This is a genomic window from Micromonospora sp. CP22, assembly GCF_009712475.1.
Lineage (GTDB): Bacteria > Actinomycetota > Actinomycetes > Mycobacteriales > Micromonosporaceae > Micromonospora.
In genome coordinates this window covers 3,733-60,923 of record NZ_VCJO01000012.1, presented here as the reverse complement: position 1 = coordinate 60,923, position 57,191 = coordinate 3,733, and the positions used below count along the sequence as shown (strand labels likewise).

At 70.7% G+C, this 57,191-nt stretch carries 50 protein-coding genes, 1 tRNA gene, 1 other RNA gene and 4 pseudogenes (1 of these 56 running past the window's edge); 32 read left to right on the top strand and 24 right to left on the bottom strand.

Annotated elements, in window-relative coordinates:
• On the bottom strand, positions 1-1,917 hold the 5' portion of the coding sequence (locus FF096_RS19335) for an AAA family ATPase (RefSeq protein ID WP_309223602.1). The gene continues 198 nt to the left of window position 1, outside the view; 1,917 of the gene's 2,115 nt are visible here — the first part of the coding sequence; its start codon is at positions 1,915-1,917; the stop codon falls past the left edge of the window.
• A gap of 88 nt (positions 1,918-2,005) precedes the next feature.
• Complete coding sequence (locus FF096_RS19330) at positions 2,006-2,929, bottom strand: alpha/beta fold hydrolase (RefSeq protein WP_155220487.1); 924 nt, start codon at positions 2,927-2,929, stop codon at positions 2,006-2,008.
• Positions 2,930-3,078: 149 nt separating this feature from the next.
• Between FF096_RS19330 and FF096_RS19325 the strand changes: the two genes are divergently transcribed.
• Complete coding sequence (locus FF096_RS19325; protein ID WP_155220486.1) at positions 3,079-3,720, top strand: carbonic anhydrase; 642 nt, start codon at positions 3,079-3,081, stop codon at positions 3,718-3,720.
• 91 nt (positions 3,721-3,811) lie between these two features.
• Here FF096_RS19325 and FF096_RS19320 read toward each other — a convergent pair whose 3' ends face one another.
• The gene (locus FF096_RS19320) at positions 3,812-4,141 is read right to left on the bottom strand and encodes a hypothetical protein (protein WP_309223601.1); all 330 of its coding nucleotides are present in this window, start codon (positions 4,139-4,141) and stop codon (positions 3,812-3,814) included.
• A gap of 302 nt (positions 4,142-4,443) precedes the next feature.
• Between FF096_RS19320 and FF096_RS19315 the strand changes: the two genes are divergently transcribed.
• Together FF096_RS19315 and FF096_RS19310 are read left to right on the top strand one after the other, a co-directional pair.
• The gene (locus tag FF096_RS19315; protein WP_309223600.1) at positions 4,444-4,935 is read left to right on the top strand and encodes a DUF3145 domain-containing protein; all 492 of its coding nucleotides are present in this window, start codon (positions 4,444-4,446) and stop codon (positions 4,933-4,935) included.
• Between the two features lie 48 nt (positions 4,936-4,983).
• The gene (locus FF096_RS19310) at positions 4,984-6,714 is read left to right on the top strand and encodes a glycoside hydrolase family 3 protein (RefSeq protein WP_155220484.1); all 1,731 of its coding nucleotides are present in this window, start codon (positions 4,984-4,986) and stop codon (positions 6,712-6,714) included.
• A gap of 82 nt (positions 6,715-6,796) precedes the next feature.
• On the opposite strand, the gene fabF is transcribed toward FF096_RS19310, so the two are convergent.
• The 5 genes and pseudogenes from fabF to FF096_RS19285 all read right to left on the bottom strand — a co-directional run bounded on the left by fabF (position 6,797) and on the right by FF096_RS19285 (position 11,644).
• Positions 6,797-8,023: a beta-ketoacyl-ACP synthase II gene (gene fabF / locus FF096_RS19305; protein ID WP_155220481.1), complete on the bottom strand. Its 1,227-nt coding sequence runs from the start codon at positions 8,021-8,023 to the stop codon at positions 6,797-6,799.
• 2 nt (positions 8,024-8,025) lie between these two features.
• A complete protein-coding gene (locus FF096_RS19300; protein ID WP_053653162.1) occupies positions 8,026-8,265 on the bottom strand; it encodes an acyl carrier protein in 240 nt (79 codons plus the stop codon).
• 83 nt (positions 8,266-8,348) lie between these two features.
• Positions 8,349-9,293, bottom strand: a complete 945-nt coding sequence (locus tag FF096_RS19295) for a beta-ketoacyl-ACP synthase III (protein WP_155220479.1) — start codon at positions 9,291-9,293, stop codon at positions 8,349-8,351.
• Between the two features lie 35 nt (positions 9,294-9,328).
• Positions 9,329-10,267: pseudogene (locus FF096_RS19290) on the bottom strand (ACP S-malonyltransferase); the annotation flags it as partial.
• A gap of 78 nt (positions 10,268-10,345) precedes the next feature.
• The gene (locus FF096_RS19285) at positions 10,346-11,644 is read right to left on the bottom strand and encodes a helix-turn-helix domain-containing protein (protein ID WP_309223615.1); all 1,299 of its coding nucleotides are present in this window, start codon (positions 11,642-11,644) and stop codon (positions 10,346-10,348) included.
• Positions 11,645-11,759: 115 nt separating this feature from the next.
• Between FF096_RS19285 and FF096_RS19280 the strand changes: the two genes are divergently transcribed.
• Positions 11,760-12,128: a hypothetical protein gene (locus tag FF096_RS19280; RefSeq protein WP_155220625.1), complete on the top strand. Its 369-nt coding sequence runs from the start codon at positions 11,760-11,762 to the stop codon at positions 12,126-12,128.
• Positions 12,129-12,181: 53 nt separating this feature from the next.
• Here the strand turns inward: FF096_RS19280 and FF096_RS19275 are convergent, their stop codons facing one another.
• The gene (locus tag FF096_RS19275; RefSeq protein WP_155220477.1) at positions 12,182-12,829 is read right to left on the bottom strand and encodes a hypothetical protein; all 648 of its coding nucleotides are present in this window, start codon (positions 12,827-12,829) and stop codon (positions 12,182-12,184) included.
• Between the two features lie 270 nt (positions 12,830-13,099).
• Between FF096_RS19275 and FF096_RS19270 the strand changes: the two genes are divergently transcribed.
• Positions 13,100-13,660 carry a copper resistance protein CopC gene (locus tag FF096_RS19270; protein ID WP_309223598.1) on the top strand — a complete coding sequence of 187 codons (561 nt, stop codon included), beginning with the start codon at positions 13,100-13,102 and terminating at the stop codon, positions 13,658-13,660.
• Between the two features lie 55 nt (positions 13,661-13,715).
• Here FF096_RS19270 and gltX read toward each other — a convergent pair whose 3' ends face one another.
• The 3 genes from gltX to FF096_RS19255 form a co-directional block, all read right to left on the bottom strand.
• Positions 13,716-15,125 (bottom strand): glutamate--tRNA ligase, encoded by a 1,410-nt coding sequence (gltX, locus tag FF096_RS19265; protein WP_309223597.1) that lies wholly within the window; start codon positions 15,123-15,125, stop codon positions 13,716-13,718.
• A 96-nt stretch (positions 15,126-15,221) separates the two neighbouring features.
• The gene (locus FF096_RS19260; RefSeq protein WP_309223596.1) at positions 15,222-16,493 is read right to left on the bottom strand and encodes an MFS transporter; all 1,272 of its coding nucleotides are present in this window, start codon (positions 16,491-16,493) and stop codon (positions 15,222-15,224) included.
• The gene (locus tag FF096_RS19255) at positions 16,490-17,839 is read right to left on the bottom strand and encodes a GH1 family beta-glucosidase (protein ID WP_230462768.1); all 1,350 of its coding nucleotides are present in this window, start codon (positions 17,837-17,839) and stop codon (positions 16,490-16,492) included. Before FF096_RS19255 ends, FF096_RS19260 begins: the two co-directional genes overlap by 4 nt.
• Positions 17,840-18,074: 235 nt before the next feature.
• Here FF096_RS19255 and FF096_RS19250 point away from each other — a divergent pair, with 235 nt between their 5' ends.
• Positions 18,075-18,521 (top strand): SRPBCC family protein, encoded by a 447-nt coding sequence (locus tag FF096_RS19250; protein WP_093401307.1) that lies wholly within the window; start codon positions 18,075-18,077, stop codon positions 18,519-18,521.
• Between the two features lie 92 nt (positions 18,522-18,613).
• Here the strand turns inward: FF096_RS19250 and FF096_RS19245 are convergent, their stop codons facing one another.
• The 3 genes from FF096_RS19245 to aceE all read right to left on the bottom strand — a co-directional run bounded on the left by FF096_RS19245 (position 18,614) and on the right by aceE (position 23,869).
• The gene (locus FF096_RS19245; protein WP_155220473.1) at positions 18,614-19,552 is read right to left on the bottom strand and encodes a hypothetical protein; all 939 of its coding nucleotides are present in this window, start codon (positions 19,550-19,552) and stop codon (positions 18,614-18,616) included.
• Positions 19,549-20,838 (bottom strand): choice-of-anchor B family protein, encoded by a 1,290-nt coding sequence (locus FF096_RS19240; RefSeq protein WP_155220471.1) that lies wholly within the window; start codon positions 20,836-20,838, stop codon positions 19,549-19,551. Before FF096_RS19240 ends, FF096_RS19245 begins: the two co-directional genes overlap by 4 nt.
• Positions 20,839-21,124: 286 nt before the next feature.
• Entirely contained in the window at positions 21,125-23,869 is a 2,745-nt protein-coding gene (aceE, locus tag FF096_RS19235) for a pyruvate dehydrogenase (acetyl-transferring), homodimeric type (protein ID WP_309223595.1), read from the bottom strand.
• Positions 23,870-24,067: 198 nt separating this feature from the next.
• On the opposite strand from aceE, the gene FF096_RS19230 reads away from it, so the two are divergent.
• The 6 genes from FF096_RS19230 (at position 24,068) to FF096_RS19200 (ending at position 29,674) form a co-directional block, all read left to right on the top strand.
• Positions 24,068-24,472, top strand: coding sequence for a YjbQ family protein (locus FF096_RS19230; protein WP_309223594.1), 405 nt, complete (start codon positions 24,068-24,070; stop codon positions 24,470-24,472).
• 123 nt (positions 24,473-24,595) lie between these two features.
• Complete coding sequence (locus FF096_RS19220; protein ID WP_230462778.1) at positions 24,596-27,502, top strand: thiamine pyrophosphate-dependent enzyme; 2,907 nt, start codon at positions 24,596-24,598, stop codon at positions 27,500-27,502.
• 109 nt (positions 27,503-27,611) lie between these two features.
• Entirely contained in the window at positions 27,612-28,049 is a 438-nt protein-coding gene (locus FF096_RS19215; RefSeq protein ID WP_309223592.1) for a DUF3052 domain-containing protein, read from the top strand.
• 52 nt (positions 28,050-28,101) lie between these two features.
• Positions 28,102-28,566 (top strand): peroxiredoxin, encoded by a 465-nt coding sequence (locus FF096_RS19210; RefSeq protein WP_155220465.1) that lies wholly within the window; start codon positions 28,102-28,104, stop codon positions 28,564-28,566.
• Positions 28,567-28,652: 86 nt separating this feature from the next.
• Positions 28,653-28,724: transfer RNA gene (locus tag FF096_RS19205), tRNA-Val, on the top strand.
• Between the two features lie 152 nt (positions 28,725-28,876).
• Positions 28,877-29,674 carry an alpha/beta hydrolase gene (locus FF096_RS19200; protein ID WP_309223591.1) on the top strand — a complete coding sequence of 266 codons (798 nt, stop codon included), beginning with the start codon at positions 28,877-28,879 and terminating at the stop codon, positions 29,672-29,674.
• A 111-nt stretch (positions 29,675-29,785) separates the two neighbouring features.
• Here FF096_RS19200 and FF096_RS19195 read toward each other — a convergent pair whose 3' ends face one another.
• Positions 29,786-30,724, bottom strand: coding sequence for an aminoglycoside phosphotransferase family protein (locus FF096_RS19195; protein WP_155220615.1), 939 nt, complete (start codon positions 30,722-30,724; stop codon positions 29,786-29,788).
• Positions 30,725-30,862: 138 nt separating this feature from the next.
• Here FF096_RS19195 and FF096_RS19190 point away from each other — a divergent pair, with 138 nt between their 5' ends.
• Positions 30,863-32,008, top strand: coding sequence for a polysaccharide pyruvyl transferase family protein (locus FF096_RS19190; protein ID WP_155220461.1), 1,146 nt, complete (start codon positions 30,863-30,865; stop codon positions 32,006-32,008).
• A gap of 19 nt (positions 32,009-32,027) precedes the next feature.
• Here the strand turns inward: FF096_RS19190 and FF096_RS19185 are convergent, their stop codons facing one another.
• Positions 32,028-32,234 carry a hypothetical protein gene (locus tag FF096_RS19185; RefSeq protein ID WP_155220459.1) on the bottom strand — a complete coding sequence of 69 codons (207 nt, stop codon included), beginning with the start codon at positions 32,232-32,234 and terminating at the stop codon, positions 32,028-32,030.
• A 55-nt stretch (positions 32,235-32,289) separates the two neighbouring features.
• The gene (locus FF096_RS19180; RefSeq protein WP_155220457.1) at positions 32,290-33,159 is read right to left on the bottom strand and encodes a carbohydrate kinase family protein; all 870 of its coding nucleotides are present in this window, start codon (positions 33,157-33,159) and stop codon (positions 32,290-32,292) included.
• Between the two features lie 100 nt (positions 33,160-33,259).
• Between FF096_RS19180 and FF096_RS27525 the strand changes: the two are divergent.
• The 3 genes and pseudogenes from FF096_RS27525 to FF096_RS19170 form a co-directional block, all read left to right on the top strand.
• Positions 33,260-34,304, top strand: a pseudogene (locus tag FF096_RS27525) (ATP-dependent helicase); the annotation flags it as partial.
• 65 nt (positions 34,305-34,369) lie between these two features.
• Positions 34,370-36,517: pseudogene (locus FF096_RS19175) on the top strand (DEAD/DEAH box helicase); the annotation flags it as partial.
• The gene (locus tag FF096_RS19170; protein ID WP_309223589.1) at positions 36,514-37,611 is read left to right on the top strand and encodes an SWIM zinc finger family protein; all 1,098 of its coding nucleotides are present in this window, start codon (positions 36,514-36,516) and stop codon (positions 37,609-37,611) included. The pseudogene FF096_RS19175 and the gene FF096_RS19170, both read left to right, overlap by 4 nt.
• Positions 37,612-37,613: 2 nt before the next feature.
• Here FF096_RS19170 and FF096_RS19165 read toward each other — a convergent pair whose 3' ends face one another.
• Entirely contained in the window at positions 37,614-37,871 is a 258-nt protein-coding gene (locus FF096_RS19165) for a DUF3040 domain-containing protein (RefSeq protein ID WP_155220455.1), read from the bottom strand.
• Positions 37,872-38,372: 501 nt separating this feature from the next.
• Between FF096_RS19165 and FF096_RS19160 the strand changes: the two genes are divergently transcribed.
• From FF096_RS19160 to FF096_RS19150, 3 genes are read left to right on the top strand one after another with little or no spacing between them, the layout of a single operon-like run.
• Complete coding sequence (locus FF096_RS19160; RefSeq protein WP_309223588.1) at positions 38,373-39,788, top strand: ferredoxin reductase family protein; 1,416 nt, start codon at positions 38,373-38,375, stop codon at positions 39,786-39,788.
• Between the two features lie 13 nt (positions 39,789-39,801).
• Positions 39,802-40,365 carry an FMN-binding protein gene (locus tag FF096_RS19155; protein WP_155220453.1) on the top strand — a complete coding sequence of 188 codons (564 nt, stop codon included), beginning with the start codon at positions 39,802-39,804 and terminating at the stop codon, positions 40,363-40,365.
• 47 nt (positions 40,366-40,412) lie between these two features.
• A complete protein-coding gene (locus tag FF096_RS19150; protein WP_155220607.1) occupies positions 40,413-41,135 on the top strand; it encodes an FAD:protein FMN transferase in 723 nt (240 codons plus the stop codon).
• Between the two features lie 371 nt (positions 41,136-41,506).
• Here FF096_RS19150 and FF096_RS19145 read toward each other — a convergent pair whose 3' ends face one another.
• Entirely contained in the window at positions 41,507-42,178 is a 672-nt protein-coding gene (locus FF096_RS19145) for a bifunctional DNA primase/polymerase (RefSeq protein WP_155220451.1), read from the bottom strand.
• 252 nt (positions 42,179-42,430) lie between these two features.
• Here FF096_RS19145 and FF096_RS19140 point away from each other — a divergent pair, with 252 nt between their 5' ends.
• The 5 genes from FF096_RS19140 (at position 42,431) to FF096_RS19120 (ending at position 47,300) form a co-directional block, all read left to right on the top strand.
• Positions 42,431-43,660, top strand: a complete 1,230-nt coding sequence (locus FF096_RS19140; protein WP_155220449.1) for a helix-turn-helix domain-containing protein — start codon at positions 42,431-42,433, stop codon at positions 43,658-43,660.
• Positions 43,661-43,673: 13 nt separating this feature from the next.
• Entirely contained in the window at positions 43,674-44,246 is a 573-nt protein-coding gene (locus FF096_RS19135; RefSeq protein ID WP_155220446.1) for a flavoprotein, read from the top strand.
• Between the two features lie 212 nt (positions 44,247-44,458).
• On the top strand, positions 44,459-45,361 hold the full coding sequence (locus FF096_RS19130; protein WP_309223587.1) for a Nif3-like dinuclear metal center hexameric protein: 903 nt from the start codon (positions 44,459-44,461) through the stop codon (positions 45,359-45,361).
• Positions 45,351-46,088 (top strand): C4-type zinc ribbon domain-containing protein, encoded by a 738-nt coding sequence (locus FF096_RS19125; RefSeq protein WP_309223586.1) that lies wholly within the window; start codon positions 45,351-45,353, stop codon positions 46,086-46,088. Before FF096_RS19130 ends, FF096_RS19125 begins: the two co-directional genes overlap by 11 nt.
• Before the next feature lie 3 nt (positions 46,089-46,091).
• Positions 46,092-47,300 (top strand): bifunctional RNase H/acid phosphatase, encoded by a 1,209-nt coding sequence (locus FF096_RS19120; RefSeq protein WP_309223585.1) that lies wholly within the window; start codon positions 46,092-46,094, stop codon positions 47,298-47,300.
• 9 nt (positions 47,301-47,309) lie between these two features.
• Here the strand turns inward: FF096_RS19120 and FF096_RS19115 are convergent, their stop codons facing one another.
• Together FF096_RS19115 and FF096_RS19110 are read right to left on the bottom strand one after the other, a co-directional pair.
• A complete protein-coding gene (locus FF096_RS19115; protein WP_155220442.1) occupies positions 47,310-48,071 on the bottom strand; it encodes a sulfite exporter TauE/SafE family protein in 762 nt (253 codons plus the stop codon).
• Positions 48,072-48,081: 10 nt separating this feature from the next.
• Complete coding sequence (locus FF096_RS19110) at positions 48,082-48,630, bottom strand: DUF664 domain-containing protein (RefSeq protein WP_155220603.1); 549 nt, start codon at positions 48,628-48,630, stop codon at positions 48,082-48,084.
• 232 nt (positions 48,631-48,862) lie between these two features.
• Here FF096_RS19110 and rnpB point away from each other — a divergent pair.
• From rnpB to FF096_RS19090, 4 genes are all read left to right on the top strand, one after another.
• An RNA gene (rnpB, locus tag FF096_RS19105) (RNase P RNA component class A) lies at positions 48,863-49,274 on the top strand.
• Between the two features lie 692 nt (positions 49,275-49,966).
• Complete coding sequence (locus FF096_RS19100; RefSeq protein WP_155220440.1) at positions 49,967-50,896, top strand: hypothetical protein; 930 nt, start codon at positions 49,967-49,969, stop codon at positions 50,894-50,896.
• Positions 50,896-51,375 (top strand): hypothetical protein, encoded by a 480-nt coding sequence (locus tag FF096_RS19095; RefSeq protein WP_155220438.1) that lies wholly within the window; start codon positions 50,896-50,898, stop codon positions 51,373-51,375. Before FF096_RS19100 ends, FF096_RS19095 begins: the two co-directional genes overlap by 1 nt.
• Positions 51,372-53,402, top strand: a complete 2,031-nt coding sequence (locus FF096_RS19090) for a hypothetical protein (protein WP_155220436.1) — start codon at positions 51,372-51,374, stop codon at positions 53,400-53,402. Before FF096_RS19095 ends, FF096_RS19090 begins: the two co-directional genes overlap by 4 nt.
• 126 nt (positions 53,403-53,528) lie before the next feature.
• Here FF096_RS19090 and FF096_RS27520 read toward each other — a convergent pair whose 3' ends face one another.
• The gene (locus FF096_RS27520; protein WP_196222583.1) at positions 53,529-53,942 is read right to left on the bottom strand and encodes a GntR family transcriptional regulator; all 414 of its coding nucleotides are present in this window, start codon (positions 53,940-53,942) and stop codon (positions 53,529-53,531) included.
• Between the two features lie 537 nt (positions 53,943-54,479).
• On the opposite strand from FF096_RS27520, the gene FF096_RS26760 reads away from it, so the two are divergent.
• The 4 genes from FF096_RS26760 to FF096_RS19065 all read left to right on the top strand — a co-directional run bounded on the left by FF096_RS26760 (position 54,480) and on the right by FF096_RS19065 (position 56,880).
• Positions 54,480-54,824 carry a hypothetical protein gene (locus tag FF096_RS26760; RefSeq protein WP_230462767.1) on the top strand — a complete coding sequence of 115 codons (345 nt, stop codon included), beginning with the start codon at positions 54,480-54,482 and terminating at the stop codon, positions 54,822-54,824.
• Positions 54,811-55,164, top strand: a complete 354-nt coding sequence (locus FF096_RS26755; RefSeq protein WP_230462766.1) for a hypothetical protein — start codon at positions 54,811-54,813, stop codon at positions 55,162-55,164. The genes FF096_RS26760 and FF096_RS26755 overlap by 14 nt, the downstream gene beginning before the upstream one ends.
• Positions 55,165-55,294: 130 nt before the next feature.
• Positions 55,295-56,116: a GntR family transcriptional regulator gene (locus FF096_RS19070; RefSeq protein WP_309223584.1), complete on the top strand. Its 822-nt coding sequence runs from the start codon at positions 55,295-55,297 to the stop codon at positions 56,114-56,116.
• Positions 56,104-56,880, top strand: a complete 777-nt coding sequence (locus FF096_RS19065) for a glycosyltransferase (RefSeq protein WP_309223583.1) — start codon at positions 56,104-56,106, stop codon at positions 56,878-56,880. The genes FF096_RS19070 and FF096_RS19065 overlap by 13 nt, the downstream gene beginning before the upstream one ends.
• 13 nt (positions 56,881-56,893) lie before the next feature.
• Here the strand turns inward: FF096_RS19065 and FF096_RS26375 are convergent.
• A pseudogene (locus FF096_RS26375) lies at positions 56,894-57,191 on the bottom strand (hypothetical protein); the annotation flags it as partial.

The window sequence follows — 57,191 nt, the reverse complement described above, 5'->3', positions numbered from 1 at the left end:
GACCTGATCCCGCCGGGGCACCGGGGTGATCACGCCGACGGTGCCCTCGACCTCGCCGAGCAGGGCACTGGCCGCCGTGACGACGGTGGTCGCCAACTCCGGCGCGGGCACCTCGAGCTGGACCGGGTCGATGCCGGTGGAACGGACCGCGGTGGGCAACGCGAGATCCGGGTACGCCCGGCGGATCTCGCGCGCCGCCACCGCGAAGATCTCCGCCGAGTTGCGGTAGTTCGTGGTGAGCGTGAACCGGTGCCGCCGACGGCGACCGAGCGCCTGGTCACGGGCGCGGGTCAACTCCTGCGGATCCCCCGTCCACGCGGTCTGCGCCGGGTCACCCACCACCGTCCAGGACGCCAGTCGCCCGCGCCGACCCACCATCCGCCACTGCATCGGCGAGACGTCCTGGGACTCGTCGACCACCACGTGGGCGTAGTCGCGGTAGTCCTCGGGACGTTCCCGGGCGGCCTGCCGGGCGGCCCGCTGCCGGTCGGCGAAGGTGCTCAGCTCACGGACCCCGCCGGCCAGTTGGAACGGATCCCGCTTCCGTCGGGCGGGGCGCATCGGCTTGCCCAGCAGCGCGTCCAACTCGTCCAGCAGCGCGACGTCGGCGACGGTCAGACCCTCCGTCGCCGACGTCTGGTACGCCTCGGCGAGCAGCCGGATCTCGGCACCGGACAGCACGCCACCGCCGTAGCGACGCAGCCGCTGTGGATCGGCCAACCAGGCGAGCACATGGCGCGGATGCAGCCGTGGCCACCACGCCTTCAGGAAGTCACGGAAGTCCGTCCGCTCGATCAGCTCGTCCTCGAAGGCACGCTGCTCGGGTAGCCCGCCGATGCCGAGTCGGCGGGCCTGCGACCAGAGGGCGGCCAGCACGCCGTCGAAACCGGCGCGACGCACCTCGTTGCGGCGGGCACCCCGGGGCAGCGCCCGGTTCCGGATGGCCTCCAATTCGGCCCGCTCCAGCCGCAGCAGCGTGCCCCGGTACAGCAGACGCAGCTCGGTGGGGGAGTCCGGCACCGTGTCCCGGGCGGCCCGCTCCAGCACCCGACGCATCCGCAGCGAACCCTTGACCGCCGCCACCTCGGGCGGGTCGGTGCGAGTGGCCACCACCGAGGGAAACAGACTGCCCAGCGAGTGCAGGGTGGCGGTGTCCTCGCCCAGCGACGGCAGCACCGAGGCGATGTACTCGACGAAGACCGAGGAGGGGCCGATCACCAGGATGCCGCCTCCGGCGTACCGACTCCGGTCGGCGTAGAGCAGGTACGCGGCGCGGTGCAGCGCCACCGCCGTCTTACCGGTGCCCGGGCCTCCGGAGACGATGGTCACCCCGGAGCCGGGGGAGCGGATCGCCTCGTCCTGTTCGCGCTGGATGGTGGCCACGATGTCGCGCATGCCGCGACCGGTGGTGCGGGACAGGGTGGCCAGCAGCGCGCCGTCGCCGACCACCGGCATGTCCGGCGGCGCGGCCTCCGGGTCCAGCAGGTCGTCCTCGATCCGGGTGACCCGCTCACCGCTCGACTGGATCGTCCGGCGTCGGACGACGCCGAGCGGCTCGGCCGGGGTCGCCTGGTAGAACGCGGCGGCGGCCGGGGCCCGCCAGTCCACCACCAGCGTGGTGGCGTCCTCGTCCCGGATGCCCAGTCGCCCGACGTACAAGGTCTGCCCGTCACGCAGGTCGAGCCGGCCGAAGACCAGCCCCTCGTACTCGGCGTCGAGCACGTGGCGTCGCTGGGCGGCGTGGAAGACCATCGCGTCGCGCTCGACCAGCGCCCCGAAGTTGCCGACCCGGGCGAGCCGGTAGCCCTCCCGTTCGGCGCGGACCGCGGATCGGCGCAGCTCGGCCAGTCGCGCGTACACCCGGTCGAGATGCCGTTGCTCGGCGGCGATCTCCTGATCCAGGGTGCTCTGATCCACCGCTCGTTCTCCTCGTGACGCCGCCCGGCCAACCGCACGAGATTACGCCCCACCTCCGAGGAGGCGTCTGCCGGATCTTCGCGGGGCGTCAGCCGGGGACGCGCTGCCGGGCCGGGAGAGCGTCCAGAACCCGGCGCAACACACCGACTATCGCGGCGTTGACCCTCTCGGGCCGCTCCATCATCAGCATGTGCCCGGCGCCGGGGCAGACGGTCAGTTCGGTGGCCGGGAGCGCGGCGGCGATCGACTCCGCGCAGGGCGGCGGGGTGAGCCGGTCCCGGTCGCCGACCAGCGCCGCCGTCGGCAGGTGGGCCAGCGCGGCGAGGGTGGCCAGCCGGTGCTGGGCGCCGATGGAGGCCCGGAACCCGCCGATCGACCGCAGCGAGGCGCGGGCCACCGCCGAGGTGACCATTCGGATGTCCGTGGGGTCGCAACGGTCCCCGAACAGCATCCAGCGAATGCTCGGACGCAGCGCCCGCAGCACCGCCAGGGGCGGTCGCCAGGAGCCGCAGCGGGCCAGTACCCCGGCTCCGGTGGTCTCGGCCAGCCGGATGATCCGGGTGATCCGAGGGGAGAGACCGTAGACGGTGTGGGTGTGCCCCTCGGCGGTGGTGGAGACGAAGACCAGACCGGCGACGCGGCGCGAGAAGTGCTCCGGGTGGCGGTGCGCGTACTCCATGATCGTCATGCCGCCCAGTGAGTGGCCGACCAGCACCACCGGCCCGGTGGGAACGATCGTGTCCAGCACCGCGACCAGGTCGTCGCCCAACTGGGCCAGGGTGGCCGTGGGCAGCGCCATGCAGCTGGACCGGCCGTGCCCACGTGCGTCGTAGGTGACGACCCGGACCGAGCCGAAGGTTTCCCGGAGGGCGGTCAGCTGCCGGTGCCAGACGCGCCCGTCCAGGGTCCAGCCGTGCAGCAGCACGACCGTGACCTCGGCGGATGTGCCACCGGCGGTTTCCACGTGCAGGCGTACGTCGTCGCCCAGCCGTACCTCGGTCGGCTCCGGCATCGCCACCTCCCCAGGGCACACGGGTGCGAAACACCGGGGATACCCGGCGGTAACACCGGCTACCCGTCATGACAACACGCCAACCGGGGGGTTGAGAAGATCTCGTCGATCGGCTCCGCGAGGGCGGCTGATCCGGCGAGGCTGGGGACATGGCATCCACGGGTGGAGTCCCGCTCGCCGGGCAGGCGCGCGGGGGCACGCCGCGCGCGGCCCTGGCCGAGTTGCTCGCCGGCAACCGGCGCTTCGTCAGTGGGCAGCCGGTGCACGGCCACGACGTGAGCGCGGCAGCCGCGACCGCCTCCGGTGACCAGCAGCCGTACGCCGTGGTGCTGGGCTGCATCGACTCGCGGGTGCCGCTGGAGGCGATCTTCGACCAGACCTTCGGCGCGATCTGTGTGATCCGTACCGGCGGACACGTGCTGGACCAGGCGGTCCTGGGCTCGATCGAGTACGTCGTCGAGGTGCTGGGCGTACCGCTGGTGATGGTGCTGGGCCACGAGCGGTGCGGCGCGGTGCGGGCGACGGTCGACGCGCTGCGGGCCGACCGGCGTCCGCCGGGCACGCTGGCCCACCTGGTCGACCGGATCGCACCGGCGGTCGTCGAGGCGGGGGTGGACGACCCGCAGGTGGTGCCGGTCGCGGTCCGCCGGCACGTGGCCCGCACCGTGACGGAGTTGCGTAACCATCCCCGGCTGGCCCCGCCGGTCGCCGCCGGTCGGGTCGCCGTCGCCGGAGCCCTCTACGACCTCGCCACCGGGGAGGTGGCGCTGCTCGACCCACCGCAGCGGTGAGTCGCGGGCGGCGGGAACGGCGAACGCCCGCCGGGTGCGACCCGACGGGCGTTCACAGGTGGTACGCGCAGGGCGAGTCGCCCTGGGCCGATCAGGCCTCGAAGACGCCGGCCTCGACCAGGCGCTTCTCGGTGGCGTCCCAGCCGTCGCCCGGGTGGGCGGCGTTGAGGCCGTTGATCTCGGCACGGATCTTGGCGGCGTGACCGGCGGCGGCCAGCACCCGGATCTCCTCGATGAAGGCCTCGGAGTCGGTACGCAGGTGCGCGGTCTTGCCGTTGGTGAGGTTCCGCACGTAGGCGTGCTTGCCGCCGTTGAGCGGAATCAGGTACTTGAACTCGCCCAGCACGCTGAGGGCGCCACCCTGGCCAGCCTGGCCGGCCCGGACTGACGCGCGCGCGGTCTTAGAGGTGTTGCTCGCCACGGAGGTACTCCTTGCAAGACGTACGGAGGACGGAACGTCCGGGGGCTGTTGCGGGTGCCGTCACGGCGAGACCCGCGGAGGCTTACGCGGCACAGGCCGCCGATGGAACTGTACACGAACCACGATGCCGGCTGGTCATCGCGGCGTCACGAGGTGGAACCGCGATCAGCTGTCCGGGTATTCCGGCGGCGAATTTTCCGATTCCCTGGCGAACCATCCGTCACAGCAGTCATCATGTGTTCCACAAGCCCGGTCGGGCGAGGTCGTAGGGGAAGACGCACCTCGCACTCCGGGAGGTCACCGTGCCAACGCGTGGCGTCGTATACGTCCACTCGACCCCGCTCGCCGTGTGTTCACACGTCGAGTGGGCGATCGCGCGCGTCCTCGCCGCGCCGGTCAACCTGCAGTGGACTGCCCAGCCCGTCGACCCCGCCGCCCGCCGGGCCGAGTGTGGGTGGACCGGTAGCCCGGGAACGGGTGCCGAACTGGCCGCTGCCCTCCGGCAGTGGCCCATGATCCGTTTCGAGGTCACCGAGGAGCCCAGTCCGGGCGTCGACGGTGAGCGCTTCATGCACGTGCCGGGCCGGGGCCTGTTCCGGGCGACCGTCGGCGCCGCCGGGGACATCCAGATCGGCGAGGATCGGCTACGCAGCATCATGGCTGCCGCGCGGGCACCGGAGGCCCTCGCGCACGCCCTCGACAAAGCGCTCGGCACCGCCTGGGACGCCGAACTGGAGCCGTACCGGCACGCCGGGGACGGTGCGCCGGTGACCCTGCTCACCCGGGTCGGGTAGGCCGGGCGGGCGAAGGTCGAGTTGCCCGGTACGCGGTGAACTGGTGGGATGGTCCGCGTGTCGACTACCCCTCGGCGCGTCGCCGCGCTCGTCCTGGTGACCGCGCTGCTCGTCGCCGGCTGCTCCGGAGCCGGCCAGCGCCCCGAGGCCGGGCCCAGCTCGACCCCGGCGACGGAATCCGCACCGCCGCCCAGCGCCCCGCCTGAGGACCCGGCCACCCGGGCCGCCGCCCTCGTCGCCGAACTCACCGACGAGGACCTGGTCGGCCAGGTGCTGATGCCGTACGCCTACGGCGACCAGGCGACCCGGGTGTCGGCCGGTTCGGCGGCCGGCAACCGGGCCCTCGCCGGGGTGGACACCCCCGCCGAGATGATCGAGAAGTACCGGCTCGGTGGGCTGATCCTGGTGGGCTTCAGCGCGGACGACCCCACCCAGTCGAACCAGGAGACCACCAACGTCGACAACCCGAAGCAGGTCCGCCAGCTGACCACCGGGCTGCGGGAGGCCGCCGGACGGCTGCCCGCGGGCGCGGCGCCCTTCCTGATCGGCACCGACCAGGAGTACGGCGTGGTCACCCGGATCACCGAGGGCGTCACCATGCTGCCCAGCGCGCTCGGTGCCGGAGCCGCCGGAAAACCCGACCTGACCGAGGCCGCCTGGCGCGCCGCCGGCACCGAACTGGCCGCCATGGGCATCAACGTCGACTTCGCGCCGGTGGCCGACGTGCTGGTGACCCGCAGCACGGTGATCGGATCCCGCTCGTTCGGTGCCCATCCGCAGCGCGCCGCCGACCAGGTCGGCGGCGCGGTACGCGGACTACAGTCCGCCGGGGTGGCGGCCACGCTCAAACACTTCCCCGGTCACGGCCACAGCGCCGTCGACTCGCACAAGGACCTGCCGAGGCTCGGCCAGACCCGGGGCAAGCTCGCCGCCGAGGCATGGCCCCCGTTCACCGCCGGTATCGAGGCGGGTGCGCTGGCCGTGATGTCCGCCCACCTCGACGTACGCGCGATCGACCCGGGCGTGGCCGCCACCTTCTCATACAAGCTGCTCACCGAGGTGCTGCGCGGAGAACTCGGCTTCCAGGGCGTGGTGATCACCGACGGGATGAACATGCCGCCGGCCCGTCGGTTCGAGCCGGGCGAGGCGGCGGTGCGGGCACTGAAGGCCGGCAACGACCTGATCCTCATGCCCCCGCACGTCGGGCAGGCGTACGACGGGCTGCTGACCGCGTTGCGCGACGGCACACTGCCCCGGACCCGGCTGGTCGAGGCGGTCACCCGGGTACTGACCATGAAGTTCACGCTGGGCGACGCACCCGCGCCGGAGCTGTCCACGCTGGGCGCCCCCGCGCACCGCGAGGCGGCACAGGCGCTGGCCGCCGGCGCGGTGACCGTGCTGCGTGGCCGGTGCGACACCACCGGTGTGCGTGGCCCGGTCACCGTCACCTCGTCGGGTGGGCGCGCGCACACCCGGGCGCTGCTGACCGAGGCGTTGACCTCGGCAGGTGTGCAGGTGGTGCCCCGCGGAGGCACGATCGTCCACCTGGTCGGCTACGGCGACGGCGCGAAGGACCTGCGGGCTGACGCGGCCGTCACCGTCGCCATGGACACCCCGTACGTGTTGGCGTCGGCCCGGTCGGCGACCCTGCTGGCCACCTACTCGTCCAGCCGTGCCTCGATGGCCGCGCTCGCCGACGTGCTCGCCGGCAAGACCCGCCCGACCGGTCGCTCCCCGGTCAAGGTGACCGGGCTGCCCGCCACCACCTGCGCGGACTGACCCAACCAGCACCGCCCCCGGTTGACTGGGTGGTCACCGGGGGCGGTTTGCGGTGGGTCGGGTTTAGCCAGACCCGTCCGGCTCAGTGACGGGTGAAGACCAGCGCCACGTTGTGACCACCGAAGCCGAACGAGTTGTTCAGCGCGGCGGGCACCTCCATGTGGCGGGGCTTGTTGATCGCCACGTCCAGGGTGAGGTTGTCGTCCGGGTCGTCCAGGTTGATCGTCGGCGGCACCACGCTGTCGCGGATCGTCAGCACGGTGGCGATCGATTCCAGGGCGCCTGCCGCGCCGAGCAGGTGACCGGACATGGACTTGGTGGCGGTGATCACCGGGTGGTCACCCAGGGCGGTCCGCAGTGCGGTGATCTCCGCGATGTCGCCCACCGGGGTCGAGGTGGCGTGCGCGTTGACGTGGACGATATCCGACTTCGCCACGTCCGCGTCGGTGATCGCCTTCTCGATCGCCCGGATCGCCCCGGCACCCTCCGGGTGAGGCTGGACGATGTCGAAGCCGTCGGAGGTGATACCCGCGCCGGCGAGCCGGGCGTACACCCGGGCACCCCGGGCGGCGGCGTGGTCGGCGCGCTCCAGTACGACGATGCCGGCGCCCTCACCGAGGACGAAGCCGTCCCGGCCCTTGTCCCACGGGCGCGAGGCCAGCTCGGGCTCGTCGTTGCGGGTCGACATCGCCCGCATCGAGGAGAAACCGGCGATGGGCAGCGGGTGGATGACCGCCTCGGTGCCGCCGGCCACCACCACGTCGGCGCGACCGGCACGGATCATGTCCAGACCCAGCGCGATCGCCTCCGCGCCGGTGGCGCAGGCACTGGCCACCGAGTGCACGCCCGCGCGGGCGGCCAACTCCAGTCCGATCCACGCGGCCGGACCGTTCGGCATCAGCATCGGAATGGTGTGCGGCGAGACCCGCCGAGGACCGGACTCCTCCAGGATGTCGTCCTGGGCGAGCAGGGTCATGGCCCCGCCGATGCCCGTGCCGACGCTGACGCCGAGCCGCTCCGGGTCGAGCTCGGAGTCGGCCAGCCCGGAGTCGGCCCAGGCCTCGTGGGCGGCGACCAGGGCGATCGCCTCGGAGCGGTCCAACCGGCGCAGTTTCACCCGGTTCAGCAGTTCGGACGGCTCGACCGCGAGCTGGGCGGCGATCCGAACCGGAAGTTGCGCGGCCCACTCCTGGGTGAGCGGACTCACCCCGGAGCGGCCGGCGAGCATGGCGTCCCAGGTCGACGCGACGTCCCCGCCCAGCGGGGTGGTCGCGCCGAGCCCGGTGACGACGACGTCGATGCGACTCATGATCAGGACTGCGCCTCGATGTAGCTCACAGCGTCCCCGACGGTCTTGAGGTTCTGCACCTCGTTGTCAGGGATCTTGACGCCGAACTTCTCCTCGGCGGCGACCACGACCTCCACCATCGAGAGCGAGTCGACGTCCAGGTCGTCGGTGAAGGACTTCCCCTCGGCCACGTCGTCCGGGTTCACCCCGGCAACCTCTTCGAGGATCTCGGCGAGGCCGGTGGTGATCTCGTCACGGGTCATTGCGGTGGGTTCCTCTCATCGGGTTCTCTCGACAGGGTGGCGACGCCACCCGTCGTTCCTCGGCGCTGTGCGCCGTGGGGGTATCAGGGGCAGCGGACGACCTGACCGGCGTAGGTCAGGCCGCCACCGAAACCGAACAGCAGCACCGGAGCGCCGGAGGGCACCTCGCGGCGCTCCACCAGCTTGGACAGGGCCAGCGGGATGCTGGCCGCAGAGGTGTTGCCGGATTCGACGATGTCCTTGGCGATGATCGCCTGCGGGATGTTCAGCCGCTTCGCGATGCCGTCGATGATCCGCGCGTTGGCCTGGTGCGGAACGAAGGCGGCCAGCTCCGACGGGTCGACACCGGCCCGCTCGCACGCCTGCCGGGCCAGCGGCGCGAGCTCCGTGGTGGCCCAACGGAACACGGTCTGGCCCTCCTGGGCCACGTACGGACGCCACCCCTCGATGCGTACCGCGTCACCGCGCTCCGGCACCGAGCCCCAGACCACCGGCCCGACGCCGGGCGGCTCGTCACCGGCCGCGGCGGTGACCACCGCCGCGCCCGCGCCGTCACCGAAGATGATGCAGGTGGAGCGGTCGGTCCAGTCGGTGAAGTCGGACAGCTTCTCCGCACCGATCACCAGCGCGTTGCGTGACGCACCGGCGCGGATCGCGTGGTCCACCGTGCCCAGCGCGTACGCGAAACCGGAGCAGGCGGTGTTCACGTCGTACGCCCCGGGGGCGTTGATCCCCAGCTTGGCGGCCACCCGGCAGGCCACGTTCGGGCTGCGGTCGATCGAGGTGCAGGTGGCGACCACGACCAGGTCGATGTCGGCGGCGGTCAGGCCGGAGTTGGCCAGGGCCTTGTCGGCTGCGGCGGCGGCCATGTCGGCGACCGTCTCGTCCCCGGCGATCCGGCGGGTAGCGATGCCGACCCGGTCGCGGATCCACTCGTCACTGGTCTCCACCAGTTGGGCGATCTCGTCGTTGGTCACCACCCGCGACGGCTGGTAGTGCCCGAGGGACAGGATCCGGCTGCCCGTCATGACGAGACCTCCCCGGCGTCGGTGTTGTCGCGGGACGTGTGCGCGCTGCCCACGGTCGTGCCGTGCTCGGCGATGAGGTCCCGGGCGGCGGGCAGGTCGTTCGGGGTCTTCAAGGTGACGATCTTCGGCGCACGGTCACCGGCGAGTTCGCGCTTGACCAGCCCGGAGAGGGTGCCGGCGGGCGGCAGCTCGATCACGCCGGTCACGCCGAGTTCGGCGAGCGTGGCCATGCAGAGGTCCCAGCGGACCGGGGCGGTGACCTGACGGACCAGCCGGCCGAGCAGCTCGTGGCCGTTGTCGACCACCGTCCCGTCGAGGTTGGACAGCAGCAGGCGCTCCGGGTCCTTCGGCGTGATCCCGGCGGCGACGGTGGCCAGCGCCGCCTCTGCCGGAGCCATGTACGGCGTGTGGAACGCGCCGGCCACCTGCAACCGGATGACCCGGACCCCCTGCGGGGGCTCGGCGGCCAGCTTGTCCAACCCGGCGAGCGCACCGGCGGCGACGACCTGACCCGCGCCGTTGCGGTTGGCGGCGTGCAGCCCGTGCCGGTCGAGCGTGGCGGTCACCTCGTCGGGGTCGCCGCCGAGCACCGCGGCCATACCGGTCGGCTCCAGCGCGCAGGCGGCGGCCATCTCCCGGCCGCGTACACCGGCGAGGGTGATGGCGGCCTCCGCGGACAGCGACCCGGCCAGCGCCGCCGCGCCCAACTCGCCGACGCTGTGCCCCGCGGTCAGGGCGACCTCACCCATCGGCAGGTGCTCGGCGGCGAGCAGCGCCGCGGCGACCAGCAGCGGCTGGGTGCGCGCGGTGTCGCGGATCTCGTCGGCGTCGGCGGTGGTGCCCAGGTGCACCAGGTCGACGCCGGCCAGCTCGGACCACGAGCGTAGGCGGGCCTCGGCGTCGGGCAGGTCGAGCCAGGGGGTCAGAAAGCCAGGCTTCTGTGAGCCCTGGCCGGGGCAGAGTACGGCGAGCACGTCTATGACTCTCCTGGATACCCATGGGTTGCGCTGTGCCGACTGGCACCAAACCGCACTAGGACAGTTGGAGGGATCCTACAAAGACTGGCGCTGGTCATCACCATGCTGTGATCTTTTACTTGCTGGTGGGGTCAATGTCTGGGTCGGGACGACCGGGTCGAGTCGGCCCACGGTCAGCGCGACCCGCAGCGCGAAGGCGTCCCGGGGCGCCAGCGGACTGAATCCGGTCACGTCGGAGATCCGGCGCAGCCGGTAGCGCACGGTGTTCGGGTGCACGTACAGCGCCCGCGCGGCGCTCTCCAGCGTGCCGCCTGCGGCGAAGAAGGCGTCCAGCGTCTCCAACAGCTCGCCGCCGGCGCGGACCAGCACCGCGTACACGTCATGGCGCAGTCGTCGGCGGGCCTCGGCGTCGCCCGCGAGGGACCGCTCGGGCAGCAGGTCGCCCGCGTGCACCGGACGCGGTGCCGCCGGCCACGCCGGTGCCGCCCGGTACCCGGCCAGCGCCGCCCGGGCCGACTCGGTCGCCTCGTCCAGGCTCGGCACCGCCGGACCGACCACCACCGGCCCCTCGCCGAAGGCGGTCAGCAGCTTGCCGGTGGCCGCGACCGGGTCCGATGCCCCACCGAGCACGATCACCAGGCGGTCGCCGTGCACGCCGCCGATCACCTCGACGCCGATCCGTCGGGCCAGCCGGTAGACGGTGTGCAGGACGGCGGCGACCTCACCGCCGGGGGAGGGGCCGACCGCCACCGCCACCGGCGGCGCGTCCGTCCAGCCGAGCGCGGCGGCGCGACTGGCCAGCACGTCCGGCGAGTCGCCGCGCAACAGCGCGTCCACCAGCAGCGCCTGAAGTCGGGCGTCCCAGGAGCCCCGCGACTCGGCGGCTCGGGCGTAGACCCGGGCGGCGGCGAAGGCGATCTCGCGGGAGTACCGGAGCACCGCCTCGCGCAGTTGCGGCTCCTCACCCGGAGCGGCCAACTCGTCGACCTGCTCCTCGACCACGTCGATGGTCACCTTGATCAGCGCGACGGTCTGCTGGAGGGTGATCGAGCGGGCCAGCGCCTGGGGTGCGGTGGCGAACACCTCGTCGGAGACCTCCTGGGTGCCCTCGCCGGCTCCGCCCCCGGCGCGTAGCCACTGGACCAGGGAACGGGCACCGGCCTGGGCGACGAGCATCACCCAGGAGCGCTGGTCGGCCGGCAGTTCCCGGAACCAGGGCAGGGTCTCGTCCATCCGGACCACGCTCGCGGTGGCCAGCGCACCAGCGGCTCGCTCGATGCGGCGCAGCGTGGCTGACAGGTCCGTCCCGCCCGACTCGCTCACCCGCCTAGCCTGACATGCGCTGACCTGGAACTCGACGGCAGGCGTCGGCACGGTGCCGCCGACGGGCGAACCGGTACGCCCTGCGCGGCCGGTCAGAACCGGCCAGTACGGTGTCATGGCACGTCGGGTGGGCGCCGGCGGTGAGGGCGAGCGTGAGGAGACGCCGATGGCGTACGGGGAGGCCGACCACGGCTGTGCCCAGGGGGAGCCGTGCCGACCGGGCCCGCACGAGCAACCGGCGCTCGCCAAGCACCACCGTCGGCCGCCCGGCCTGGCGCATCCGGCCGAACCGACCGTCAATCGGGTGCCGGAGCGCCCGGAGGAGGACCCCACCTGCGTGCGGTCGCGCGGCGGCGAGTCACCGGTGCCCCGGCAGCGCGCCGTCGAACCGGCGCCGGAGGGGCGGCCCGAGCCGGTGGTGGGCGGTGGCTGCCGCAACGACCTGCCCGGGTGGGCCGGGGCGCATCGACACGGTCCGGTTCGCCCGTCCCCGCGTAGCCCGCGGCGCGACCGCCCACCGCGTCGCTGGTGCTGACCGGACCGGCACGCCGCGCCCGATGACCGGCGGATGCCCGGTCCGGCCGTGGGTCAGCGGGTGCGACGGCGGATCAGCAGCGCGATCCCGGCGAGCCCGATGGTGATCACCGTCACCACCGCGACGTTCAGCAGGAGCAGGCGGCGCAGGTCGCTGAACGCCTCGTTGATGTCCTGGGCGGGGTTGAGCGCCTCCTCGGGGATGATGCGTTCGCCCCCGCCGACACCCCCGCTGACCGCCTCGTAGGTCCGTTCAAGCGGCACACCGGCGGTCCGCAGCGTCTCGGACATGCTGATCCGACCGAGGTACCAGGCGGCGGTGACCTTCCGATCGGGCTGCTTGGCGGGGCGGTAGACGCGCGGCCCACCGACCGCCTTCGGGTACAGGTCGTAGGTCTGCTTCGGAGTGTCACCGGCCAGCACCACGACCGTGTACTTCGGACCGAGGTCTTCCTTCTTCGGGCCGCCGGACTGGCGCACCAGCCCCCGGTGGTCGACCTGCTCGATGACGGCGACGACGTGCGCGGGATGGGTCTCGGCGCGGAGCCGCAACGGCTCGCTCAGCCCGTGACCGGTGATGTCCACCCCGGCCGGCGGCGTCTTCGGGGCCGCGCGGGCCACCTCGACCGAGGTGAGTGACAACAGCACCGCCGCCACCGCACCCGCCGTCACTGCGGCCAGTCGCCTCATCCGTCGGACCATGCCGCCTCCTCGCCCCGTTCGATGGGTGGCTGTGCTGCAGGGGTCACACGTTGGCGCCGACGGTGGTGACCGTGCCCACAGGACAGGTACCACTCAAAGACTCCGCGAAACGCAGATCGGTTGCAGCTGATGGAACACTAATTGGAACTATCTGCGACCGCGACTCGACTAACGACGAGCCGTGACACAGCGGGCGGATCTTACCTTGTGGAGGTCATGATGGGGGGCAGGATAGCGCGCCTGGCGTGTTCCTGGGCAGCGGTGTTCGGCGTGGCGCTTGGCGTGTCGTTGCTGGTACCGGCCGCACCGGCCGCCGCGCACAACCAGTTGACCGGCAGCACGCCGCGTGACGGTGCCCGCGTGGCCGAGCCGCCGGAACACGTTGAGCTGCGCTTCCTGTCTCGGGTCGACGAGGACAAGACGAAGATCACAATTACCGGGCCGGACGACGTCGACGCGACCGGTGGGCAGCCGAGCTTCGACGGCAAGAAGGTCAGCGTGCCGTTCACCCCGGGCGCGGCCGGGCTGTACATCGTCGGCTACCGGGTGGTGTCCGCCGACGGTCACCCGATCTCCGGCGAGGTGCGGTTCACGCTGACCACCGGCACCCCTGCCGACCCGAGCCCGGAACCCACCGTCGCCGCCGACCCGACGACCCCCGGCGCGGTCGAGACCACCCCGGCGCCGACCACGGCCGAGGCCGCCACCCCGGTGCCCCGGTCGAACGAGTCGTCCGGCGGCTGGTGGTGGGCGGCCATCGCGGCGGTGGTGTTGCTGGCGGTCCTGGCCACGGCCCGGCTACTGCGTCGCCGCGCCGCACGCCGGGGCTGAGCGGTTCCGGCCCGGACGCGTCCGCTGACCCGGACGCGTCCGGACCAGCGGGGAGTCAGACCAGCCGGACCCGAGCCGCGCGCATCCGGGTCAGGGTACGTTCCCGTCCGAGCACCTCCAGCGACTCGAACAGCGGCAGACCGACGGTACGCCCGGTGACCGCGACGCGTACCGGGGCCTGAGCCTTGCCGAGCTTGAGGTTGCGCTCCGCGCCGACCGCCTCCAGGGTGGCCTTGAGCGTCTCCGCGTCCCACGAGTCGAGCGCCTCGAAGGCGGCGATGGCGGCGTCGAGCAGCTGGGCCGACCCCTCCTTCATCGCCTTGTTCCAGGCCGCCTCGTCGATCAGCGGGGAGTCGACGAAGAGGAAGTCGACGTTCGGCACGATCTCGCTGAGCACCGCGATCCGGGTCTGCGCCAGCGGGGCCACCGCGGCGAACACGGCCGGGTCGAACTCGTCCGGCTGCCAGGGCGGCGGCGCGATGGTGTCGGTGCCGGTCAGCCAGGGCTGACACACCTCGACGAACTCGGCCACGGGCAGCGCCCGGATGTACTCGCCGTTGAACGCGCGCAGCTTCTTCTCGTCGAAGAACGCCGGTGAGGGGTTGACCTCCGCCAGCCGGAACTCGTCCTCGATGACCGACCAGGGCACGATCTCCCGGTCACCGGAGGGCGCCCAGCCGAGCAGCATCAGATAGTTGCGCATCGCCTCGGCGAGGTAGCCCTCGTCCCGGTACGCCTCCAGGGCGACCTTGTCCCGACGCTTGGAGAGCTTCTGCCGCTTCTCGTTGACCACCACCGGCACGTGGGCCCAGATCGGCGGCTTCACCCCGAGGGCGTCCCAGAGCAGCTGCTGCTTCGGCGTGTTGGGCAGGTGCTCCTCGGCCCGGATCACGTGGGTGATCCCCATCGTCATGTCGTCCACGACGTTGGCCAGCAGGAAGACCGGCGAGCCGTCGCCCCGGGCGATGACGAAGTCCTCGATGAGCTTGTTCTCGAAGGTGGGCTCGCCCCGGATCAGGTCGGTCACCACCGTGGTGCCCTCGTCGGGGGTGCGGAAGCGCAGCGCCCGCCCCTCGCCCGCCGGTAGCCCCCGGTCGCGGCAGAAGCCGTCGTAGCCGGTGTACTGGTTGCCGGTGCGGGCCTGCACCGCCTCGCGGGTGCAGTCGCAGTAGTACGCCCGGCCCGCCTCGAACAGCCGGCGTGCGGCGGCCCGATGCTCACCGGCGTACGAGGACTGGAAGTGGGGGCCCTCGTAGCTGCCCCGCTTGATGCCGATCCAGTCCAGCGCCGAGAGGATGCCCTCGGTCCACTCCGGCTTGTTGCGGGCCGCGTCGGTGTCCTCGATGCGCAGCACGAACACGCCGCCGTGCTGCTTGGCGAAGATCCAGTTCTGCAGTGCCGAGCGGGCACCGCCGACGTGGAACATACCGGTCGGAGAGGGGGCGAAGCGCACACGTACCGTCACGGCCTCCAGCCTACGACCGCCCACCTGCCGGTAAGGAAGGGCCCCTTCCTATCGCCTGGAGTGGTACAGGGGGCCCTTCCTAACATCACGGTCGGCTCAGGGCACCGAGCGAATCTTCAGTACCAGCACGCTGCCGAGCGCGGTCACCGCCGCGGTGGCCGCGTACAGCGCCGGGTAGCCGCCGAGGTGGACCACGATCGGCGCGGAGATGGCCGGTCCGAGCACCTGCGGGGCGGAGTTGGCGATGTTGATCACGCCGAGGTCCTTGGCCCGGTCGGTGGCCCTGGGCAACACCTGGGTGATCAGGGCGGCGTCCACCGACAGGTACACCCCGTAACCGGCGCCGAGCAGCAGCGCGGCGAACATCGCCGTCGGCCAGCTGGGTGCCACGGCCAGCAGCAGCGCCGCCACCGCCATCACCATCCCGGAGGTGATGACGTAGATCTTCCGTCGGCCGGAGCGGTCCGACAGCCGACCGGCGATCACCGTGGTGCCCATCAGCCCGGCGGTGTAGAGCAGGATCAGCAGCAGCAGGCCGCTCTCGGGGTCGGCCACCTGGACCTTGTCGGTGAGGAAGTAGAGCAGGTAGAGGGTGCCCAGGGCGTTGCCGAGCTGGACCAGGAACCGGGTGATCCAGGCCCAGCCGAAGTCGGGGTGCCGGCGGGGCGACACCCACATCGAGCGGAACAGGCCGCGCAGCGCCGGTCGGTGGGCGCGGGGCAGCGGGTCGTCCCTGGTACGCAGGGCGAACGGCACCGCCAGTAGCAGGAGGGCTCCGGCGACGGCCAGGTAGCCGGCGGTGATCCCGGTGAACACGGCGGTGACCAGCACGACGCCGAGCACCAGCCCCAACGCCTGCGGGATGCCGACCCAACCGGAGACGCCGCCCCGCTGCACGACCGGTACCCGGTCCGGTACGGCGGCGGTGAGGCTGGCCAGCATCGCGTTGAGGCAGACCTGCGCGGTCACCCAACCCACCGCCACCCCGAGCACGGTCTGTGCCTGGGCGAGCAGCACCAGGGCCAACACGGCGAGCACCGCGCCACCGAGGGTCCAGACGTGCCGTCGGCCGAACTCCCGTCGGCCGATCCGCAGGCAGGTCCGGTCGGACAGCGCCCCGGCCAGCGGGTTGGCGACCACCGCGGCCAGCGCGCCGATGCCGGTGACCACCGCCAGCATGGTCTCCTTGTCCGCCGGCGCGATCTGCCCGAGCTGCTGCGGGAGGAGGACCTGGATCGGGGTGAAGAAGGCCATCCAGACGCCGAGGTTGGCGGCGAACAGCAGCGCGATCCACCCTCGGCGTACCGGCACGTTCGGCTCGGCGAGAGCGGCCGGCAGCGAGGCCGGGGTGGGGTCGGCGGTGGTCACCGAGGTGGTTCCCGCCGGCTGGTCGCGATCACCTCACGCAGCCAGGCGTACGACGACTTGGGCGTGCGCCGCCCGGTGTCGAAGTCGACGTGCACCAGGCCGAAGCGTTTGGTGAAGCCCTCGGCCCACTCCCAGTTGTCCAGCAACGACCAGACGAAGTACCCGGTCACCGACACCCCGTCGTCGATCGCGGCGTGTACCGCCCGCAGGTGACCGTCCAGGTAGGCGATCCGGTCCGGGTCGGGCACCTGCCCGTCGGCGTCGGGTGCGTCGTCGTAGGCGCAGCCGCTCTCGGTGACCTGGATCGGCGGCAGCCCGGTGCCGTAGCGGTCCCGCAGCCAGCCGAGCAGCTCACGCAGCCCGTCCGGGGCCACCGGCCAGTCGAAGGCGGTACGCGGGTAGCCGGTGAGCGGCACCAGCTCGAAGGGGAGCGGCGAACCCTGCTCGGCGGCGCGTACCGCCGTGGGGTTGTAGTAGTTGACGCCGAGCACGTCCAGCGGTGCGGCGATCACGTCCAGGTCGCCGTCGCGGAGAGCCGTGGTGTCGAAACCCAGCTCCGCCGGATACCCGTGGCCGAGCAGCGGGTCGGTGAAGAGCCGGTTGTGCAGCGCCTCGTAGGTCGCCGCGGCGGCGGCGTCGGCCGGGCTGTCACCGGCGACCCGCACCGGGGAGTAGTTGTTGGCGATGGCCACCGGTGCGGTGCTGCGCCCGCGCAGCGCGGCGACCGCGAGACCGTGGCCGAGCAGCTGGTGGTGGGCGACCGGGAAGGCGTCGAAGAGCAGCGTCCGGCCGGGGGCGTGTACGCCGGTGGCGTGCCCGAGGCTCATGTGGATGAACGGCTCGTTGAGGGTGATCCAGAGTCGGACCCGGTCGCCGAGGCGGGCGGCCACCAGGTCGGCGTACTCGGCGAAGCGGTGCGCGGTGTCCCGGTTCAGCCAGCCTCCGGCGTCCTCCAGCGGCTGGGGCAGGTCCCAGTGGAACAGGGTGGCGACCGGGTCGATGCCGTGCGTGAGCAGTTGGTCGACCAGCCGTTCGTAGAAGTCCAGCCCGGCGGGGTTGGCCTTGCCGGTGCCGCTGGGCAGCACCCGGGGCCAGGCGATCGAGAAGCGGTACGCGTCGACACCCAGCCCGGCCATCAGGGCGACGTCCTCGGCGTACCGGTGGTAGTGGTCGCAGGCCACGTCGCCGCTGCTGCCGTCGACGATCCGACCGGGGGTGTGGGCGAAGGTGTCCCAGATGGACGGGCCGCGTCCGTCGACGGCGGCGGCGCCCTCGATCTGGTACGCGGAGGTGGAGACGCCCCAGCGGAAGCCGGTGGGGAACTCGGGCATCGGAGCGTTCGGCATCTGCCCTCCCGGTTGTGCGCGAGCGGCGACACGACTGCGGCACGCCCTGCTGCCGATCGCGCCGACGTGAAACGTGCTCGGAACTCTAGGGGGCGGCGCGACCGGACGCCATAGGCTCCCGAACTGCGAAGAGCAATACCTTTCGGCGTGTCTTTTACGAACCCGTCCATATACGTCCGTTTTTGCGCATAGAGTGCCGAATATCGTGGGATGTCCTCACTGGAGGAAGACGGAAATGATCCTCGTGGAACGCAGCGCGCACGTGGCGGCGCCGGTGGAAGCGGTCTGGGACGTGGTGCAGCGGGCCGAGCAGTTGCCGGCCTGGCTGGCCGGGGTCCGTGCGGCCGAGGTCCTCTCGGGGGAGGGCTTCGGTCGGCGGCAGTTGGTCCAGGCTGGACGCGGTGCCGCGCATGAGGCTGAGGTGATCGCCTATCAGGAGCCGACCCTGATCGGCTGGCGTGAACGCGCCAAGGGCGCCGGTGCTCGAGCGGAGGCGCGCACCGAGATATACGTCCAGCTCACACCCGACGAACAGGAGGGTGGCACGGTGGTGCGGCTGATCGTCGTACGCTGGCCGGCCGGCCCGGTCAAGGCCGCCCTGCTCCGGCTCGGCCTGCGTCGGGTCGGCGCCGACCTGGAGGACTCGCTGGCCCGGCTGACCGACCTGGCCGCCGTCGGCTGACGGGCCACGTCCCGGCGTCACCCGCGAAGGTGGCGGCCCGGTGTCCCCGCCAGGGGCGTCCGGGCCGCCATCACTCGTCGCGGCCCGCTGCCTCAGACGATCACGGTGAACGCGGCGACGCGTACCTCGTCGAGGTGCCGGAACTCGAAGAACAGCCGGTAGGTGCCGGCGGACGGCACCGTCACGCCGAACGCCACCACCGAGCTGGGCTGGCTGGCCGCGGCCGGGTGCACGTGCAGGTACGCCAGGTCGCCCTGGCGCAACGCCACCAGGTGCCCGTACGCGCCGAGGTGCCGTTGCAGGTCGTTCACCGGCCGCCCGTCCCGGCCCAGCCAGACGAGCACCTGGTTGGACTCGCCCGCGCGCAGCCCCCCGTCGAGGGTGACCGTGTAGCCGTCCGCCAGGGTCGTCTCCTCGGGTGGGGCCAGCGGCTCGGCGGCGTACCGGCCGGGAACCGGCACGTCGACCCCGAGCGTGACGCCGGCCGACGCGCCCTGCGGCCAGAAGTCCGCGATGGCCCGGAGCGGGCCGGGCCTGGCCGGGGTGACCGTGACCCGCCAGGTGCCGTCGGCCGACATCTCCGGGTGCACGTGCTGGTAGCCGGAGAGGTCACGGCCGACCAGGATCAGGTGCATCCGGCGTTCGTGGTTCTCCTGGAACGCGGTGAGCGCGACGCCCTCCGCATCGGTGATCCGGAAGGCCAGCTCGCCGGGTTTCCCGGCGGTCAGCTCCGGGGTGTCCAGGGCCAGCGTCCAGCCGTCGCGGGACACCTCCAGCCCGCCGGGTCCGTGGCCGAGATGCGCGTCCGACGTCGCCACCGGCCGTGGTGGCGCGGGGGTCGGGTTGCCGGCGCGCCCGGCGAAGAACCCGACGGTCAGGGTCAGCCCGAGCACCAGCGCGGCGGCGGCGTAGCGCCACACCGTGTCACCGGTCGGCGGCGGCAAGTCGGGGGCGGGGCGGGGGCGCCCCGACTGGGACGCCCCCTCGATCTGGTCGGCGGCCGTCACCGGCCGGTGATCGGTGGCGGTCATGACAAGCGGGGCTGGAGTACGAACAGACCCTGCTCGATGCCGCTGACCACCACGATGCCGCTCGGGTAGTACGGGTAGGTGCTCCACGCCCCGTTCATCGAGGCGCTGTTGCTCGACGGGTAGATGTCGAAGTACCCGACCTCGCTGGCCTGGCCGCTGGCCACGTTGCGCAGGTCCAGGATGCGCAACCCGGCCCGGTAGTTGGCCTGGTAGGTGTAGTTGCCCTTGACGTACTGGTTGTGATCGGTGGCCTGGACCCCGGACGGGGCGGTGTAGGTGCCGATGTGCCGGGGCGCGTCCAGGTCGGCCAGGTCCCAGATGTAGGTCTGCGTCCGCACCCCGCGCCGGCTCTCGTCCAGCTCGTCGTCGAGCAGGAAGTACCGCTGGTTCTCGGTGAACCAGCCCTGGTGGGTGTACGCCCGCCCGGTGTAGCCGATGCGGGACAGCTGCCGAGGCGCCGACTTGTTGGTCACGTCGACCACGGTCACCGTGTCCTCGTTGGAGCTGACGCAGATCTCCCGCCCGGTGTAGGCGGTGTCCGGACCCCGGTAGACCACGCACTGGGTGTCGTGGGTGTAGCCGTCGTTGCTGACGCAGCCGGCGTACACCGGGGACTTCGGGGTGCGAATGTCGATCATGTGCAGGCCGCCGCTGCACGTGTTCGTGCCGACCGCGTACGCGTACCCGGTCTGCTCGTTGATGGCGATGTTGTGCGAGTTGCCGAACCGGCTGTAGTGCGCGTTGGCCGTCCAGGTCTGCGGTGTGGTGACACCGCGCAGCCGGGTCAGGTCGAACACCTGCATGCCGTGTCCGGAGACGTCCGCGACCACGTACGCGTGGTCCCGGTAGACCTTGATGTCACGCCAGACCGCGGTGCGGTTCTGGTACGCGGGCAGGTTGCCCAGGTAGACCGGGGCGGTCGGGTTGGACACGTCCACGAAGGAGGTGCCGTTGCGCCGTCCGACCAGCGCGTACTCCTTGCCGGTCTGGGGGTCGGTCCAGCCCCAGATGTCGTTGGCCTGGCTGCCGCCGATGCTGGACAGCGGCATGAACGACAGCAGGTCCACGTTGCGGCAGGGGTAGCCCGCCGCCTGGCCGTTGGTGCAGGTCGCGGCGGCGGCCGCGACGAGCTGCTGGGTGGGTTCGCGTTGGGCCATGAACTCCTGTGCCGACGCGCGCCCGGCCGGGGTGGCCGGGTCGTGCGCCACCGAGGGCGAGCCCGCCGGGACCATCGACACCACCAGGGCGCCGACGGCCAGGGCGAGACCGATCCGGACGATTCGCATGAAGGCTCCCTCCCGTCGCGCGCTGCTGCGGCGGTGACGTCCCGGCCGGCGGTGGACGGGCGCGACGGGGGTGGGTCCACCGGCCAACCTGGTGTCCCTGGGGTCCAACTGAAACACCTATCGGCAATTGTGGATGCGTCGTGTTACACGAAAAAGACATGCGTCGATACCGGAAGGGTCATACCTGCGTGCCCGTCGCCGGTGGGGCAGACGACAGGCGTACGCGAAGGGGCCCGGCGCGGTGTCGTACCGCGCCGGGCCCCTCGACCGGGCTCTCGCCCGAGCCTCAGCTGTCGCCGCCGGTCTCGCCCACCGGGGCGGCGTTGACGTCGTCGATGGCGTACTTCTTGGCCGCCTCGGCCGGCACGTGGGCCGGCACCGCCCCGCGCAGCGCGAGCTGCCGCAGCGCCGCGACCGCGACCGACTCGGCGTCGACGTGGAAGTGCCGCCGTAGCGCGTGCCGGGTGTCGGACAACCCGAAACCGTCCGTGCCCAGCGACGTCCAGTCACCCGGTACCCACCGGGAGATCAGGTCCGGTACCGCACGCATCCAGTCGCTGACCGCGACCTTCGGGCCGTCGGCGTCGGCCAGCTTGCGCTGGATGTACGGCACCCGCTGCTCGCTGCCGGGGTGCAGGAGGTTGTACTCCTCGCACTCCACCGCGTCCCGACGCAGCTCCGTCCACGAGGTCACCGACCAGACATCGGCGGCCACGCCCCAGTCCTGGGCCAGCAACTGCTGCGCCTTCAGGGCCCACTGCATGCCGGTGCCGGAGGCCAACAGGTTCGCCCGGGGAGCGTCCCCCTCCAGCGAGGGGGCCGGAGAGTAGCGGTAGATCCCCTTGACGATGCCCTCGACGTCCACGCCCTCCGGCTCCGCCGGCTGGTGGATCGGCTCGTTGTAGACGGTGAGGTAGTAGAAGACGTTCTCCTGCTTCTCGCCGTACATCCGGTGCAGGCCGCTCTCCATGATGTGCGCGATCTCGAACGCGAACGCCGGATCGTACGCGACGACCGCCGGGTTGGTGGCGGCCAACAGCATGGAGTGTCCGTCCTCGTGCTGGAGTCCCTCGCCGTTGAGCGTGGTGCGCCCGGCGGTGGCGCCGAGCACGAAGCCCCGGGCCATCTGGTCCGCGGCGGCCCAGAACCCGTCGCCGGTGCGCTGGAACCCGAACATCGAGTAGAAGATGTACATCGGGATCATCGGCTCGTCGTGGGTGGCGTACGACGTGCCGGCCGCGGTGAACGAGGCCACCGAACCGGCCTCGTTGATCCCCTCGTGCAGGATCTGCCCGGCGGTCGCCTCCTTGTACGACAGGAACAGATCCCGGTCGACCGAGGTGTACCGCTGGCCGTGCGGCGAGTAGATCTTGGCGGTCGGGAAGATGGAGTCCAGGCCGAAGGTGCGCGCCTCGTCGGGGATGATCGGCACCCAGCGCTTGCCGAACTGCTTGTCCTTCATCAGGTCCTTGAGCAGCCGGACGAAGGCCATCGTGGTGGCCACCTTCTGCTTGCCCGACCCGCGCTTGATGTCGGCGAACCGCTCCTTGCCGGGGATGGCCAGGGACTTCGCGGTGGTCCGCCGGGTCGGCAGGTAGCCGCCGAGCTGTCGGCGCCGCTCGTGCAGGTACTGCATCTCGTCGGACTTCTCGTCCGGCCGCAGGTACGGCGGCAGGTAGGGGTTCTCCTCCAGCGCCGAGTCCGGGATGTCGAGGTAGAGCCGGTCGCGGAAGGTCTTCAGATCCTCCAGCGTCAGCTTCTTCATCTGGTGCGTGGCGTTGCGGCCCTCGAAGTGCGAGCCGAGCGTCCAGCCCTTGATCGTCTTGGCCAGGATCACGGTCGGCTGGCCGGTGTGCTCGGTCGCCGCCTTGTAGGCCGCGTACAGCTTGCGGTAGTCGTGCCCGCCCCGCTTGAGGTTCCAGATCTCGTCGTCGGTGAGCCCCTCGACCATCTTGCGGGTGCGCGGGTCACGGCCGAAGAAGTGCTCCCGCACGTACGCCCCGGACTCCGCCTTGTAGGTCTGGTAGTCGCCGTCGGGCGTGGTGTTCATCAGGTTGACCAGCGCGCCGTCGGTGTCGGCGGCGAGCAGCGGGTCCCACTCCCGGCCCCAGACGACCTTGATGACGTTCCAACCGGCACCCCGGAAGAACGCCTCCAACTCCTGCATGACCTTGCCGTTGCCGCGTACCGGCCCGTCCAGTCGTTGCAGATTGCAGTTGATCACGAAGGTGAGGTTGTCCAGCTCCTCGCGAGCCGCCACCCCGATCGCGCCGAGGGTCTCCGGCTCGTCCATCTCGCCGTCGCCCAGGAAGGCCCAGACGTGCTGGTCGGAGGTGTCCTTGATGCCCCGGTGGTGCAGGTAACGGTTGAACCGGGCCTGGTAGATGGCGTTCAGGCCGCCCAGACCCATGGAGACCGTGGGGAACTCCCAGAAGTCCGGCATCAGCCGGGGGTGCGGGTACGAGGGCAGGCCGCCGCCGGGGTGGGACAACTCCTGCCGGAAACCGTCGAGCTGGTTCTCGCTGAGCCGGCCCTCCAGGAACGCCCGCGCGTACATGCCGGGGGAGGCGTGCCCCTGGTAGAAGATGTGGTCGCCACCACCCGGGTGGTCCTTGCCCCGGAAGAAGTGGTTGAAGCCGACCTCGTAGAGCGAGGCCGAGCTGGCGAAGGTCGAGATGTGGCCGCCCACACCGATCTCCGGACGCTGCGCGCGGTGCACCAACATCGCCGCGTTCCACCGCACGTACGCCCGGATCCGGCGCTCGACGTGCTCGTCGCCGGGGAACCACGGTTCGCGCTCCGGCGGGATCGTGTTGATGTAGTCGGTGGTGGTCAGCGACGGCACGCCGACCTGACGCTCCCGGGCGCGTTCCAGCAGCCGCAGCATGACGTAGCGGGCTCGCTTGGTGCCACGGTCGTCAATGACACCGTCGAGCGACTCGACCCACTCGCTGGTCTCTTCGGGGTCGATGTCCGGAAGCTGGCTCGGCAGGCCGGCCGTGATCACCGGGCGCTTGCGTTCCGTGGCCACAGGCGTTCCCTCGGTTGTGTGTGGGATAGGTCTCTGGCACCATCCTGCCCCGTCGCGACGCCCGGCGTCACGTCCACCCGGCCGAAGGGCGATGCGCGACACAGGTACCCACCAGTAACTTTGTGTTTTCACGTCGGTAACGGCGATCGCGCCGACGGGGACCGGCGGTGCGTGGCCGGGTGGGGAACAATGCGGGTTGTGCGTAGTGAGCTGATCACCGTCCGGACCGGTTCCCGGCCCACCGTCCGGGACATCACGGCCGAGGCCGAGCAGTTCGTCACCGGCTCCGGCGACGGCCTGCTCCACGTCTTCGTGCCGCACGCCACCGCCGGGGTGGCCATCATCGAGACCGGAGCCGGTTCGGACGACGACCTGCTCACCGCACTGGACGCGGTGCTGCCGACCGACGATCGCTGGCGACACCGGCACGGCTCACCGGGGCACGGCCGCGACCACGTGCTGCCCGCCTTCGTCGCCCCGTACGCGACGCTGCCCGTGCTCGGTGGCCGACTGGCCCTGGGCACCTGGCAGTCGATCTGTCTGGTCGACACCAACGGCGACAACCCCACCCGGCAGGTCCGCTTCTCCTTCCTGCCCGGCTGAACCCATCCCCGCCGATCGGCGGGAGCGGCGCAGGTCGGCGGCGGCTCGCCACGCGGCGGCCGGGCGGGACACGCGCGACGGCGTGAGACACGCTCGACTGTGCGAGGCGTGCGTCAGTCGGTAATGCTGTCGGACGTGACCACCCCGCAGGATCTCGACGACCGGTTCCGAGAGTCCCTGGCCGCCCTCGCCGCACCGGCGCACCGTGCCGACCCGGCGGAACCGGTGACCGAGGGCAGCGCGCTGACCGGTGCCCAACTGCTCGACCTCTTCGATGCCCAGGTCACCAGCCGACAACTCGACCTGGCCGGTCGCTGGTTGCGCAGCTTCGGCGAGGGCTACTACACCATCGGCTCCGCCGGCCACGAGGGCAACGCGGCGGTGGCGGCGGCCCTGCGGCCCACCGACCCGGCCCTGCTGCACTACCGTTCCGGCGCCTTCTACTGCGTCCGGGCCGCCCAAGCGAGTTCGCCCCCGCAGCCCGAGCCGACTACGCGGTCTGAGCCGGTTGAGGGGTCTGAGCCGGTCGAGCGGTCGGCGCCGGTCGGGCGGTCCGCGCCGACGTCACCCGTCACCGGCCCGACCCCGGCAGATGCCGACCCGACCAGCGGTGCTGGCTCGACCGCCGCTCCCGGTTCGTCCGGTGGTGCCGGGCCGACCGGCGTGACGACCGTCGACCGGTCGGACGACGCCGCCGTCGACCCGGACCGGGCGACCGACGACCCCGGCCGCGCCGCCGCCGAGCCCGACCGGGCTGCTGCCGACTCCGACCGCGCTGCTGCCGACGCCGAGGGAGCCGATTCCGAGCGCGCCGCTGCCGATTCCGAGCGCGCCGCTGCCGCCGCCGACTCCGGGCGCGTCGCTGCCGCCGCCGACTCCGAGGGTGCCGGTGTCGACCCCGACCGGGCCGCTGCCGCTGGCGGGCCGGTGGGGGAGGTGCCCGCCGCCAACCAACCGGCGGCCGTACCGCTGGCCGAGTCCCGGCCGGTGACCGTGACCGCGCCGGTCAGCGCGACCGGCGACCGGCCCGGCGGCAGCCGGATGACGGCGGTCAAGCGGCCGGTGCCCCGGGCCTACGCCGACGCGGCCCGGGACGTGCTGCGCGGCATGGTGGCCTCCAGCCGGGAACCGATCGCCGGTGGCCGGCACAAGGTGTTCGGCCGCGCCGACCTCGCGGTGATTCCGACGACCTCCACGATCGCCTCGCACCTTCCCCGGGCGGTCGGCATGGGCCTCGCCGTGGAGCGGCTGCGTCGGCTGGACGCCCGACGGGAGGTGCGCCGGGGTGGTACGACGCAACCCGAACCGGCGCCCTGGCCGACCGACGCCATCGTGGTCTGCTCGTTCGGGGACGCCTCGATCAACCATGCCAGCGCCACGGCCGCGTTCAACACCGCCGGCTGGTACGACCACACCGGCCTGCGCATCCCGGTGCTCTTCGTCTGCGAGGACAACGGGCTGGGCATCAGTGTCCGGTCCCCGCAGGGGTGGGTGGCGACGGCCCTGCGCTCCAAGCCCGGCATCCGGTACTTCGCCGCCGACGGGTCCGACCTGGTCGGCACGTACGAGGTGGCGGCCGAGGCGGCGGCCTGGGTGCGTCGGCACCGACGACCGGCGGTGCTGCACCTGACCACGGTCCGGCTGATGGGTCACGCCGGTGCGGACGCCGAGAGCGCCTACCGCCCCGCCTCGGAGATCGCCGCCGACGTGGACCGCGATCCGGTGGTCGCCACCGCGCGGCGGCTGGTCGACGCGGGCCTGGCCAGCGGCGCGGAGCTGCTGGACCGCTACGACGAGATCGGATGGCAGGTCCGCCGGATCGCCGAGGAGGTGCTCGACGAGCCGAAACTGGTCGACGCCGCCGAGGTGATCGCCCCGCTGGCGCCGCGTCGGCCGGTCCGGGCCGCCCTGGCGGTCTCCGACGCGGGTGCCCGTGCCGCCGGGCCGGACGCCGAGGCGCGGGCCGAGGCGTTCGGCGGTAAACCGCCGGAACTGGCCGGGCCGCTCACCCTCGCGCAGAGCATCAACGCGGCGCTCACCGACGGGCTGCTCTACTACCCGCAGATGGCGGTCTTCGGCGAGGACGTCGCCGTCAAGGGCGGGATCTACGGGGTGACCAAGGGGCTGCGTGACCGGTTCGGCGCGGCCCGGGTGTTCGACACGCTGCTCGACGAGACCTCGATCCTCGGCCTCGGTCTCGGCGCGGGCCTGGCCGGGATGCTGTCGGTGCCGGAGATCCAGTACCTCGCGTACCTGCACAACGCCGAGGACCAGCTGCGGGGCGAGGCGGCGACCATGCGGTTCTTCTCGCAGGGGGCGTGGCGCAACCCGATGGTGGTGCGGGTGGCCGGTCTGGCGTACCAGGAGGGGTTCGGGGGGCACTTCCACAACGACAACTCGGTCGCCGTGCTGCGGGACGTACCGGGTCTGGTGATCGCGGTACCGGCCCGGCCGGACGACGCGGCGGCGATGCTGCGGACCTGCCTGGCGAGCGCGGTGGTGGACGGCAGTGTCTGCGTGTTCCTGGAGCCCATCGCGCTCTACCACACCCGCGACCTCTACACCGACGGTGACGGCGAGTGGCTGGCCGGTTACGCCGAACCGGCCGCCTGGGCCGGCAGCCACGTGCCGGTGGGGCGGGCCCGCGTGTACGGGGTCGGTTCGGCCGACGACGTCACCATCGTCACCTTCGGCAACGGCGTACGAATGTCGCTGCGGGCCGCCTCGGCCCTGGCCGACGAGGGGATCGGCACCCGGGTCGTGGACCTGCGCTGGCTCGCGCCGCTGCCGGTGGCCGATCTCATCCGGGAGGCCACCGTGACCGGTCGGGTGCTGGTGGTGGACGAGACCCGCCGCTCCGGTGGGGTGGGCGAGGGGGTGATCGCCGCGCTGGTGGATGCCGGATATGTCGGGGCGGCACGCCGGGTGGCCGCTGTTGACTCTTTCGTGCCACTGGGACCGGCTGCCCGGCAGGTCCTGGTGTCGGAGGAGGCCATCACCCAGGGTGCCCGTACGCTGCTGGCACGGTAAATTTCGTTCCACCCGGTGCGCCACTTGCGCAGGACGGCACAACTGTGTGGACTTTGCCTGACGGCGTCGAGCAGACGCCGGTTCGGACGAGATGAGGAGGCACGCGACAGTGAGCGCGACCGCTGGTCAGGCTGCTGATGGGGTACGCAGCCTGGCGGACCGGTTCGGCATCGAGCCGGGGATGGTCGTCATGGAGATGGGCTACGACGACGACGTCGACTCCGATCTCCGGGACGCCCTGACCGACCGCTGTGGAGATCTGGTCGACGAGGACACCGACGAGGTCGTCGACGCGGTGCTGGTCTGGTACCGGGACGGCGACGGTGATCTCTTCGAGTTGCTCGTCGACGCCCTCGGCCCGCTGGCCGACAACGGGGTCGTGTGGCTGCTGACGCCGAAGGCCGGGCGCGACGGCCACGTCGAGCCGAGCGAGATCGCCGAGTCGGCACCTACCGCTGGCCTCCAACAGACGTCCACGGTCAACGCCGGCAAGGACTGGAGCGGTGCCCGACTCGTGCTGCGTCGCGGGGCCAAGAGCAAGAAGTAGCCCCGTCCACGGCGAGAGACCGAGGCCGTTCCGAACGATTCGAGGAGTTCGCATGCCCATCGAGGTTGGCGCCGAGGCACCTGACTTCGTGTTGAAGGACCAGAACAACCAGCAGGTACGACTCTCCGACTTCCGGGGTCGGCGTACCGTCCTGCTGGTCTTCTACCCGCTGGCGTTCACCGGCACGTGCCAGGGCGAACTCACCGAGGCGCGGGACAACCTCGACGAGTACGTCAACGACGAGGTCCAACTACTGACCGTCAGTGTCGACTCGGTCTTCGCCCACAAGGTCTGGGCCGAACGGGAGGACTACCAGTTCCCGCTGCTGTCCGACTTCTGGCCGCACGGCGCTGTCGCGCAGGCGTACGGCGTCTTCAACGAGGAAGCCGGCATCGCCAACCGGGGCACCTTCGTCATCGACCGGGCCGGCGTGGTCCGCTTCGCCGAGATGAAGCCGCCCGGTGAGGCCCGCGACCAGCAGAGCTGGCGCAAGGCACTGGCGGAGGCCGTGGCCTGACCTCGTCCCACCTGGTGCGAGGCGTCCGTCCGGGCCGGCGGGTGGCAGGGTAAGCTGCCAACCGCCGGCCCGCCGTACGGCGTTCCGGGCGCGTAGCTCAGTGGGAGAGCACTCGCCTTACAAGCGAGGGGTCGCAGGTTCGAAACCTGCCGCGCCCACAAACCCCTCTCACCTGCGAGAACACCGCAGGTGACCCATCGGCCGGTGGCGGTTGGCCGCACCTGCAGCACTCGCCTACCAGCTCGGCGAGACACCCACCGGCACCGGCCGAGACGGGCCCTGCCCACCGGTGGCTTGATGGGAGATGCGGGTGGCTTTCGCCGAGGTCAACGGCGTTCGGTTCTGGTACGAGACGCAGGGTTCCGGGCGACCGTTGGTGTTGCTGCACGGCGGGTTCGGTGCGGTGGAGACCTTCGCCGCGATCCGACCCGCGTTGGCGCGGCGTCGCATGGTGGTCAGCGTCGACCTGCCCGGTCACGGACGCACCGCCGATGCCGGTCGCCCCCTGCGGTACGAGTCGATGGCCGACGACGTGGCGGCGCTGATCGGTCACCTCGAACTGGCCGAGGTCGAGGTGCTCGGTTTCTCCCTCGGCGGTGGGGTCGCCCTGCGGTTGGCGATTCAGCACCGGCAGTTGCTCCGTCGGCTGGTGGTGGTCTCCGCCCCGTTCCGACGGCAGGGTTGGTTTCCCGAGGTGCTCGCCGGGATGCCCGAGCCCGACGAGGCCGCCGCCGAGCGGATGCGTGGCACCCCTCCCGAGCAGTTGTACCGGCGAGTGGCTCCCCGCCCGCAGGACTGGCCACTGCTCTGGGTCAGGACCGGTGAGCTGCTACGCCGCGACTACGACTGGTCACCGGAGGTCGCCGCGATCACCACGCCGACGATGCTGGTCTTCGCCGACGCCGATTCGATCCGCCCGACCCACATGGTGGAGTTCTTCGGTCTGCTCGGCGGCGGTCACCGGGACGCCGGCTGGGACGGCACCGATCGCCCGGCTGCCCGGTTGGCCGTCCTGCCCGGTCTCACCCACTACGACATCGTCGACTCGCCCGCCCTCCCCGCCGCGGTCCTCCCCTTCCTCACCCACCCCGCAACCCCGCCCACCTGACCCACGGCGACCAGGGGGAGGCAGCAACTTCAGGGTTGTTGCGGTGTCACGGTCCGGCGGAGGCAGCAACTTCGGGGATATTGCTGCCTCCGGGCCTCGGCCCCCGGGGGTCTAGGGGGTTAGGCGTTGGGGGAGCCAGGTGAGCAGGGCGTCGGCTTGGGCCTGCTGGAACGCCCGGAGGGTCGGGATGCCGGGCGGCGGGGGCAGGCGCGCCCGGTCGGTGAAGAAACCGGCCAGGCCGACGTAGAGGCCGGTCACCGCATCGGGGTCGGCTGCGGCGGTGAGCGGTAGCCGGCGCAGCAGCGCCTCGGTGTCGTGCCCGCCGTTCATGCGTACGTCGACCATCAGCATCGCGGTGTCCAGCCAGGCCGGGCCACGGGCCGCCCACGGCCAGTCGATCACGGTGACCCGGCCGGCCTGGTCGATGAGCAGGTTGTCCGCGCGGACGTCGACGTGGCAGAGGGAGTCACCGGTCAGCGATGCCAGGCCCCGCTCCGACCAGGCGCAGAGTTCGTCGAGGTGGGCCCGGACCCAGGAGGTCAGCGTCGACGGCGGGTCGTCGGCGACCCGTTGCCAGCCGGTGAACTCACCGGCCAGCCGCTCGGCGATGGGCGGGACCTCTGCCACCGGGCTGGGCGTGAGCGCCGCCGACATCCGTTCCAGCGCGTCGAACACGGCATCGAGTTCGTCGGCGCGCCACGGAGCGACCGGGTGTCGCCCGTCGACGTCGGTGAGCACCAACGCCACCCAGTGGCCGTCGTCGTGACAGCCGAGCAGGCGGGGCGTCGGGGCGTACGCGGGCAGCGCGGCGGTGATCCGCGCCTCGGCCCGGTGCAGGGTCGGGGTGTCCGGGTTCTGGTCGGGGCTGGCCGCCTTGACGAAGACGCGCCGGCCGCCTGCGGTGCGTACCCGGTCGGCGGTGCCGGGAGAGTAGCCACCCGGCTGCGACACCGCTTCGACGACCCGGTCGCCGATGATCGACTCCACGGCGGATCGGACATCTGCGGGCAACTGGTGCCACCGCAGGCGATTCCTCGTACGCGCCCCCATGGCGTACACGCTGCCCGCCGGTGATCTCACCGGCAAGCTGTTTACCACCCGCCCGTGGGCACCCGGGTGACCTGCGAGGACTGTTCACCACCGCAGCGGGGAAACGATCGAGCAGACGCACCTGGGGAGGAGCGACGGATGACGCGTTCCGGACTGACCATCGGCGTGCTCGGCTCGTACGGCGGGCGAAACCTGGGCGACGAGGCGATCCTCACCGGACTGCTGGCCGATCTGCGACAGCAGGAGCCGCACGCCCGGATCATCGTGTTCTCGCGGAACCCCGCGCACACCGCGGTCGCGCACCCGGACGTGGAGGCGGTGCCGTGGGAGGGAGTCAGCCGAACCGACTCCGCCCTCGTCCTGTCCCAGCTCGACCTGCTCATTCTGGGCGGCGGCGGCATCCTCTACGACAAGGAGGCACGCCGCTACCTGCGGGTCGTACGGGTGGCGCAGGAGCGGGGGCTGCCACTGCTGACGTACGCGGTCGGTGTCGGGCCGCTCAACGAGATGGTGGACACCGGCATGGTCCGGGAGACGTTGGCCGGCGCGGTCCAGGTGACCGTACGCGACCAGGAGTCGCGGATGGTGCTGGAGGAGGCGGGCCTGCTCAACCCGATCACCGTCACCGGTGATCCGGCGTTCCTGCTGGAACCCGAGGACTTTCCCGCCGAGTTCCTCCGTGAGGAGGGCGTGCCGTCCGGAAAACGGCTGGTGGGGATGAGCGTGCGGGAACCGGGCCGGGCGGCGGAGCGGCTCGACGTGGACGGATATCACCGGCTGTTGGCGCAGATCGGTGACTTCCTGGTGCACCGGATCGACGCGCACGTGCTGTTCGTACCGATGGAGCGTGACGACATCCGGCACTCGCACGGGGTGCTGTCGCACATGATCGCCGCCGATCGGGGGCGGATCCTGCACGGCACCTACTCACCGCAGCAGATCCTCGGTTTGATGCGTCATTTCGACCTGGCGGTCGGGATGCGCCTGCACTTCCTGATCTTCGCCGCGATGATGGGTGCGCCGTTCCTGCCCCTGCCGTACGCCGGCAAGGTCTTCGACCTTGCGCAGCGGCTCGGGGTGCCCGCGTTGCGGGGCGTGGAGCGCGAGGTGGAGGGCCCGCTGCTGGCCGAGGTGGACCAGTTGTGGGATGAGCGCGACCAGCGGGCCGAGGTCACCGCCGAGCGGGTGGCCCGGGTGTGCGACGAGGCCCGGGGCACCTCCCAGGTGACCCGGGCGGTGCTGGAGAGCCTGCGGAACAAATCCCTGGTGGAGGTCGGTGCCTGAGCGGAGGCGGGGGCCGGGTTCAGACCGCCGGGCCCCGCCAGCAGTAGCGCCATTGCTGCGGGTCGGTGTCGACGGACTCCAACTCGTAGATCTCCGCTGCCGCCAGCCCTTCCGGGCCCAGGTGGTGATGGGTGAGCGGGGGGCGGCCGTTCGGGTCCAACTCGACGGTGACGCGCTCACCGTCGGCGGTGCCGCCCACCAGCGGGATCTCAACCGTGGATGCCATGCGCCCATCCTGCCCCGGCCGCCGGTCACCCGCAGGGCGAAGCGTGATGATTCCGTCAGTCGCGGGGGAGTAGCCCCGGCGGGTACTCCATGCCGTCGTGGGTGCAGGCCGCAGCGGCGACCCGGGTCCCGTACCCGGCCGCCTCCGCCCAGGTCGCGCCGCGTGACCGGGCCGCGATGATCCCCGCCGCGAAGGCGTCCCCGGCGCCGTTGGTGTCGATCACCGGGCCGGGCGGCACGGCCGCCGGAATCCGCTGCACGCCGCCGCCCAGATGCAGGTCGGCACCGTCCGCGCCCCGGGTCACCAGCACCGGGCGCGGTGCCAGGGTGTCGGCCACAACCGTCGCCCGATCGCCGAGCGCCGCGCCGCTGACCAGCACCAACTCGGCGATGTCGGCGAAGGGGCGGTGGTACGCGTTGCGCCCGTCCCAGTCGTGCAGATCGGTCGAGGTACCCACCCCCTCGCCGAGCACGTCACCGAGGGCGGGCAGCAGCTCCCGCACCCACCCCATGATCGACAGATGGACGTGGGTGGCGTCCCGGACCAGTTCCGCGATCCGGGCCGCCGCGAACGGTGGCGGACCGGCCGAGGGCCGAGGGTCGTACAGCGACATCCGCCGTCCGTCGGGGTCGACCAGGTTCACCGACCGTCGGGTGCCCGCCGGGTCGTCGGCCAGGACCGCCGGCACGCCGGTACGGGCCAGCGCGGCCCGCACGACGGCACCGGCCGGGTCCACGCCCACCGAGTCGACCACCGCCACCCGCAGCCCGAGCGCGTGCGCGGCGAGCACCACACCGGCTCCGGTGTTGCCGACCCGCAACTCGATCGGGTCGACGGTGACCGAGTCGACCACCGGCAGCGGCAGCCGGGGCACCCGCACCCGCACATCGACGCCGAGGCCACCGATCACCAGGAGGTCGCACATGGCACCGACGCTAGCCGGTCGGCGCCGCCTATCCTGGGTCACCGTCGGGTAGCGCGGGCCCGTCCGGTCCGAGGGGGAGTGCGTGCAGGTCGTCCAGGGGATGTGGCTGCCCGGCCGGGGGCTTGCGGTCTGGGCCGAGGACAGCACCCTGCCACCCCACGCTCCGCGCCGTCCTGGCCGGGCACCACGGGCCCGCCCACACCCGTTCGCCGCCGGACACGCCACGCTGGTCGCGCTGTTGGCCGACGCCGCCGAACCGGACGACCTCGGCACCGCGCTGCTGCGCCTGCCCACCCGGGCCGGTTCGCCGTTGGACTCGCCGGAGCTGGTCCGCACCGCCGTCGTGGCACCGGTCCGTGGCCCGGTCACCCTCGCCGGATGGCAGGTGCCGGTGCTGGCGTACGCCCCGGACGCCGCGCTGGCCGTGCTGCGTACCGTTGAGAAGCTGGCCGCCACACCCGGCGCGAGCCTGCGACACCTGGCCGAACTGGCCGACTTCGCCACCGACCTGGCCGCCCGTGGCCGGGTCCTGCCCAGCCTCGCCGACCCGCCGTCCGAGCCGGTTCCCGCCACCACGCGGACTGCGGCCCCCCAGCGCCGTGGTGGTCGCGCCACCCGGCGCGCCACCCCGACCGAGGCGTCGTCGGCCTGGGCGGTGTGGCGACCCCTGCTGACCGGCACGGACGCCGCCTGGGCCCGGTCGCTGGCGCTCGCCCTGCCCCCAGCCGCCCGCGCGGTCGTCGAGGTGGAACTGCCGACGATGCCAGCCGGGCGCCGACCGGGCACCCGTAGCCGTCGGACGGCGTCGACCGGTGAGCCTGCGGACGGTCCCGGCCGCCGGTCCACGACCCGGGCGTCGGGCCTGTCCGACGGGTCGGCCGAGGTGCCCGGGCTGCTGGTCGCCGACGCCCTCGACGCGCTGACCGATGCGGCGGTACGCGCCGCGCTGCCGCCGATGACGCTGGCCCGGGGTGCACGGCCGAACGGTGCCGTGTCGGCCTGGCTGGGCGCGTTGACCGGCCCATCTCGCGGGTTCACCGCCGAACCGGCGGCGCTGCGTACGCTCCGCGCCGAGCTGGACCAGTGGCAGCGCGACGCCGCCGGAGGCACCGTGCGGGCCAGTTTCCGGCTGGTCGAGCCGTCGGCCGAGGAGCTGTCCGAACCGGTGACGGTGGTACCGGCCGACCGGGACACGGTGGTGGCCACCGCCGACCGGTGGCGGGTCGAGTTCGGGCTGCGCGCCGACGACCAGCCGGGCCTGCACGTCGACGCCGGACAGGTGTGGCGCGGCGACGCCACCACCGTCGCCGGTGACCATCCGCAGGAGATCCTGCTGGCCGAACTCGGCCGGGCCAGCCGACTCTGGCCGGAGTTGGACGCCGCGCTGCGTACCGCCCGGCCGGAGGGGCTGGAACTGGACACCGAGGGCGCGCACCGGTTCCTGCGGGAGGGCGCGCCCACGTTGCACGCGGCGGGTTTCACGGTGCTGTTGCCGTCGTGGTGGCAGCGGCCCGCGTCACGGCTCGGCGCCCGGCTGCGGGCACGTTCCCGCAGCGCACCCGGCGCGGTCACCGGCCCGGCTGACCGGGTGGGGCTGGATGCCCTGGTCGACTACCGCTGGGAACTGGCCCTCGGCGACGAACCGTTGACCGAGGAGGAGTTGACCCAGCTGGCCGAGCTGAAGACCCCGCTGGTACGGCTGCGGGGGCGCTGGGTCGAACTGGACCCGAAACGGCTCGCCGCCGGTCTGCGCCTGCTGCGTTCCACAGGCGAGTTGACCGTGGCCGACCTGCTGCGTCTCGGCCTGTCCGACGCCGACCAACCGGACGCGTTGCCGGTGGTCGAGGTGAGCGCCGACGGGGCGCTCGGCGACCTGCTCGCCGGTGCCGTCGAGCGGCGGCTCGCCCCGCTGGACGAGCCGTCCTCCTTCCACGGCACGCTGCGGCCGTACCAGCGGCGGGGACTGGCCTGGCTGGCGTTCCTCCAGTCGCTGGGGCTCGGCGGGATCCTCGCCGACGACATGGGGCTGGGTAAGACGGTGCAACTGCTGGCCCTGCTGGCCGCCGACCCGCCGCAGGCCGGTCCGACCCTGCTGATCTGTCCGATGTCGCTGGTCGGCAACTGGCAGCGGGAGGCGGCCCGGTTCACGCCGGACAAACGCGTACACGTGCACCATGGCGCGCAGCGGGCCCGGGGCGACGAGTTCACCGCCGCCGTGCACGCCGCGGACCTGGTCCTCACCACGTATTCGGTGGCCGCCCGGGACGCGGCGGACCTGGCCGGCGTCGACTGGCACCGGGTGGTGGTGGACGAGGCGCAGGCCATCAAGAACGCCGCCACCCGGCAGGCTGAGGCGGTACGGGCACTGCCGGCGCGACACCGCATCGCGGTCACCGGTACGCCGGTGGAGAACCGGCTGGCGGACCTGTGGTCCATCATGCAGTTCGCCAACCCGGGGCTGCTCGGTCCGGCGGCGACGTTCCGCAAGCGGTTCGCCGAACCGATCGAGCGGCACGGGGACACCGAGACCGCCGAACGGCTTCGCCGGATCACCGGCCCGTTCGTGCTGCGCCGGCTCAAGACCGACTCGTCGATCATCTCGGACCTGCCGGAGAAACTGGAGATGGAGGTCGTCTGCAACCTCACCGCCGAGCAGGCGGCGCTCTACCGGGCGGTGGTCGACGACATGATGACCCGGATCGAGTCCAGCGACGGCATCGAGCGGCGGGGGCTGGTGCTGGCCACCATGACCCGGCTCAAGCAGGTCTGTAACCATCCCGCGCAGCTGCTGCGGGACGGTTCGCCGTTGGCGGGCCGCTCGGGCAAACTGGCCCGGCTGGAGGAGATCCTCGACGAGGTCCTCGCGGCGGGCGAGAAGGCGCTGCTGTTCACCCAGTACGCGGAGTTCGGCGGGATGCTGCGTGGGCACCTGTCGGCCCGGTTCGGCCGGGAGGTGCTGTTCCTGCACGGCGGGGTCGGCAAGGCCGACCGTGACGCGATGGTGGCCCGCTTCCAGTCCGACGGCGGACCGGCGCTGTTCGTCCTCTCGCTCAAGGCCGGCGGCACCGGGCTGACGCTGACCGCCGCCAACCACGTGGTGCACGTCGACCGGTGGTGGAACCCGGCGGTGGAGGACCAGGCCACCGACCGGGCGTTCCGGATCGGACAGCGCCGCCGGGTGCAGGTCCGCAAGTTCGTCTGCGCCGGCACGGTCGAGGAGAAGGTCGCCGCGCTGATCGCCGACAAGCGTGGCCTGGCCGCCTCCGTGGTGGGCACCGGCGAACAGTGGGTAACCGAGCTGTCCACCGCGCAGCTGCGCGAGTTGTTCGCCCTGGAGGCGGGAGCGGTGGTCGAGTGAGCGTCGACAGTGGCGGCAGGTTCGCCGACTACGGTCCACCGCGTCGGGTCGACGGCGGTCTGCGGGCCCGCAGCACCCGGGGCGCGATCGGGGTGTCCTGGTGGTCGCGTCGGTTCCTGGAGGTGCTGGAGTCCTTCGCGCTCGGCACCCGGCTGACCCGGGGCCGGTCGTACGCCCGTGCCGGTCAGGTGCTCCGCCTCGACGTCGCCGCGGGTGTGGTGACCGCGATGGTGCAGGGATCCCGGCCGAAGCCGTACCAGGTCAGCGTCACCCTGCCACCCTTCCCGCCCGGGCTGTGGGCACGGATCGAGGAGCAACTGGCCGCCCAGGCGTTCTTCAGCGCCCGGCTGCTCGCCGGTGACCTGCCGGCCGAGTTGGAGGAGCTGTTCGTCGCGGCCGAGGCGCCGCTGTTCCCGGCGGCGGTCACCGACCTGGACCAGCGGTGCTCGTGCCCGGACGTCGCGGTGCCGTGCAAACACCTCGCGGCGACCTTCTATCTGCTCGCCGAGGCGTTCGACGCGGACCCGTTCACACTGCTGCACTGGCGTGGTCGCAGCCGGACGGAACTGCTCGCCCGACTGCGACAGCTGCGCGCCGGGGCCGACCCGGCGACGACACCCCCGGACGGCGAGCCGACCGCCGGGGTCGACGTCCCGGCGGCGCGGGACGGGGCGGCGCTGCCGGAACGAACCGGTCGAGGTAGCCGCGTCCGGGCCACCGCCGACACCGGGCGGGACGCCGCCGACGGCTCACCCGGTGACCGCGAGGTGGACCTGCCCGCCGCCGGTGCCGCCCGGGCGTTGGCTGACCTGCCCGTGACGCCACTGGCCGAGACAATGGACCGGTTCTGGCTGCCGCCCGTGCCACTGCCGGACCGCCCGCCGAGCCTGACCGCCCGGCCGGACCTGTTGTTGCGACAACTCGGCGCGCCCGCGCCGGCCATCGGCGGCCCGGGACTCGTCGAACGTTTGCGCCACGCCTACCGCCAGCTCGGCGACGAAGCCGAGACGGCGTCAGGGTCACGTTCGATCCCGGATCGAGTGGCTTCCGACTCGCCACGAGGTCACTCGGCCCTGGACGGAACGCGACCCTGACGTCATAGCCAACGTTGGCGGAACCGCCACATCAGCGCCGCGTTGGTCACCAGCACCACCGCGAAGATCGCCCCGGCGATCCGGCCGGCGAGCACGGTGGTCGCCGGCAGCGCCGCCCAGAGTACGACGGTCAACAGCAGCAGCCAGCGGCCACGACGGCCCCGGGCCCGGTTGTCGAGCCGGGCGAAGAACGCTGGGTCGCTCTCCCGCAGGTTGCGGGTGATCTGTTCGAATCTGCGTTGATCCTCTTTGCTGAGCATGTGCCTTCCCCTCACGCGTTCAGCAACGGTGCGACGGAATACCCGCTGCGGAGAGGGCTCACGCGCTCTTGCTCTTCCTACTTTGCCGGATCGGCGGCCTCTTCCTACTTTGCGGACCGGCGGCGGAGGAGAGCGGTCGTCGACAGCTGAGCGACTGCTTATCCGAACCTTAAATCTTCGCCGGACGCGGCGAACCGGCGTGGCGGTGCCGCCGGGGTGCGAATGTCGCCGGTGAGCACACCTGAGCGACGAACGCCCTGCTTGTGACGTGCGTGCCCGATCCACCCGGTAGTCGCGCGCCTTGATGTGCGTGCCTTAAGCACGTCGGTTGGGGCGCTCGACCCGCCTTGTCGGTATGCCGATCGGTGATTACCTTCCCGGGGCAAACCCTCTTCAGGCATCAGTCGTCGCCCGGAGCAACGGTCACGTCCTGGGGCGACGCCCGACAGGAATCGGAAAACGGTGCATGGCCGATCAGCTCGACGAGTGCGGCGGCGGGACGTGACGACCCGCCCTCGCCCGTACGCCAGCCCTCGGTCGGACCGCCGCTCCGGACCGTGGTCGCGGCAGCCACCGGCCCCACCACCGGCCGTGCCGAGGCGCGGTGCCTTCGGGCGCCGGCTGCTGGTGGTGCTGTTCCTGGGCGGCCTCGTCGCGAGCGTCCTGCCGTGGTGGCGGGACACCCCGACCGGCTCGTTGACCGGTGCCACCGCGATGACCACCGCCGCCGGGCAGATCACCGGTCTGGTCGCCGGCTACCTGCTGCTGGTCCAGGTGCTGATGATGAGCCGCCTGCCGGTGTTGGAACGCTGGGCCGGAGGGGAGCGGATCGCCCGCTGGCACCGCGACGTCGCCGCCACCCTGCTGGTCGCGGTGCTCGCCCACGTGGCCCTGATCCTGGTCGGCTACGCCGGGTTGGAGGGTCGGTCGCCGTTCGGCCAGGCCGGGGTGATGCTGCGCGAGTACCAGGACATGGTTTCCGCGTTCGTCGCTGCCGGTCTGTTGGTCCTGGTGGGGCTGGTCAGCGTACGCGCGGTGCGGCGGGTGCTGCCGTACGAGCTGTGGCACGCCATCCACCTGGCCGCGTACGCCGTCCTGCTGCTCGGCTACGCCCACCAGTTCAGCAACGGCAGCCAGCTGTTCCGACCCGGCCCGGTACGCACCGGCTGGATCGCCCTGTACGTGTTGGTGGTCGCCGCGTGGTTGTGGGGTCGGGTGGTCGTGCCCCTGTGGTTCAACCTGCGGCACCGGCTGCGGGTCAGCGACGTGGTCGTCGAGGGCCCCGACGTCGTCTCGCTCTACCTGACCGGGGAACGCCTCGACCGGCTGGACCTGTTGGGTGGGCAGTTCTTCCGCTGGCGTTTCCTGACCCGGGGTTGCTGGTGGCAGTCGCACCCGTTCTCCGTCTCCGCCGCCGCCAACGACCGCTGGCTGCGGCTGACCGTCAAGGTGGTCGGTCGGCACACCCAGGATCTGCGCAACCTCGACCCCGGCGTACGGGTCTGGGCGATCGGCCCGTCGGGCACCTGCACGGCGGCCCACCGCACCCGGGAGCGGGCACTGCTGATCGCTGCGGGCAGCGGCATCACCCCGCTGCGGGCGATGCTGGAGGAACTACCTCCGGGTGCCGCCCTGATCTACCGGGCCCGTACCCCCGCCGACGTGCTGTTGCAGGAGGAACTGGACTGGCTGTCGCGCAATCGCGGCCTGCGGGTCTGGTACGTCTTCGGCTCCCGCGACGACCCCGGCCCCCGGCAGGTGACGACCCCCGACGGACTGCGTCAGCTGGTGCCCGACGTGGCCCGGCGCGACGTCTACCTGTGCGGGCCACCGGGCCTGGTCGAGCAGTACCGACAGGTGCTCCGCCAGGCCGGTGTGCGTCGCCGCCAGATCCACCTCGCCACCTTCGCACTCTGAGAGGGCACACCGCATGCGTCGCGCGTTCTTCGCGATCACCGGCCTGGCCGCCGGCACCACCGCGTTGGTGGTGTTGAAGGCGGCACCGGGGACCGGTCACCTCGACCAGGCGGTGCCCATCGCGGCGCCTTCCGCAGCCGACGAGCCGGCACCGACGACCAGCCCGGAGGCGACGCCGTCGAAGGCCCGCTCACCGAAGCCGACGCGCAGCGCCACCGGGGCGAGCCGGTCCGGCGCGGGTGCCGCCTCGAAGTCCCCGGCCGCCGCCCGCAGCGGCGCGGCCGACCCGCAACCCACCAGCACGATCCTCGGGCCGGTGGTGACGAACGAGTTCGGCGACGTGCAGGTGCGGATCAACCTGGTCGGTGACCGGATCGTCAACGCGGCGGCGCTGCGACTGCCACGCCGGACGGCACAGTCCGACCAGCGCAGCGACCAGGTCGACAGCCGGTACAGCGGGACGGTGGGGATGGTGGTGGAACGGCAGAGCGCCGACCTGGACACCGTTTCCGGCGCGACCGCGACCAGTGACGCCTACCGGCGGTCCTTGCAGGCCGCCATCGACCAGGCACGGTGAGTGTGGACACGTTGACCCGGCCCGGACTGCGTCGTGTCGAGCAGGTGATGGGTACGGCGGTCAGCCTCGACATCGCCGAGGACCGCCCCCCGTCGACGTTGTCCGCGTTGGCCGACGAGGTGTTCGCCTGGCTGCGGGAGGTCGACGCGCGGTTCAGCACCTACCTGCCGGACAGCGAGGTGTGCCGCTTCGACCGGGGCGAGCTGCTGCTCTCCGAGGCGTCGGCCGACCTGCGCCGGGTGCTGGAACGCTGCGCCGACCTGTGGGGCGACACCGACGGCTTCTTCGACGCGTACGCTACCGGTGGGCTGGACCCGTCCGGGTACGTCAAGGGCTGGGCGGTCCAGGTGGCCTCGGATCGGTTGCGGGCCGCGGGTGTCGCCAACCACTGCCTGAACGCCGGTGGTGACGTGCGGGTACGGGGCCGTTCGTCCACCGGGTCGCCGTGGCGGGTCGGTGTGCGGCACCCCTGGAACCCGTCGGCGGTCTGCCTGGTGCTCACCGGGACAGACCTGGCGATCGCCACGTCGGGGGTCTACGAGCGCGGCCCACACGTGCGGGATCCGCGTCGTGGAGCCCCGGCGCGGGGACTGCGGTCGGTGACCGTGGTCGGGCATGACCTCGGGCTGGCCGACGCGTACGCGACTGCGGCGGTGGCGATGGGGGTGGCCGGCATCGGCTGGTTGGACCGGCTGCCCGCGCACCGGCACGCGGTGGTCACCGACGACGGGCGGTGCCTGCACTCCGCCGACCTGCCGTTGGCCGACTGACGATGGCGTCCGATCCGGTGGGTAGTCCCGTGTCGGCTTGGTTCAGGGCCAGCGAGGCAGCCGGTAGGTGTTCGCCGGGCGGGATCCGGTCGGCCGGGGACGGCCGGGTCGGGAGCCCGGAGGACGGGTGGCCGCCCAGCGGTGACCGAGTCGGTGGCGTCGCGGCGGCTCTGCTCCGCCCGGGTGGTGTCTGGTGTCGTCGGTGGACATGGCCATCCCCGCTCCCGGCGCGGACGCGCCGTCGAAGGGTCCAACGAGCACCGGTGCTCCCGGGTCTCGCGCCCTGCCGCACCCACCGGTCGGGCACCCGGGGCGGCGGACCGGCTACTCGCTGGTCAGCGCCCCGGGACAGCGGAGCGGTCGGGCGTCGGTCAGCGGCCTCGCCGGGGCAGCGGCAGATGGCCGGGGACCAATGCCGACGTCAGTGTCACCCCGGTCGCCCGCAGCGCCTCGACCACCGTGTTCTGCACGAGATAGGCGTCCGGCAGTTGCCACCGGGCCTGCTCCGGTGCGACCGCCCAGCGGACCTGTCCCTCGGGCAGCCGGGTCGGTGGGGCCGGGATCCACGATCCGCGACCGTGCAGGACCACGTCGAAGCAGTGCTCCAGCTCGGGTCGCAACGGGTCACCGGGGCGGACCAGGAACATCCACCGCCCGGTCGGGGTGACCAGCACCGGTCCGCGTACCCCCGGACCGACCGGGTGGGCGCGCACCGCGTCCAGGACCATCCGGCCCAGGTGGGCGGGAATCTCCAGCACGTCGAAGGAACGGCCGGTGGGCAGCAGTACGCCGTGCGGCCGGGACCGCCACCAGGTGGCCACCCGGGCCGGGTCGACGCTGGCGGCGTGCTCCCAGTCCTCCAGGGCGGGATGACAGCCGACCGTCGGACAGCCGGCCCGGCCGCAGACGAAGCGGCTGCGGGCCAGGCAGGCGCCCGGGGTCACCGCCCAGCCGTGCAGGGCGTAGCGCACCGCGACCCGGCGCAGGCGTACCCGTTCCAACGGCGACAGACGCGCCACGTGCGGTGCCACATTCCCCCACATTGGTGCCAGCTCCTCCCGCCGCGCCCGACCGGCGTCAGCTCGTACGTCGAGACCCGTCACTGCCGTAGCCCGTCATCGTTTGCTTTGACAAAGTGGCCGATTGCAACTTGCACGAAAAGTACGAGGTTCGGCCAGACAGCTGACGCACTGCCTGTGCGACCAGCGGAAACCTGAAGTACAGACGGACCGCCGCGCCGACGCTACGGCCCCCGGCCCCCTGGCCAGGGCTCCAGCAAGGGGAGGACTGGGGAGATGGACGAACTGCCCATTGGACGGCGAGTGGCCTACTGGCGCGGCCGACGGAAGATGTCGCAGCAGGTCTTCGCCGACCGGTTGGGCAAGTCGAAGAGCTGGGTCGACAAGATCGAGCGGGGCGTACGGCGACTGGACAAGTTCTCCGTGCTCTACGAGATCGCCGACATCCTCCAGATGGATGTGCAGCTGCTGCTCGGCAGGGATCCGGAGCGGCGTACCGACGCGCTCAACTGCATCGACCAGTTCGAGGTCGAGGAGATCCGCGCCGCCCTGGAGCGCTACGACTCGATCAGCGCGTACTTCGACGCCGCACCGAGTCCACCACCGCTGTCCGACATGAGCAAGGCGGTCACCCACGCCTGGCTGACCTACCAGTACGGCCGCTACGGGATGCTCATCCGGGCGCTGCCGAAGCTGCTGCGCGACGCCCAGGCGGCCGATGCCGCGTACGGCGGCGACCAGGCCCAGCGCGCCGCCCACCTGCTCGGGCAGGTCTACCAGCTGGCCTCCTCGGTGCTGCGCAAACTGGGCGAGTGCGAACTCGCCTGGCTCGCCGCCGACCGGTCCATCGCCGTCGCGCAACGCGCCGACGACCAGTTGCTCGCCGGTGTCGCCACCACCCGGGTCTGCAACGCCCTGGTGGCGATGGGGCGGCCCCGGCCGGCGATGGAGCTGAACGTGCGGATCGCCAACCAGCTCGCCCCGGGCAGCGTCAACGACAGCCGTCCCGAGCGCCTCTCCGTCTACGGGATGCTGCTGCTCCAGGGCGCGATGGCCGCCTCCCGCATCGGTGACACCGCCACCGTGCACGATCTGCTGGACGAGGCCGAGGCGGCGGCTGGCGCACTCGGCGGCGACCAGAACCACTACTGGACGTCGTTCGGGCCGACCAATGTGTCGTTGCACCGGGCGGCGGCCGCCGTCGAACTGGGCGACGGCGGGCGGGCCGTCGAGGTGCACCACCAGAAGATCGAAACCGCGCCGTTCGACGCGATGCTGCCCGAACGCCGGGCGCACCACCTGCTCGACCTGGCCCGGGGCTACGCGCAGATCGGTGACGTGGCCAACGCCGGCGAGATGCTGCTGCGCGGTGATCGTCTGGCGCCATCGGAGATCCGCTGCCGTCCGATCGCCCACGAGGTGATGTCGGACGTCCTACGTCGCACACGTGGTGCGCCGCCTTCTCCGATCGCGGAGTTGGCTGAGCACATGGGAGTAGGAGTATGACCTCGGAGCCGGCATGACCGGTTCGCATCGCCACGACGGGCACCACGAGGTGCTCTACATCATCGCCTGTGGTTCGCCACTGGCCCGAGACGTGGGCCGGCTCGTCGAGCTGGCCCAACAGGACGGCTGGGACGTCTGCGTGATCACCACGCCCGACGGCGCCAAGTTCGTCGACCGCACCGCACTGGCCCGCCAGACCGGTCACCCGGTACGCACGCACTACAAGAACCCCGGCGACCCCGATGTGCTGCCCACCGCCGATGCCATGATCGTGTGCCCGGCCACGGTCAACACCGTCAACAAGTGGGTGGCCGGTATCGCCGACACCCTCGCCCTGGGGTTGCTGGTGGAGGCGCAGGGCCGAGGAATACCACTGGTGGCCGTGCCGTACACCAACGCGGCGATGGCCGCCCACCCCGCCTTCCGGGCGAGCCTCACCCGGCTCTCCGAATGGGGAGTGGGGGTGCTCTTCGGTGACGACGTCTACCCGCTGCACCCCCCGGGAACCGGGGAGCGGCACCAGCACGCCTTCCCGTGGGCGCTGCCCCTGACCGCGGTGCGTGACCGCCTCTGCCGGACCGGCTGAGCGGCGGTCCCAGCGCCGACGACCACCGGTCCGGCCCTGGCCCCGCCCGATAACGCAGTTCCCGACCCACCGAATAACCCACGACCCGGCCACGGGCACCCGCCCGTGGCCGGGTCCGCCGTGTCGACCCCGGTGCGTACGCGCCGAACCGAGGGCACCGGCTGACCGGGTGACGTCCGGTACACCCGCTGACGCCGGTAAGCTCACCGGCCGTGAGCACAACCGCAGCCGTACCGACCGTCGCCGACGTGGTGGCCGAGGTGGCGCGGCACTACCCACCGGTCTGGGCCGAGGAGTGGGACCGGGTGGGCCTGGTGCTCGGTGAGCCGTCCGCCCCCGTACGCCGGATCCTCTGCGTGGTGGACGCGGTGCCCGAGACGGTCGCGGAGGCGCTCGACGCGGGCGTCGACATGATCATCGCCCATCACCCGCTGCTGCTGCGCGGCGTGTCGTCGGTCGCGCCGACGACCTACAAGGGCCGCATCGTCCACCAACTGATCAAGGCCGATGTCGCCCTGTACGTCGCGCACACCAACGCCGACGTGGCCGTGCCAGGGGTGTCCGACGCCCTCGCCGCCCGATTCGGCCTGCTCGACCTACGCCCGCTGCAACCGGCCCGCCCCGGCACCCCCGCCGCCGGGCAGGGACGCGGTGCCGGCCGGATCGGCCGACTGCCGCAGCCACTCACCCTCGCCGAGCTGACCCGCCGCGCCGCCGCCGTGCTACCGGCCACCGCCGCCGGAGTACGCGCCGCAGGCGACCCGGACCGGATGGTGCGTACCCTGGCAGTCTGCGGTGGCGCCGGAGACGGATTCCTGGCCGACGCGACCGCGGCCGGGGTGGACGCCTACCTCACCGCGGACCTGCGCCACCATCCGGCCGGCGAACACCTCGCCAACGGGGGACCAGCGCTGCTCGACGCCACCCACTGGGCCACCGAACGGCCGTGGCTGGACGACCTCGCGGCACTGTTGTCAGCCGCGCCCGGCGTCGAGACCCTGGTGTCCGACCTGGACACCGATCCGTGGACCGTGCACGCCGCCGCACCGCAACCCGACGAACCCGCGCCGGTCGAACCCGCAGCGGACGACAAGGAGCCCGACCGTGAAGGCTGACCCCCAGGTCCAGCGCCGCCTGCTCGATCTCCAGGCGATCGACACCGCCCTCGCCCAGCTCGCCCACCGGCGTCGGACGCTGCCCGAGCTGGCCGAGTTGGAGGCCCTCGCCCGGGAACTGTCCGCCCTGGAAGACGAGCGGGTCCGCGCCCAGGTGGCGGTCGACGACCTGGACCGGGACATCGCCCGGCTGGAGAAGGACGTCGAGCAGGTCCGCGCCCGCAAGACCAGGAACGAGGACCGGCTGGCCGCCGGCAGCGGCCCGGCCCGCGAACTGGAAGCGCTACAACACGAACTGGCCTCCCTCAACCGGCGGCAGAGCGACCTCGAGGACGCCGAACTGGAGCTGATGGAACAGCGGGAAACCGCCCAGTCGGTGCTGGACGGGGTGGAACAGCGCCTCACCGAGGTGCGGGAACGGCGCGCCACCACCGAGCAGCGGCGCGACGACAGCCTCGCCGAGATCGCCCGCGAGGAGGAGTTCAAACGCTCCGCCCGGCAACCCCTCGTCAACGACCTGCCCGGCGACCTGGTGCAGCTCTACGAGCGGATCCGCACCGACACCGGGCTCGGCGCGGCACTGCTGACCGCCGGCCGCTGCGGTGGATGCCGGTTGGAACTCTCCGGCGCCGACCTGGCCCGGATCCGCAAAGCCGACCCCGACGACGTCGTCCGCTGCGAGGAATGTCGCCGGATCATGGTCCGCACCAACGAGTCCGGGCTGTAGCCGGTGGCGACGCGTACGGTCCTCGTCGAGGCCGACGGTGGCTCCCGGGGCAACCCCGGGCCAGCCGGGTACGGCGCGGTGCTCCGCGACCCGTCAACCGGCGAGGTGCTGGCCGAGCGGAGCGAGGCGATCGGCACCGCCACCAACAACGTCGCCGAGTACCGGGGACTGATCGCCGGTCTGGCCGCCGCCGCCGAACTCGGCGCCGACGAGGTCGAGGTCCGGATGGACTCCAAACTGGTCGTCGAGCAGATGAGCGGCCGATGGCAGATCAAGCACCCCGGACTGCGCCCACTCGCCGCCGAGGCCGCCCAACTGGTCGGCAGGTTCGCCGCCGTACGCTTCAACTGGATCCCCCGCGACCGCAACACCCACGCCGACGCCCTCGCCAACGCCGCCATGGACGCCGCAGCCGCGTCGAGCGTCACCACGCCCACCGTCGAACCGCCCCGCATGGTCGAGCCGCCCCGCCACCTCGGCGGCCCACAACCGGCTGGCGGCGGTGCCGCCGAGATCGCCGCCCGGGCCGAGTCACCCGGCGCGGACCTGACCAGCGCGCCGGTCTCCTGGGAACCGCGACCCAGCTTCACCGCCACCCGGCTCATCCTGGTCCGGCACGGCGAGACCGAATACACCGAGCAGGGCCGCTACTCCGGTCGCGGTGACATCCCCCTCAGCGACAAGGGCCAGGCCCAGGTGCGAGCCACCGCCGCGCGGGTGGCCGCGCTCGCCCCGGACACCGCGGCCGTGGTCAGCTCACCGCTGACCCGCTGCACGGCGACCGCCGAGGCGATCGCCGCCGCCATCGGCGGTGTGCCGGTACGCCGCGACGACGAACTCATCGAATGCGACTTCGGCGTCTGGGAGGGACGCACCTTCGCCGAGGTACGCGAAAACTGGGCAGGTGAACTCGACGCCTGGCTCGCCTCCACCCGGATCGCCCCACCGGACGGCGAGTCCTTCCAGGCGGTCGCCGAACGGTGCGCCCGGGTGGTCCGGCGACTGCTCGACGCGTACCCCGGTCAGACCGTCGTGGTGGTCTCGCACGTCTCGCCGATCAAGCTGATGCTGCGCGACGCGCTCGCCGCCCCCGACGCCTTCCTGCACCGCCTCTACCTCGACGCGGCGGGCGTCTCGGTGCTGGACCGCTGGCCCGACGGCGGCGTCGCCGTGCGTTCGGTCAACGAGACCGCCCACCTCGCCGCACTCTGACCGGCACGGTCAGGTGAGGGCGCGCCAGAGCAGGTAGAAACCGATGACGGTGCCGAAGCTGACGATGATCGCCTTCAGCACCGCCGAGGGGAGCCGGCGGACCACGCGGGCACCGACATACCCGCCGACCAGCGTGGCCGGGGCGACCACCGCGACACCGGCCCAGTTCACCGGGCCGGCGAGGGTGAAGACGACCACCGTGGTCAGACCGATCACGGCGGAGAGCAGGTTCTTGATCGCACTCACCCGGGCCAGCGTCGCGTCCAGCACCAGCGCCAGACCCGCGACCAGCATCACCCCGACAGCGGCACCGAAATAGCCGCCGTACACGGCCGCCAGCGCCACCACCACCTGCACCGTCACGGCCCGGCGGCGCGGCGTCAGATCACGTGGGTGGCCGACCAGGCGGCGCAGCGGATCCTGGAACGCCAGCAGCGCCGTCGCCCCCAACACCAGGAACGGTACGACCAACTCGAACGCCCGAGCGGGAGTGACCAGCAGCAGCCCGGCACCGGCCAACGCGCCGACCATCGTGGTGGGCACCAGCGCGGCCAGCAGCCGCGAGCGGGGCAGATCCACCCGACTGCCCGCCACGGCGGCCAGATACCCGGGAGCGACCGACAACGAGTTGGTGACGTTCGCCGGCACCGGAGGCAACCCGATCGCGAGCAACGCCGGAAACGTGATCAGCGAACCACCACCGGCCACCGCGTTGACCGTACCCGCGGCGAGGCCGGCGGCGAGCAGTAACGCCGCATCGGCGAAATCCATGATCCGCAGGCTAGCCGTCCGGAGCGCGGCCCGTTGCCCGCCCCCTGGCCGACCTATTCCCGACCGGTCCACCAGCCAGTTCAGCCACGATGTCGAGGTGCCCGAGGTGCCGGGCATACTCCTGCACCAGGTGGAACAACACCCGCTCCAACGACGCCGGATCGGCACCGTCCCACCGTGGCCCCGGCGCACCGACCGTGGCCAGGTCGGTGCCCTCGACAACCGCCCGGGTGTGCGCGCCCTGAGCGCGCAGCGCCGTGGTCAACTCCGCGAGACTCTCCTCCGGCGCGACGTACCACCGGCCGTCACGCCAGTCGCCCCACGGATCCGCGACGGTACGCCCCTGGAACCCCCACTCGATCCAGCGAAGCTCCACGTGACGCAGGTGCTTGAGCAACTCCAGCGGAGACCACCCGGACGGCAGCCGGCTACCCTGCTGATCCGACTCGGCCAACCCGGCCACCTTCGCCAGAATGCTCTCCCGAAAATAATCGAGGTAGCGCAGAAACACCTCAGCCCGCCCGTCGGCGGACGCTGTCGGCTCAGGAAACGGCGGCATCGTCACCCCGCCAGTATCCGCACCCCGTCTCCCTGTGCGGCGGCCCCCGTCTCGGCCCCTCGGCCCGGCTGAGGCAGCAACTTCAGGGTTGTTGCGGTGTCGCGGTCCGCCGGAGGCAGCAACTTCAGGGTTATTGCTGCCTCCTTGTACCGGCGAGCCGCCGTCCTGGTCCGGGCCAGCGGTGGGCGGCATAGGCGGCGACCCGGTGTCGTTAGGATGGGTACGCGACGGACGAGTCGACCGGGCGGTCGCGTCGGCGGGCTGCGGCCCGTCGCCGAGGAACGTCCGGACTCCACAGGGCAGGGTGGTTGCTAACGGCAACCCGGGGTGACCCGCGGGACAGTGCCACAGAAAACAGACCGCCGACCCCATCGGGGACGGTAAGGGTGAAACGGTGGGGTAAGAGCCCACCAGCATCCCGGGTGACCGGGATGGCTCGGTAAACCCCACCCGGAGCAAGGCCAAGAAAGAGTTGTCACCGCTAGATGACAACTCGCGCAGACGCTTGAGGGTTGCCCGCCCGATGTCTGCGGGTAGGCCGCAGGAGCCTGTCGGCAACGGCAGGCCGAGATGGATGGCCGCCGCCGGCGCGCACCTGAGGTGCACGCCGCGCACAGAATCCGGCGTACAGGTCGACTCGTCCGTCGCCCACCAGCTCAGGGCTTGGATCAAGGCTCTGAGCTGGTTCTATGTTCGGGTGCCGATGGCCATTGTTGGTCAACTTTGGCCGACGTTTGACGCCCTGAGGACGCCCTGACGCCCTGGAGACGCCCTGAGCGTGGGCTCAGTTGGTCTTGCTCTGGGCCGGAGGGCCTGCGCCGTCGTGGAGGCCTTTCCGGGGTCGGTGCTCGGGGCTCTGGGTCGGGGCCGGCGGCCGTGGGAGGGGTCGGGCACGTCCTGGCGGTGGAGCTGGTGCCGCGCCTTGGTGACCCGGTGGCAAGCCAGTCCTGGGGTTGGACTGGCGCGGCAGGCGGAAGCCCCGACCACTCGACCAGGCCGACCCGCCGGCTTCCGTCACGGCCTCGCTGGGGCTGGTTCCCTGGGTGTGGTGGGGCGGTGTCCCGGCGGCTGTCGGTGGCTCACCGCCCCGGCGCCGTAGGCGTCCGGGGCGGCTTGCCGCCGGCCGGGCTTGCCGCCCCGCACCGCGCGGAGCGCGGTGCCTTGATCAAGAAAAGAGTTATTCGGCAGCTCTGAGGGCTCGCAATAGAGCCAGGGATCTCATGCCGAAGCACTCGCAAGCGACTTCGGTCTACCTGACTCTTGCCGGGAAGCCAGGTGCCGCCGTACTGATCGAGGATGGTGTGCCGCCACTCCATCATGTACCTTGCGTAACATCATGGTGACCGATGATGGGCTCGATCAGCCGGCACTCGACCCGGGCAATGACTTCGAGCAGAAGTGCTGGGGCTTGTTGCGCCGACGTTACCCACAAAACGAGCTCGTTTACCTTCCCGCTGATATGGGCGGTGATTGTGGGATTGAGGGATTCTCTCTGGACGGTATCGCGTATCAGTGCTATGCCGATCGCGATTCGCAGTCACTCCGCCATCGCACCGACAAGCAGAAGGACAAGCTGTACACGGATACCGCCAAGCTTAAAAAGTACGCTGATAGGCTGAAAGATGCATTAGGTGGTACTGTTATTCATAGCTACTTTCTTATGGTTCCCGAGTTTCATGCAGTTGAACTTGTAGCTTACGCGAACAAGAGGGCCGAAGCTGTTCGCGAATTCAGCCTGCCGTTCGTTTCTGAGGCATTTCGCATCTTCATTAAAACGCCTGCGGACTATCCGGTGGAGCTTCAAGCCGCGATGCTCGATGGCTCTGCTGTCGCCGTAGTCGCAACCCCGCATGTGGACTCAGATGACATGCTTTCCTTTGCGGATGAGAAACCGGAATTGGTGGCTACGCTTGAATCTAAGCTCGCCGTAATGTTGTCTTCCGGTGTAAATGTGACAACACTAAGGGACGCCTTCGTCAGGTCCTTCCTTCAGAAGGATCAGATAATGACGTCCTTCGCGCAGTGGCCCGAGACGTGGGAGCGGCTTGAGTCCCAGCGGCAACTCTACCAAGAGGGCCTAGAGTTCGATAATGAGTTCACTGTCGATAGGCCCCACGCTCGACTTAAGAACTTGGTCGAGAGCTATCAGGATGGCTTACGCTCCAGCGTGTCAGGTTTGTCAAGAGCGGATGCTCAAAGAATCGCTTACGGGCAAATCGGCGAATGGTTGATGAGGTGTCCTCTTAAGCTGAGGGAGGCCTCGTAGTGGATCCGTCGCCGGAATTAGAGGCTTTCCTCCGTCTTGAGTTCGAATTTACGAAGCAGCCTGATCCAGTAGCGCCATCACTGCGTACGAAGCGCCGTGTATCACTTCTGCTTCTTATTCTAGCCAAGAGTTACGGACGGCGGCTGACTTGGAAGGGTCTGCAGCTCATCAACTGGGCCTTGCGAGATCCGCGAAATATGGACCTCCTCGTGCGGCTTAACAGCGGAACAGACATTCCGGATTTGCCAATCCTTAGAATTGAGCCGGCCATGGACCGGGCGGTGGATCTGGCTCTTGGTCTCGGCTATATCTCTCAGACCGACGGCCGGGTTTTCCAACTAACGGCCGAAGGTTCAGGCCTAGCCGCTGAGATCGAACGCACTTCAGCCTTCGCCCGAGAGAAGGAGCAGTTGGCCCGCCTCAAGGGAAAGATTACGCAAACTCAGATAAACCGTTTTCTCGAATGGAGGGCACGTTGACCCTTCGGATGGAGTTTTTGCGCCTGAGGGCTGTTACTCCGCTGGGTATGTTCGGAGCGGATATTCCATTGGCGTCCGGCCTAATTATCATCCGGGCCGAAAACTCTCGCGGGAAGTCAACTGCGGTGAAGAGCTTGCTGTATGCGCTTGGAATGGAGCGTATGATCACGGCAAGGTCTGCAAGTACAGTGACCTCAGCCATGCGAGACACCCTGATTTATGACACGCACTCGAAGGCGGAAACGCCAGTCCTTGAGTCCTACGTCTCTTTGCAGATGTCCAACGGGTCTGGCGAAGCTGTAACGGTTACGCGATGGGTTAAGCATGACCGATTGAGCGATGGTCTAGTCCGGGTAGAGTATGGCCCGGCTTTGACTCGACCAGATTCCTATCTCTCTGAAGATTTTTATGTCGGACGAGGGGGATCCGCCTCTAATCCGCGCGGCTTCCATCAATGGCTGTCGCGGTTCATTGGGTGGGAGATGCCAATTCTTCCTGCTAGGGACGGCCGCAGTGCTCCGCTCTACATGGAGCAGGTGTTTCCGTTGCTGTTCGTCGAACAAAGGCGAGGTTGGGGAGGCATCCAGGCGCAAATGCCTTACTTTTCCGGGGTGTCTGACGTTCGCCGTCGCTCGGTAGAATTTCTGATTGATCTAGAGGTAGGCCGGCGTGAGTTAGAGCGGCAGCAGCTCCAAGCGCGTCTTTCCGAACTGGAGGCATCCTGGAAGTCGGCAGTAAAGGCGATGGAAGCGAACCTCCAAGGAGAAGGTCTAACCCTGTCTGGTGTGCCAGCATCGGTTTCGTTGAATTGGCCGCCTCCGCAGCCGATCACTATTCTACAGAGCAAAAATGATGATTGGGTGCCGATCGAGCAGGTCATCGAGAATCTGCGCGATCAGTTGAGCCGGCGCCAAGCGGCTCCCATTCGGTCTGTGGGTGAAATCGCCAAGGTGCTGGAAGATCGGCTGCAAGCCGCGATTAGCCGAGCGGACCAAGTTCGCGAGTCTGGCAACTTGCTGCGAGAAAGCATTCTTCGTGACAAGGGCGAACTTCGCACTATTCGGGAGCGGCTTGAATCCTTGAAGGAAGATGAAAGGCAGTATCAGGACGTACTTGTGCTTGAGCGCCTAGGCTCAGATTCGCTAGACCATCTGGATGAGGATTGCCCGGTCTGCCATCAGAGACTACCTGCCTCTCTAGTGGGCCACCTTGCGCTTGAAGAGACGATGACTCCTCAGGATTCTCTCGCCTATATTAAACAGCAGGTCCAGCTCTTCACCGTTATGGCGCATGACAGTGAAAGAGCGCTCGCGGCGAAGGTTGAGAGATGGGCCGGGCTGCGTCAACAAGCTGCGGAGCTGCGGGCTGAGATTCGCCGGCTAAGGACTGACCTAACGTCTGGTGAGAAGTCCCCTTCCATCGATCAGGTTGCTGAGCGGTTTCTCATCGATCGGAGGATTGAGCGCCTAGGGCAGCTATTGGAAGCGCTCCAAGGGCTCCGCGGTGAACTCATGCGGATATCCGAAGAAGCAGTCGATGTTCGTGGACGTTTGCGTGAGTTGCCCCGCGAAAAGCTCTCTCAAGAGGACCAAAGGAAGATCGGTCTCCTTGAATCATCGTTTGTTGAACAGCTTCGCCAGTACGATTTTGGTTCATTCTCTGACGAGCGTCTTGCAATATCCCGCGAAGACTATCTCCCCCGCCGTGACGACTTCGATCTGCAGGCCGACATTTCTGCCTCTGACTCGATCAGGGTCGTGTGGGCATACCTTCTAGCGTTGCTGGAAGTGTCCGCGTCTGCGAAGACAAATCACCCGGGTTTCCTCGTCTTTGACGAACCGCGTCAGCAGAGCACAAAGGGTCTCTCTTTTGCGGCACTCCTGAAGCGGGCGGCGGCAGACGCGGTTGGCCGACAAATAATCTTTGCGACATCTGAGGACCTTGCATCACTAACGTCGATGATTAGTGGGCTCGACTGTCGTCTGCATGTTGTCGACGGTTATCTGCTTCAGTCGGTGCGCGATTGATGAAACAGTGATGGCAGGTCCCGCACCGTACCGCTTGCAAATGGCTGCTTCTTAGATGCCGCTGGGCTACTGATATTTAGGTGTAACTCGGCCGTGGATCGCCTACAGTCGGCCAACGACGACCCCTCATCGGCTCGGATGTTTCGGCCGTAGCCTGTATGTCCTAACTACGGTGTCGACTTGATTACTTCGCCGAATCACTGTGGTGCGAGCTACCAGCATGGTCCCTGGTGCGACCTTAAATAGATCGGCGAGATGTGCGTCTGCAGGCAGTTCCTGCTGTTGTTCGGACGCGTCCACGCGTCTATCGGCTTGGGCGGGGGCATAGGTGCCCCTGCCGTGCTCGCTAATGGCGTAGCCTTCTTCGCGCAAGACGGCTATCGCTTTGCGAATAGTGCCGCGTGCAACCCGGAACTCGGCGGTTAGGACGCTCTCGGCTGGCAGTAGTGCGCCGGGCGGGATGAGGCCGCTTTCGATTCGCTCGCGCAGCTCGTCAGCGATGACGCGATAGCGGGGCTGTCCGTAGCTCGGGGTGGGCACCTGATCACCGTACCTGGCACTTGTCTTACCAAGTGCCAAGCGGACGCGTCGTTCTGCCGTGTAGACAAGTCGTCCACTTGTAGGTACGTCTCCGAGTGTGCGGCTTGGATGACGACGTGTATCAGGGGTGGTGCTGCGTCGGCCTGGTCGTGCGGGAGGCGCGGCGTCCTGGTGGGCCGGTTGCGGTGGCCGCGCGTACAAGGTGGCTCGGCGATACCCGATCCGTCCGTGTCGGACGGTGCGCCGTGCCCTCTGTCGGGCCGGCGGCCGGCTAATCCCCCTGGTCGGTCGCCGGCTCCCTACGTGTGGAGGTGCGATGCCTGACTCTCCTCGTCGACGTCCCTGGTACCGATCGTGGCGCTCACGCCGACAGACAGACCCGATGATCTCGGTAGCGAACGACAGTCGGGGTGAGGCCCGTCCTGTCGGCTACGGGAATTCGGTGCGGTGGTCGATGGAGCGGGCGCGGGAGTTGCCCGCGTTGTCTCGTCCGCCTTTCATGACCCTCGGGCAGGCGTTCCGGGGAAACGGTGGGCGGTGGCCGCGATGAGTCAGCCACGTCAGCCGTCGACGGCGCTCGTGCATCCGGGCTGGTGTGCCCCGGATCGGTGCGGGCACTTGGTGCCGCCGGTCTTGGCGCACATGGGGCGGCGTCACCGGGGCGTACTGCTGAAGGTCGGTGAGGTCCGGCCGTCCGGGTCGGTCGTGTCGTACCTGATCGCGTCCGACGGCGCGGCTGCCAAGGTCGTGGTGCATGCGTCCTGTCCGGCGGGTACCGGCTGGGCCGAACTGTCGCTGTCGCAGGCCGGGCAGCTGGTTGAGCAGTTGCGGTCGTTACTGGCGCAGGCCGGGTGTCAAGGGGGCGAGCATGGGGGCGACTGACAAGCCCACCGGCGCGCGGCCGGGTAAGGCAGCCAAGGCGGCGAGCGACGCTGCGTGTCCGGACTGGTGTCGAGGTTGCGGGCCGAACGACCCGATGCACCGCGGGCTGCTCGCTACGGTCGGCACCGAGCGAAGCGGCTGGGTGAGCGTGCAACTGCTGCTGGACCGTTTCCGGCGGCGCGACCCGATGGTGAAGGTCGACGCGACCCGCGATGGTGCGACGGAATCCGTGCTGCTGTCGCGCGTGCATCTCGATCGGCTGATCTACGAACTGACCTACGCCCGGTTGCGGGTGATGACCAAGGGACGACCGTTGGAGGGACACCATGACCGCGACTGACGGCCGTAGCACTCGCCGTACTCCGCCGGCTGCTCACCGTCCGCGTCGGCCGGTGGTCGAGGTGCCCCCAGTGCCGGAGCGGCCGGCGGGTGGGACCACCTGGCAGTCGTTGGAACGTCTAGGGGGTACGGTGACCGGTGTGCATGGCCGGGACTGGCGCCCTCGTTACCTGCAACTCGCGGAAGAGTTGCGGGTCAAAATCACGAGCGGGGAACTCGCCCCCGGCACGCTGATGCCGTCCGAGACGGAGTTGGCCGAGACGTCGGGCCTGTCGCGTACGAGTGTCCGCAACGCTATCCGTCAGCTCCGGGAGTGGGGCTTGGTCCGTGCGGAGCAGGGGCGCGGTACCTACGTACGGGCACCTCGCCAGCGGGTACGGCGTCGTAACGCGGAGCGGTACCAGTGGGAGAAGGACCGGGTCCTGCTCGACGAGGCCGAGCGGCTCAAGACCGGCGCGACCGAGCATGACACCGGCCTGACCGTCGATGACCTCAAGTTTCACGCCGAGTACACCCGTGTGGAAGCTGACGCGGAGATGGCGGCGGCGCTGCACGTGGAGCCGGGTACGCCGCTGCTGCGCCGGGTGTACTGGACGTCGTCGCGGCATGAGAACGCGCCGTTGACCATGTCGTACTCGTACCTGCCCTATGACCTGGTGGCCGCGAACCCGGACTTGCTCGACGCCAGCAACGAGCCCTGGCCGGGTGGTTCACAGCACCAGCTCTACACAGTCGGTGTCGAGCTGGACCGCATCGAGGACGAGGTTCGGGCGCGTCCGCCGTCGCCGGATGAGGCCGAACTCCTCGACATCGACCCCGGCGTCTCGGTGCTGACCGTGCGCAAGACCTCCATCGACACCACCGGCCGGGTCGTCGAGGTGGCCGACGTGGTGATGCCGGGGGACCGGACGGAACTGGTCTACTCCCACAAACTGCAACGGTGGAAAACTTGACGCACCTCGTCTCGGTCATCACCCCGGTCCACGCCCCGAGTGTCGAGTACCTGGCCGGCGCGTACGACTCGTTGGTCAAGCAGGAGATGCCCGACGGGTGGGACTGGCAATGGCTCGTCCAGGAAGACGGGCAGAGCGGAGCGCTGGCCCAGGTGCTGCCGGACGACCCTCGCATCAGCATCGGCGGCGGTCGTCCCGGCGGCCCGGGTGTTGCCCGCACCCTCGCTCTTTCCCGGGTGACTGGTCAATACGTCAAGGTGCTCGACGCCGACGACCAACTCACGGCCGGCGCCCTCGCTCGCGACATCGCCGCCTTCGAGGCTCACCCGCACATCGGCTGGACGACTTCCCGCGTCCTGGACCTGATGCCCGACGGGTCAACCGTCGGATGGGACAAGGACCCGGACGGCGGACCGATCGCCCGCGGTGCCGTCCTGGCCTTCTGGCAAGCCAACGGCTACCGCGCCCAGGTCCACCCCGCCACCCTCTGCATCCGCCGGGACCTCCTCCTGGCCCTCGGTGGCTGGATGGCCCTCCCGGCTTCCGAGGACACCGGCCTACTCCTGGCCGCCAGCGCGGTCAGCGAGGGCTACTTCACCCGCGAATACGGCCTGCTGTACCGCAAGTGGCCCGGCCAGGTCACCAGCCAAGCCGCCCACCGCGAACCCATCGAGTACGAAGGCCGCATGAAAATCATCGAGGCCAGAGCCGAAGCCCTGGCCTCGATGCTTCCGAACGGGTTGCCGATCACTGCTGCGGCGTAACTCGACGACGGGGTCAAGCGTGAGGTGCACCCCGTCGCCGAGCCCAGACCAGGACAGCTCTGTCGCTGCTGCCGGAGACAATGCGGTATTGGTTAGCCTGACTGGGTAGCACCGCGACGGAGGACACCCAGCCGGTGTGGCCGGTGAGTTCGGCTAGTTGGGTGCCGGTGTCGGGGTCCCATATACGTACTGTTTCGTCGCCGCTGGAGACGATGTGGTGTCGCCCGTCCGGGTTGGGTAGCACCGCGACGGAGGACACCCAGCCGGTGTGGCCGGTGAGTTCGGCTAGTTGGGTGCCGGTGTCGGGGTCC

Bases quoted from the DNA above. Each gene is read 5' to 3' on its own strand.
- FF096_RS19330 (WP_155220487.1), bottom strand. From the start codon at position 2,929: ATGCCGGAGCCGACCGAGGTACGGCTGGGCGACGACGTACGCCTGCAC.
- FF096_RS19325 (WP_155220486.1), top strand. From the start codon at position 3,079: ATGGCATCCACGGGTGGAGTCCCGCTCGCCGGGCAGGCGCGCGGGGGC.
- FF096_RS19310 (WP_155220484.1), top strand. From the start codon at position 4,984: ATGGTCCGCGTGTCGACTACCCCTCGGCGCGTCGCCGCGCTCGTCCTG.
- fabF (WP_155220481.1), bottom strand. From the start codon at position 8,023: ATGAGTCGCATCGACGTCGTCGTCACCGGGCTCGGCGCGACCACCCCG.
- FF096_RS19300 (WP_053653162.1), bottom strand. From the start codon at position 8,265: ATGACCCGTGACGAGATCACCACCGGCCTCGCCGAGATCCTCGAAGAG.
- FF096_RS19295 (WP_155220479.1), bottom strand. From the start codon at position 9,293: ATGACGGGCAGCCGGATCCTGTCCCTCGGGCACTACCAGCCGTCGCGG.
- FF096_RS19280 (WP_155220625.1), top strand. From the start codon at position 11,760: ATGGCGTACGGGGAGGCCGACCACGGCTGTGCCCAGGGGGAGCCGTGC.
- FF096_RS19275 (WP_155220477.1), bottom strand. From the start codon at position 12,829: ATGGTCCGACGGATGAGGCGACTGGCCGCAGTGACGGCGGGTGCGGTG.
- FF096_RS19255 (WP_230462768.1), bottom strand. From the start codon at position 17,839: ATGCCGAACGCTCCGATGCCCGAGTTCCCCACCGGCTTCCGCTGGGGC.
- FF096_RS19250 (WP_093401307.1), top strand. From the start codon at position 18,075: ATGATCCTCGTGGAACGCAGCGCGCACGTGGCGGCGCCGGTGGAAGCG.
- FF096_RS19245 (WP_155220473.1), bottom strand. From the start codon at position 19,552: ATGACCGCCACCGATCACCGGCCGGTGACGGCCGCCGACCAGATCGAG.
- FF096_RS19240 (WP_155220471.1), bottom strand. From the start codon at position 20,838: ATGCGAATCGTCCGGATCGGTCTCGCCCTGGCCGTCGGCGCCCTGGTG.
- FF096_RS19220 (WP_230462778.1), top strand. From the start codon at position 24,596: ATGCTGTCGGACGTGACCACCCCGCAGGATCTCGACGACCGGTTCCGA.
- FF096_RS19210 (WP_155220465.1), top strand. From the start codon at position 28,102: ATGCCCATCGAGGTTGGCGCCGAGGCACCTGACTTCGTGTTGAAGGAC.
- FF096_RS19195 (WP_155220615.1), bottom strand. From the start codon at position 30,724: ATGGGGGCGCGTACGAGGAATCGCCTGCGGTGGCACCAGTTGCCCGCA.
- FF096_RS19190 (WP_155220461.1), top strand. From the start codon at position 30,863: ATGACGCGTTCCGGACTGACCATCGGCGTGCTCGGCTCGTACGGCGGG.
- FF096_RS19185 (WP_155220459.1), bottom strand. From the start codon at position 32,234: ATGGCATCCACGGTTGAGATCCCGCTGGTGGGCGGCACCGCCGACGGT.
- FF096_RS19180 (WP_155220457.1), bottom strand. From the start codon at position 33,159: ATGTGCGACCTCCTGGTGATCGGTGGCCTCGGCGTCGATGTGCGGGTG.
- FF096_RS19165 (WP_155220455.1), bottom strand. From the start codon at position 37,871: ATGCTCAGCAAAGAGGATCAACGCAGATTCGAACAGATCACCCGCAAC.
- FF096_RS19155 (WP_155220453.1), top strand. From the start codon at position 39,802: ATGCGTCGCGCGTTCTTCGCGATCACCGGCCTGGCCGCCGGCACCACC.
- FF096_RS19150 (WP_155220607.1), top strand. From the start codon at position 40,413: ATGGGTACGGCGGTCAGCCTCGACATCGCCGAGGACCGCCCCCCGTCG.
- FF096_RS19145 (WP_155220451.1), bottom strand. From the start codon at position 42,178: ATGTGGGGGAATGTGGCACCGCACGTGGCGCGTCTGTCGCCGTTGGAA.
- FF096_RS19140 (WP_155220449.1), top strand. From the start codon at position 42,431: ATGGACGAACTGCCCATTGGACGGCGAGTGGCCTACTGGCGCGGCCGA.
- FF096_RS19135 (WP_155220446.1), top strand. From the start codon at position 43,674: ATGACCGGTTCGCATCGCCACGACGGGCACCACGAGGTGCTCTACATC.
- FF096_RS19115 (WP_155220442.1), bottom strand. From the start codon at position 48,071: ATGGATTTCGCCGATGCGGCGTTACTGCTCGCCGCCGGCCTCGCCGCG.
- FF096_RS19110 (WP_155220603.1), bottom strand. From the start codon at position 48,630: ATGCCGCCGTTTCCTGAGCCGACAGCGTCCGCCGACGGGCGGGCTGAG.
- FF096_RS19100 (WP_155220440.1), top strand. From the start codon at position 49,967: ATGGTGACCGATGATGGGCTCGATCAGCCGGCACTCGACCCGGGCAAT.
- FF096_RS26755 (WP_230462766.1), top strand. From the start codon at position 54,811: ATGGGGGCGACTGACAAGCCCACCGGCGCGCGGCCGGGTAAGGCAGCC.